Here is a 55,086-nt window from a genome sequence, read left to right as displayed (position 1 = left end):
GCACCAGCCGCCTCGACAAGGCGTCGGTCACGGCCAACGATTATGCAGCACAAGCGATCACATCACGAAACTCACGACGTGAGACACGGTCTAAGTCGATGGCCGCCGAGATTTTGTCTCGGCGGCCATCGACTGCTGTGACAGGCCGCACCCTTCCCGGTTGCGCCAAGCGTAGAAACCCGACCTCGATACCTTCGCCCACCGGCACATGGACACGACGGAATGATTGCCTTCTTCGGAGGCGATGAACGCGTACTTCACGGTCACCGGTGCTTCTTCGCGAAGAAGGCCACCGATTTTCCCAGGAAACGGTTCTCTTCCTCCAGTTCCCGGACCCGCAGCTCGAGTTCCTTCAACCGGGCGCGTTCGGAGATCGACAACTCCGAATCTGCGGTGTGCGCGACCCGGAATTCCTTCACCTAGTTCCGGATCGTCTGACCGGTCACACCGCAGTCACGCGCGACATCGTCGACCGGACGCGACTTCTCGACCACTTCCCGCGCCGCTGTTTCCCGGAACTCCGGGCTGAACTGACGCGACTTCTTTTGTGCCACAATACCTCCGTTCAGTTACCCAAATTCTACTTTGGGCCACTGTCCGAAGAACTCCGGGCACCTCACCGCACCCGATTGGGATAAATCGGGCTCAAACTACACTTGTTATTCGACCGGGCTGGGATCCCGTTGACCATCGCGGTCTCGGTGGCGAACACCTATCGGTGTCCGCATCGCCCGGCGTGGGAGCGAGTCGAGTCGACATTTGGGTCGGCGCCGGTGGGCCATCGAACGCACCATCGCCTGGCTGGGTGGTTATCGCCGGATTTCGATCATTCCAACCCTGTCCGGCCGATGACGTTCTCGATGATTTTGCGATGTCCATCGCAGCTGTGAGAATCGGATACGGGTCCGGTAGTAACTGCAGGTCTGGGTGCGATTGTCATATCCAGTATGACTCTGTCGAATTTGATCTGCACAACACATACGCCGCTGTTCTCGAATATGATAGATGCATCTTGTCCGCCGAATTTAGCCGTGCGTTGTATGGTCGAGGACTCTTCCGTCGCAGGCTTTGAATCGCCCTCGTGCAAGACTGCACTCAATACGCGCAGAGTGTCGGCGTCGGAATACTTGCAGCCAATACTTTCGGCGGCATCTATGCGTTGAGCGGTAAGCTCAACAGGTCTGTCGCTCACCTGATCGAGATCCGCCGGTTGGAATAGAGCGCACATATCCATAGATCGCCAATCCGGATCAGTGGATTCCGCCGCACACCCGGTAATGGCGTACATCGCCGCAGCCACTACTGCGGTAGCGGTCCCCTTGAATATATGCCTGCAGCCGCAATTCGGAGGGGGGGCACTGTTCGATTTCCGCATAGTCCCGCCCGCTAGCTCAAGCCTGTGCGGTCGACGATATCCTCGATCATGGATCGGTGAAAGTCGCAACCAGGCATCTCGGAATCAGGAGTCTTCGTTCTTCGTTTCGCAGATTCAGGTGATATCGTGATGCCGAGCGCGAGCCCATCAAGCTGGATGGAGGCTTGGCATACGCCAGTATCCTCGTAGGTTACATACACCGTTCTTCCGCCGAGGTCGAAAGTTCGTTTGACTGCGAACGGCGGCAGATCAGAAAGATTTGAATCCTTTTCCTTGAGGAATGAGCCAAGTAACTCGACGGTGGATATTCCGGTGTATGAGCATCCAACTCCATTGTCGTTGTCGATCGGTTCAGCGATAAGTGTTTCGGGTTCTGTGGATACGGACTGAAGGTCATTATTGGTGAAGATTCCGCACATGTCGACCGACCGCCAATCGGAATTCGCTTGGCCGGATGAGCAACCGGTAAGAAGCGCAGTGGCTGTGAGTACTATGGCGAAGCTCGCGTGCGCATGCGAAATTCTCATTCGAGCCAGCTTTCCGGCATCTGATTTTCGTCCTCGTCGTAGTCGTCGTACAAATGAGCTGTATCCCGCTTCACTGGGCGCGCAGGCTGTTCGTCTAAGGCCGGAGGGTAGTGGAACGGAATTCCTATAGCAACCAGTTCTCGGAGTTCCAGGGGGAGCGGATAGCTGCCCCCGGTTACGGCGCTCCATTGCACAGTGCCGCGTGACAGACTATTTGCCAATTCCTTCATTTCAGCGGACGCCTTGGGATCGGCGGCAATCTTTGCGACCAGCTCTTCGTCGATTGGTCCGATATCGGTGGGTTCGCTGAATTCATACCACCGGAAACGGCTGGTACGGGTGTTCAGATCGCTGAGCGAGGACTGCACTCTCTGATATAGAGCATCGAGGCCCGGGGGGACATCGGCGATCACTTTTCGTTCTCCCAAGGTTGTGCGCCGGTTCCGACCGTAAAGGTTGATCCGGGGGCTTCGGTAACGCGTGATGTCTGGCCTACAGTCGCGGCGTCGGCACCGAGTTCGATACCTGATTCGACCTTATCGATGTTTTCCTGAAATCGGCTTAATCAGTTCCTCGAGAGGGCTCCAGCCGTCACCATTGTTTACGCCTGCCCAGCCGGTGATGTCCTTTATTCCCGAGTCAATGTCTTTGAGCATTCCAGACGTGGAATCAATTACTGACCGAATATCGGATTCGCCTTTTGGTGGGGCAGTGAGGTCTGGAATATCGTTTGCCGGGTACGGAATGCTTCCCGGATACTCGTCAACTTCCTTTCTGGGGCTGGAACCGTCGGGTGTAATGGAGGCTCCCGATGGCGCTCCTGTATCTGGAACCTTGGTATGTGCGTCTGCATTTGCGAGTGCCTCCGACCAATTTTGGTCGGTATTCTGGTATATCCAGGCTGCCCGCCGGAGGTTGTATCCCGTTTCGGATAGTGTAGTCATGCGGCTCTGTAGCCGCTGGCCGGTAATTTCGGCGAACTGGTTGATTGGATCATCAAGTATTTGCATGATGCCGACGCTCTCGCTGATGCTTCCCAGCTTAGCGAGGCTGCTGACGTGCATCATCACTGTTGATAATTCGTCGGCGAGCCCGCCGATTCCGCTGATATGAGTTGGTTCTGCGGAAAATATAGGACTGTTCACTGAAACCCTCGATCTCAGGGGGCGGATAGTACCGAATGGCATATCAATACTGTTTGTATTATCACCAGGGGTCGTCCCGATCGGGCTGGCTTCGGTCGGTCGTGGAATCGATCCAGTGGGTGAATTTGTTTGCTTGCTTCTGGGGTGTGGTCGGATGGAAGGTCAGGTCGTGAGGGGTGCGGGTGATGGTGTAGCGGCCGTCGTCGGTGAAGTCGCGCCATTCGAGGGTGTGTGTCGGGGTGGTGCGGTCGAGGACGGCGCCTTGGTAGAGGGCTGCGGAGCCGCCACCGTGGGTGGGGCGGTCGATGAAGCGGCGGTAGCGTTCGTGGGGGGAGTTGTGGGCGACGTCTTCGAAGTAGCTGTCCCGCGAGGGCGTGGTGTCGCGGGTGGGGAAGGTGGTGGCGGGGTGGGTGCCGGGGTCGAGTTTGGGGAGGTAGCTGGTGAGGCGTTGGGGGAGGTTTTCGGGGCGGCCGAGGTGGATGGTGATGGGGCCGTCGACGTTGTCGCGGATGATCTGGTCGACGATGACGGCTTGGTAGCCGTTGTGGGTGGCGTGGATTCGGTATTCGGCGGTGGAGTTGTCGCGGGTTTTGGTGGTGCTGCCGGTGATTTCGATGTGCCAGGTGGAGGTGGTGGCTACCTCGATCGCGCGGCGGATGTCGACCAGGTCGTTGCGGGTGGTGTCGGCGAGCAGTGCGGCGCGGTGGTTGTCGAAGTCCTGCTGGTATTGGAAGCGCGACAGATAGTGCAGGGGGCGAGGGAAGCGGTCGACGGCGTCGCTGTACCAGTGGACGGCGAAGTCGTCGGGGTCGAGGGTCCAGGAAGTCACTGCGGTTCGCCTTCGTTCTCGGCGGGGCGGGTCTGAGCAGCGAGGAAACGTGAACCGAGCGCTTGGGGCGGGGCCTTGGCGATCTCGCCGATGAGTTCCCGAGTGTTTTCCTCGTTGATCAAGTACTCCGGAATCTCGTGGGTCGATTCGCTGTCGTTGCCGCGGGCCCCGCCTGCGCCGCCCATCATGCCGGGAGACATCATGCCGCGACCGGCAGCGCCGGCACCGGCTGCGGCGGCGAGAGTGGTCGTGGGGGTGGCGAGGGTGGGCATGCCCGGCGTTACGCGGCCTGGGTTGACGGTGGTTCCCGGGGTACCGCCGGCCGGAGCGCCACCGCCGGGGTTGCTGGGGGAGCTTGGTGTGGTCGGTTTGGTGTCGGGGGTTGTTGCCGGGGTGGTTCCGGCGGGTTGGGTGCTCGACGGGTTGGTGTCGTCGTCGCCGTCACTGTTGTCGTCGGTGGTGTCGTCGCCCGTGTCGTCATCGTCGCCGGTGTCATCATCATCATCGTCGTCGTCGGCGGTCTCGTCGTCGTCGCCGTCGTCGGTGGTGTCTTCCGGGGTGGTGTCGTCACCGGTGGTGTCATCGTCTTCGTCGTCGGTGTTCTGGTTGGGTGTGCCACCACCACCGGTGTCGTCGTCATCGTTTCCGCCGCTGGTGGGGATGAAGGAGTCGTCGACGAGGCTGGTGGGGTGGTCGAGGACGGGTAGGCGTTGTCGATGGTTTCGAAGGGTTTGACGTAGGCGGCGGCCATGATGGCTTGGGCTTGTTCTTCGTCGTCGTCGCGTCCGCGTTCGAACTCGTCGTTGTTGATCCAGCGGTCGTTGATGTCCCAGATGTCGGGGTCGTCTTTGCGTGGGGGCAGCGATGTTTGGGTGTTGGCGGCGGCCATGGCCGAGTCCGAGATCAGGCGGGCGAGGGTTTCGAAGGTTCCGGTGAGGGTGTCGGCTTTGGTGGTGTAGGTGGTGATAGCGGTTTTGGAGGCTTCGGCGGCGTTGCCTTCCCAGGCTTCCGAGATCGCGGTGTTCATGCGGGTGCGGAAGGTTTCCAGGCCGGTGGTCCAGTCGGTTTGGCCTGCCAGTAGATGGCGACGGCGTCGAAGGCTGGGTCGCCGTTGACGGGGGTGAAGCGGTCGATGATCTCGTTGTGCCGTAGGCCTTGGGGGCGTTCGGTGTTCGGTGGGATCTTCGCGCCTTCGGTGCCGGCCATCAGTGGCCTCCGGGGAGTTGGTCGAGGCGTTCGGTTTCGGCGGTGAAGCGGGCGGCGAAGGATTCGTCTTCGGCGATGTAGCGGTCGCGGATGGCTACGTGGAGTAGGCGGATGTCCTCGACCGCGTCCCAGTGTTCTTGCAGGACGGTGTAGAAGTCGTTGCCGTCTTCCTGCCCTTGGACTTCTTCCGGAACCGGTCGGCCATGGTTGTCGCTGAGGTGAGTTGTGAGCCTGCGTGGTCACCGAAACCCCAGGTCTGGAGCTGCGCCACGCCAGCGATCTTGCCCTGGATCTGTTTGATCGTGGCCTTGAAAGCTTGGCATTCGTATTCGATCTTGGCGAACTCTTCGGGGTCCATGCGGACAGAGAGGCTGCCGTTCTTGGCTTCGGTGATCAGTGGGCCCAGCGGTGTGTCGGCCATCGAGTCTTCCCCCTTGTGTCGATCCGGTGTTCAGTTGGCTGGTCAGGCTCCGGCGGGGATGCTTGGTGCGATCTTCTCGGCCAGCGTGCGGGCGATGGTGCACGCGGGGATATGTCCCGTCGCGGGCGAGGTCTCTTTCGGGTTGTTGACAAAGATCCCGACGCTGCCGTCGGTGATCTGGATGTCTGCGATGCAGCTGGTGTCCAAACGCGGGGTGTTCGGGTCACTGGTGTCCTGCCGCGACACGATCACCGGGCGTCCACCGTCAACTACAAACTCTTCCGCATCTGCGAACTTGCGTGCGCGGACCATCTCGACGGTCAGGTTTGTGGTGGTGATGTCGACTGAGTAGCCGTCACCGTTCTTGTAGACCCACCCGCAGCCACGCCAGTACACCCCGCCCGGGGAACCCAGGTTCGACTCCCCGGTCGACACCAGGTTCTCGGACTCGAGCACTTCATCGGGGATCTGTGTGCACGGATCGAATCCGGTCGGCACCTCGGCGGCGTAGGTCGGCGAGGTGTTGGCCGGAGCCAGCTCGTCATCGGATGGTCCACATGCGGCGACCATCAAAACAGCACCGGTCAGTGCGAGGATCCCGCCCCCGCGTGTCTTCGCCGCCCCCACCCCAAGCCCTTCGGTATGCAGCCCCGCCCGGGCTGATGCCGTACGAAGCTATCAATTTCATCCGGGGGGGGCAAGCCTCGCGAGCGGGTGCAGCCACATGATCGTTTGCGAAGGCTGCGGCTCGATCTGCGCCGAGGTACTCGAGGCCGAGCCTCAGAACGCGAGTGCCGCCCAGGCGATATCGATCCGGAATGGGTAGGCGAAGGTCACGCCGGATTCTTCGGTCGGTGTCCATTCGCCGACGATCAGATAGTTGGCCGGACGCAACGGTGTGACACCCTGCGGAAGATCGGCGTGACCGGTCTCGAGCGCGTAGGCACGGATCTGGGCGATCGAGCTCGTCTCGCGGTGCAAGCCGACCTCCCAGTACCAGGGAATGCCCGCGGCCGCGTACCGCGCCTTCTTCGCTTCCATGTCGGTCTGGGTGTTCGACGGGGAAAGCACCTCGCCGACCAGGACTGTATCGGCGGAGCGCACGTCGGCGAATGGTGGCAGGCACCGGTGCACGAGAAAATCCGGGGTGAGGAAGTCGGACTTTCCGGTTACGCCGAGAAAGACATTGGTCTCGGATTCGACTTCCCAGCACTGCTCGGGGCGGGCCGAGGTCTCCTCGCGTGCACACCGCTCGATCTCGTTCGTCAGTCTGCGGGTGAATTTCTGGTGCTCGCGCGGGCCACGCCGCAGCCACACGACCCGTCGATCCCAGAGCTCGATCTGATCGGCGAGTTGCTCGGGCAGCAGTTCGAGTTCTTCCCAGGTCATGTATTCAGGGAGCTCGTGATGCTGCGTGTTCGGCCCGGACATGCCCCGATGTTACCCGCCCATGGACGCCGGGGTCCTCGGTGATCGGTGCGTGGTCGACCGGTGGCAGTCGGCGTCGCCCTCGCGCCGTCGGAGGAGTTCGTTCACTGACGGTGCGGCCCTCGTTGTCGGCGCGTTGTTCGTGTCGACTGGTGAATGTCCACGCGGTCAGGACACCACCAGTTCGACCGATGTGACCGGCAGGAACAGGCGGTCGGTGGTGATTGTGAAGCTCACCCTGCCGGGACCGGTGGCTACCTCACGGAAGACGGTCGGCGGGGTCTGATTCCAGGACGTCGAATCGACGATCGGCGTGAACACCATTCCGGCGGCCCCGGTGTCGAGATTGCGCCAATGCACGGAAACGCCAACGCCACAAGCATTTCCGAATGTCGGTGTCCACTTCACGAAGCTCATGCCGAAACGGGCCGTCCCGGGACCGACGGCCTCGATACCCGAACGCAATTGGCCGTAACAGGTGTCGCCCAAGGTGTGGACGACCGGGAAACCGGCTCCGGGATCGGCGGCGGCCACGGGCATGCCCACGCCCGCCGCGATCACTCCCGAAGCGATAATCATGCTGCGCAGAAACGACTTCCGGTAACGCATACCGACCTCCTAGCCGGAACGATTCATGCGCACTCCGTGCGTATGACGGGTTACCAATGATGAGCTGCCCCACACTATAACGCCGACCACAATGGCCACCGATCGATACACGGTCACCAGTACGCACTCGACGCCCTGGTCGCGGCGACCGCGCGCTGGGCGGCGGTCTGCATGGTTTGGCAGTCCCGATGTCTAGTCGGTGTCGTCCTCGCGCCGTCGCAGGAGCTCGTTCACGCTGACCGTCCGGCCCTCGTTGCCGGTGTGGCGACTGTCGTCGGCTGCGGTTCCGCGCCGCGAGGACCGCAGCTGGGCCATCCAGTTCTCGATCTCGTCGCGGTTTTCCGCCCGCGGCTCGTCCTCGGATTCCGGTGTGGTGGAGCTAGTGTCGCCGGCGGGGTGCGGCACAGCGGTGAAACCGTCGGGGGCCTGCCAGCGGTCGGCCCCGTCCCTGGCCGCCGCGGGCTGTTCGCGCGGCGGTGCCCAGCCCACCGGACCCGACGGCGGAGTCGGCGTGTCGGCGCGGCCATTCGCTTCGGCATCGCTCGACCACGGCGCGCTCGGCGCGTCTGCTGTGACCGGATCGACTCCGCGCGGCGCGGCCGTAGCAGGGTCGGGGGTCACTGGCGAGAACGTCGGACCTACGACGGAGGGAGCTGACATCTCGCCCGGGTCGACGGCCTGATCCGCGCCGAATCCACTCGCCGCGGTCGTATCGGCCGGCAGCGCCCACCCACTGGGCCCGGACGCCTGGGGCGCCGATCCCTCGGTAGCGTCCTCGTCGAGGTTGACCGGGGTGAACATCGGGTCGGGGCTCAGGCCGCGCGGTGTTGGGCTCGCGTTCTCGGCGGGGGTGACCGGGGTGAAGGTCGGGCCGGGGCTGTCGTCAGTCCACGGGGCGGTGTGTTCCTGTGGTTCGACGGGGACCGGGGTGCCGAAGATACCTCGGGTGGGAGGGGTTTCCTGGCCGACGAGCGGACGCGGGGGTTCGGTGGTTTCGGCGCGGTGGGCGCCGGGGTTCGCCGAGAGGTCGGTGGACGGGGGGAGGATGCCGGGTTCGGGATCCTGGTCCTGCTCCGCCGGGCGCGAACCGAAGTCGGGGGTGGGCAGCGGGGTGAAACCGCTGAAGGTGCCGCCCGCCGGGGGTTCGGTCGGCCTGGCCTGTGGGTTGACGATGTTCGGGCGCGGCGGAGGGTTGACGATGCTCGGCGCGGGCGGTGTAGCGATGCCGGCCGACGGCGGGCTCACCGTGTTCGGGCGGGTCGGCGTGACGATGCTCGGGCGCGGCGCCGGGTCCTCGGCGAACCCGGTGGTATCCGGCGTCGACACCTGTGGGATGGATGGACCATCGCTCGGCGGCGTGTACCCGGCAGGTGGCCGCACCCGTTCCGAACCACGCGGCGGGATCGAACTCCCGCCCGGAGCCCGCGTCGGCAGCCCGTTCGCCTCGGAACCGCTTGTCGGAAAACCACTTTCCGCGGCCCCGCGTGGCGGAATTCCGCTCGCTTCGGTGCCGCGTGTGGGGAGCGCGCTGTCCGCGCCGCCGGGCAGGTTGAGGCCGCGGTCGGTCGGCGCGGTGTCGGGGTTCAGGGGGCGGCGGGGAGCGTCGAGGATCGAGTTGGCGCCCGGGTGGTTGGTCGGGGACGTGGAACCGGGGCCGGAACCGTGGTTCGAGCCGATAACGCCGGGAACTCCATCGCCGCCCTGGCCTTCGCCGGTGCGCGGCTGACCGGGCATCGCCACACCGGGCAGATCGAGGCCACCACCGGACATCCCGAACGGCTGGTCGCCGGTGACATCGCTGGGCGCACCGCTGCCTGTCGCACCGGGTGCGCCGGGCGCCGAGTCGCCGGACGGGTTCGGGTCGGAATGTCCCGGCTCACCGGGCAGGTCGAGCCCGGTATCCGGCGAACCCGCGATCGAATCAGCGTGCCCGGAACTGTCTTTCGGAGTATCCGGCTTCACGATCGGCAGGATCTGGGTGGGTTCGCCCGCGTCGGGGGCCGGGGGTTCGGCGCCGGGCTTGACGACCGGCAGCACGCGGGTCGGCTCGCCCTCGGAGAGCATCGACGCGCGGGGGCGGGTCGGGTCGGGGGACTGGGCCATGCGCGGGCGGGGCGACTCGGTGGAGTCGGTGTGTTCGGTGATCTTGTCCAGGTGCGCGGTCGGGGCCTCGGCCTCGATCTCGGCGACCGTGCGTGGCCGGCGCGGGGTCTTGGCCAGCTTGCTGTCGGGGACGGCCGTCATCTGCATGGTCGGCGGGTCGGTGATCGGGGTGGTCTTCACCAGGTCGACCACCGCGCCCTTCTGCGGGCGTTCGTCGTCGAGGATGGGCTCGCCGAGGCCGATCTTCTCCTGGATGCGCTTCATCCACTTCGGCGCCCACCAGCAGTCGTCGCCGAGCAGCTTCATGATCGCGGGCACCAGCAGCATGCGCAGCACGGTGGCGTCGATGAACAGCGCCGCGATCATGCCGTAGGCGATGTACTGCATCATCACCATGTCGGAGAACGCGAACGCGCCGGTCACCACGAGCAGAATCAGCGCGGCCGCAGTGATGATCCGCCCGGTTTGGGCGGTGCCGATCCGCACGGCTTCGGTGGTCGACGCACCTTGGGCGCGCGCCTCCACCATGCGGGAGAGCAGGAAGACCTCGTAGTCGGTCGACAAGCCGTAGATGATCGCGATGATCAGCATCAGCACGGGCGCGCTGATCGGCTGTGGAGTGAAGTTCAGCAGCCCGGCGCCGTTGCCGTCGATGAAGATCCAGGTCAGGATGCCCAGCGTCGAGCCGAGGCCGAGCGCGCTCATCAAGGCGGCCTTGATCGGCAGCACCAGCGAACCGAAGGTCAGGAACATCAGGATGAAGGTGCTGAGCAGCACGATCAGGATCATCCACGGCATCAGCTCGAGCAGCGTGTCGATACTGTCCGCCATGAGCGTGGGCTGCCCGGTGACATACAACGTGACGTTGTCGGGAACCTCGATCGAGCGCAGATAGTCGATGGTCGGTTCGGCATTGCCGGTGGGATCGACCAGGGTCGCCGAGGTGCGGTAGACCGTCCGGTCGTCGGGCGGGTTCGACGGCACCGCGAAGGGCTCGACCAGCCCGGGGGCCTGATTGGCCTGCTTCCACACCTGGCCGATGGCGTCGGTGTCGGCCTTGTCGCCGGTCCCGACCACGAAGACCAGCTGGATCGGGTCGGTCTTCTTCTGCGGGAAGACCTCGTAGAAGTGTTCGAGCGCGAGACGGGTCGAGTTGTCGGGCGGCAGGTACTTCTCGTTGATGCCGCCGAAGGCCAGGTTCTTGACCGGGATGATCAGCAGCAGCAGGCCGACCGTCACCGGGATGGCGATCTTGAGCGGGTGCCGCATCACCCAGCGGGTGAGCTTGCCCCAGAAACCGTTCTCGATCTGGTCGGCGGTCTTGGTCTTGCGGAACCGCTTGAGGCCGAGCATGTCCACGCGCGGGCCGAGCACGGCCAGCATGGCGGGCAGAATCGTCACCGCGGTCAGCGCGGCGAGCGAGACGGTCGCGATGGTGCCGTAGGCGACCGAACGCAGGAAGCCCTGCGGGAACAGCAGCACGCCGCCGAGGCTGGCGATGATCATCGTCGCGGAGAACACGACTGTGCGCCCGGCGGTCACCACCGATCGCCGGACCGCGGCTCTGGTGTCGTAGCCCTCGGCCAATTCCTCACGGAAACGGCTGACTATGAACAGGCCGTAGTCGATGGCCAGGCCGAGACCGATCATCGAGACGACACCGGTGACGAACGAGTTGACGTCGGTGAAGTTGGTCAGCACCATGACGATGCCGGTGGCGCCGATGATCGTCAGACCGCCGATGATCAGCGGCAGGGCGGCCGCGACAATGCCACCGAAGATGAAGAACAGCAGGATCGCCACCGCGGGGATGGCGAGCACTTCCATCCGCTTGGAGTCGTGGGTGATGGTGTCGTTGAGCGTGACTCCGAGCGGTTGCAGGCCGGAGACCTCGACGTCGATGCCGGGGATGTAGAAGGCGTCCGCCACGACCCGGTAGTTGGCCATGATGGTGGTGTCGTCGTTGCCGACGATGGCGATGGAGGCGAACGCGTGCTTCTTGTCCTTGGAGCCGAACGCCGACGGCGCCGACGGCGCGTTGCCCACCTTCCAGTAGGTGCCGTTGATCTTGCTGATCTGATCGGGATGTTCGGTGACGGCGGCGTTCAGATTGTCGATGATCGGCTGGCTGAACGCCGGATCGTCGATCGTGGTGCCCTCGGGGGCGTTGTACATGACGATCACGTCGGCCATGTGGTCGCGCCCGAACGCGGCGTCGGCGATCTCCGCGCCACGCACCGACTCCGAGCCGGGGTCGAACCAGCCGCTCTGGGTCAGCCGGTCACCGAGACCGGTGCCGTAGGCGCCCAGCGCCAGCAGCGCCGCGCCGACCACACCGATGACGACGAAGCGGAACCGATAGACCAGATCGCCCCAGCGGGTGAACACTTAAGCGACTCCTTGACCAGGGCGAGAAGTGAGTAGCGCCGACAGCGGCCGGAACGGCTGCAGCCAGGCGCCCTCGTCGGGCAGCGAATCGAGGCTCACCCGCGGTAGCGGTTCCCGGAATACGCCCGGGATGTCCTCGAGGTCGACGAACTCGAGAGTATCGGAAGTGACGGCCCAACTCGCGTGCTCGCGGAATCCCAATACCTGAGCTGGGATTCCCTTGGCCGCGATGGCCTCGAGCGGTTCGCGGAAGGCCTGACCGTCGGCGGAGGCGACCATGATGCCGGCCAGTCCGCCGTCGTGCGCGCGCATCGCGATGTGGGCGAGCATGTCGGCGTCGACGTCGGAATCCTCGTCGATCTTCGGCTTGGCGAAGACCGCGAAACCGACATTGCGTAAGGCTTCCACCCACGGGCGGACCACGTCGGCGGTGCCGGGCGCGATATTGGTGAAGACGGTGGCCTCGGGCTCGACGCGACCCTTGGTGCCTGCCGAGAGTTCGGCGGTGCGGGCCAGCAGCCAGCGGCCGAGGGCGTCGAAGCGGGGCCGATAAGCGGCGGTGGGACGACCACCGAGGATGGCGCCGAGTCCCATGTCGAGGTTCGGCGCGTCCCAGACGAGCAGGACGCGCCGGACATCGGAGCCGGAACTGCGGGGCGCCTCGCTGCCGGTTCCCTGGGCGATATCCGGCATCTCGGTGGCGATCTCACTCACGCTCATCTGTCGATCTTCCCCCATATGAACTCGTTGATGGCGCTACCGGCCCGCAGACCTTTGCCTTCGAACTTGGTGACGGGCCGTTCGAAACCGATCGGCGCGGTGACGCGGTTGGCGGCGCTGTCGCCACCGGTGGTGTCGTTCAGGCCGGTGAGCAGCGGTTCCTGCGAGCCTACTGCGAGAATGTGTTCGGCGTAGTCGGCGTGGTCGGTGGCCACGTGCAGGACACCGCCGGGCTTCAGCCGGCTCGCGATCAACGCGAAGGTCGGCGCCTGCAGCAGCCTGCGCTTGTGGTGGCGCGCCTTGGGCCACGGGTCGGGGAAGAAGACCCGCACGCCGGTCAGCGACTCCGGGGCAACCATGTTCTCCAGCACGTCTACCGCATCGCCGCGCAGCAGCCGGATGTTGCCGATCTCCTCGCGCTCGATCTGCTGCACCAGCTGGGCCAGGCCCGGCTGGTAGACCTCGATGCCGATCAGGTTCAGGTGCGGCTCGGCCTGGGCCATCGCCGCGGTCGCGGTGCCGGTGCCGCAGCCGATCTCGATGACCAGCGGCGCGCTGCGCCCGAACCAGGCGTCGGCGTCGAGCGCCTCGTTGGCGACGTCGCGGCCGATCACCGGCCAGGTCCGCGCCCAGGAGGTCTGCTGGTTGGGTGTCAGGGCGCCGCGGCGGGACCGGAAGCTCGTGACGCGCGGGTAGAGCCGGGAACCGGTGGTGGAGCGGCGGCCCGCCTCGTTCGGCATCTCGGAGAGTTCGAGGTGCTTCGGGGCGGTGGACGGCGGCTCCGGAACCGACTCGACAGGGTGGTTGGCAGCGTCGTTCACGCGGTCCATTGTCCAGCATGCGCGCTGGTGCGTCGCAGCCGAGTGCGGCGCGTGCGGCCCGCCGCCGCAGATCGGCGGGTCGCGGGCCTGTTGTCGGCCCAGGTCGGCTGACGGTTCTCCGCCAGCCGCTCCGCGCCGCGATCTGACAGAATGCCCTCCGAAAAGGGGGTGCGCAGAATGTCGACAGTCACCGAATCCGCGCAGACACGGTCACCCGATCAGCTCGACCAGCTGATCTCGACCCTTCGGGCCGGTCGAGGCGGTGATCCGGCGATCGCCGAGCGGCTCGCCGCCGCGGTCACCCGCCGGCGCAGGCCACTGCAGATCCAGGTGGCCGGGCGGGCGCTCAGCGGGCGCACGACCGTGCTGCGGGCGCTGGCCTTGCTCTCGGCGGAGGAGACCACGCCGGTCGACCAGCCCGAGCTGCCCGACCCCGTGCTCGACGGGGACCTGGTCATCTATGTGCTCGCCGGGGCGCCGCAGGCGGCCGATCACCGGCTGCTGGCGACCCTGCCCGCCGGACGCAGCGTCGTCGTGCTGAACAAGGCCGACGCGGTCGGCGCGCGCTGGGGTGAGGCGGTGGCCGCGGCCGAGCGCTATGCCCAGGAGCTGGGGTTGCCGATCATTCCGGTCGTCGCCTCGCTGGCCGCGCGGACCAGGGCGGGCGCCGTCGACGCCACCGATCTGACCGATCTGCGCGCACTCGCCGCGAGCCCCGACGCGCCGTCGGTGCTGGCCGCCGAACTGTTCATCGGATCCGGTGCCGATCAGGACACGCGGCGCAGGCTGATCGCCAACTGGGATCTCTACGGCGTCGACAGCGCGCTGAGCGCGTTGCGCGCCGACCCCGACCTGTCCGCCGCCGCCCTGATCCAGATCCTGCACTCGGCCAGCGGCATCGACCCGTTGCACCGGCTCGTGCACCGGCGCTACGAACAGGTCGAAGCGGTGCGCGGCGGCGAACTGCTCGACGAGCTGGTCCGGCTCGCGGCCAGTTCGCTGGCCCGCGACGGTGGTCGCGGACGGGAGCTGATCGAGCACTATCTCGCCGGTGACGAGGCGCTGTGGGCCGGTCTGTGCGCGGGTCTGGCCTGCCCGGCCGTCGCGCATCTCGCCGCGGGTTATCGGTCGCCCTCGCCCGCCGACGCCGACGAGGCCCTCGCCCGCGCCACCCGCTGGCGCGCGGTCGTCTCCAGCGATATGCCGCCCCCGGCCCGCCGTGCGGCCTTGCGCGTCCACAACGGCTATGTCAGGGCCTGGGAACGGATGAGCAGTGCCGGACTCTGAACCAGCTGCTGGCTCGTCGTCGGTTCCGGACGAGCAGCGTGCGGCCGTCGCCGAGTCTGCGGAGATCGCGGCGGGGCCCGCGCCAGCGCCGTCGGTGGAGCCCGCCGAGCCGGCTGAGGCGTCGCCGGGGGCCGCCGCACCGTCGTCGGAAGGTGCTGGGCCGTCGTCCGGGTCTGGCCGGCCTGCCGCGCCCGACGAGGCCGCGCCGGCGATCCCGGCGGAGGTCGAAACCGTGATCGAGCGGTGGAATCCGCAGGGTGTGGCGCTGCTGCGGGCGATGGAGCAGACCGGGGCGGGCTCGCAGGTGGTGCTCTATGCCGTCGACGACGCCAACACCACGCTGGTTCGCACGGAACTGGCCCGCTTCGAACCGCGTATCGATCTCGCCGATCCGGCCACGTTCGCCCAGCTCGACGAACCACCCGCCGCCCTGGTCCTGTTCGACGCGGGCAGTGTGATCGGCGCCGACGTACTCGCCCTGGTCGAACGGCTGCGCGCCGCCCGGCAGCCGGTGCTGCTGGCCATGAACGGTTTCCACGCCTATCAGGACTGGCGCGAGACCAGGGAACGCAGCGTTGCCCTGCTCGCGGCGCGCGGCGTCACCGGGGTCGACGTGCTCGCCGTGTCCGCCCGGCTCGCCGCCGCGGCCCGCGCGGCCGACGACTCCGCCCTGCTCGACCGCTCCGGGCTGGCCGGCCTGCACGCCGCGCTGGCCGCGGCCACCGCCCACGAGCCCACCGACGGCGCCCAGCGGCGCGGCGCGGTGCTCGCCCGCGTGCTGGCCGACACCAGGGCCCGCGTCGAGGAGCAGATCGCGACCCTGCGGGTCGGCGCGGAATCGGTCAGGATCAGGGAGGAACGGGTCGCCCTGCTCGCCGGGCGCGACGGCGGCCGCCAGACCGGGCTCTCGGCGGTGCGCAGCCAGGTCCAGCTCGCGCGGGTCGACCTGAGCACCGAACTCGGCTCGATGATCCGTGCCCTGCACACCCGCGCACGCACCGAACTCGACCGTTGCGACCGCACCGAACTGCGCGCCTATCCGCAGCGTTTGCAGCAGGCGGTGAGCGAATTGTCCGCCGCCGTCGACACCGCGATCGACGAGCGCGTCACCGAGACCGCCCGCCGGATCGGCACCGCGAACCCGGAGCCGCGCAGGCGCGATCCGGCGCCCCGTGTCGGTCCCGATCCCGAACCGAGACACCGGGGTGTCGAAGATCACCTCATGATCGCGCTCGGCGCGTCGGCCGGTGTCGGCCTCGGCCGGCTGATAGTCGCGCCCCTGTCGCTGGTGCCCACTTTGGATGTGGCGAGCGTCCCGGTGACGCTGCTGCTCGGCGCGGGCGCGGCCGCCTGGGTGGTGCGCGCGCGAGGTCAGCTGGCCGAGCGCAACCACATGTCGCAGTGGGTGGCCGAGGCGCTGGTGAATGTGAAAGCCCAGCTGGAGCAGCGTATCGCGGCGGCGCTGGTGGATATCGAGGCGGAATTGGCCGAGCATGTCGTCACCGAATCGACGGAGCGGGCGGTCGCGGTTGACCGGCGTGTCGCCGAGCTCGACGCGCTGGCGCGGCGGCTGGTCGCCGAACGTCCGGCGCAGCTGTCGGCCTGTGAACGCGACGTCGCGGTCCTGGATCGCTGGGACGCCACGATTGCCTGACCCAGCGGTGGGTAATCGATAACGAGCCCGATTCCGTCCCGGTCGTCATATCGCGTTAACCTTGAGTCAGGAACCTGGGCGTCCGCTCCGTGCCAGCCGATGCGCGGCCTCCGTCCATGGGCGGCGCTGTACGCCGTCCATTTGGGGTTGTGCGGTGGTTGCTCGCTGCGGACGCCTTCCCGCCATGGTGGCGATCGATGAGCAGGCGACATCGAACAACCGCCCATCTCAGGAGAGTTTTCATGACCTCAGCGACCATTCCTGGTCTTCGTGGATCCGACGGCACCGCGCCGACCGAGCACAGCGAACTGCTCGCCTGGGTGCAGGAAGTCGCAGAGCTCACTCAGCCCGACCGCGTCGTCTGGGCCGACGGCTCCGACGCCGAGTGGGACCGGCTGACCACCCAGCTGGTCGAGGCGGGCACCTTCAAGAAGCTCGACGAGAAGAAGAAGCCGAACTCGTTCCTGGCGCTGTCGGACCCCTCCGACGTCGCCCGCGTCGAGTCGCGCACCTACATCTGCTCCAAGACCGAAGCCGACGCAGGCCCGACCAACAACTGGGTCGACCCCGCCGAGATGCGCGCCACCATGACCGAGCTGTACCGCGGCTCGATGAAGGGCCGCACCATGTACGTGGTGCCGTTCTGCATGGGCCCGCTCGGTGCCGAGGACCCCAAGCTGGGCGTGGAGATCACCGACTCCGAGTACGTCGTCGTCTCGATGCGCGTGATGACCCGCATGGGCCAGGCCGCCCTGGACAAGCTGGGCGCCGACCGCCCGTTCGTGAAGGCGCTGCACTCCGTCGGCGCCCCGCTGGCCGACGGCCAGGCCGACGTGCCGTGGCCGTGCAGCGACACCAAGTACATCACCCACTTCCCCGAGGACCGTGAGATCTGGTCCTTCGGTTCCGGCTACGGCGGCAACGCCCTGCTCGGCAAGAAGTGCTACTCGCTGCGCATCGCCTCGGCCATGGCCCACGACGAGGGCTGGCTGGCCGAGCACATGCTGATCCTCAAGCTGATCTCGCCGGAGAACAAGAACTACTACGTCGCCGCCGCCTTCCCGAGCGCCTGTGGCAAGACCAACCTCGCGATGATCCAGCCGACCATCCCGGGCTGGCGCGCGGAGACCCTGGGCGACGACATCGCCTGGATGCGTTTCGGCGAGGACGGCCGCCTCTACGCGGTGAACCCGGAGTTCGGTTTCTTCGGCGTCGCGCCGGGCACCAACCGCAGCTCCAACCCCAACGCGATGGCCACCATCGAGGCGGGCAACACCGTCTACACCAACGTCGCCCTGACCGACGACAACGATGTGTGGTGGGAGGGTCTCGAGGGCGAGCCCGATCACCTGATCGACTGGAAGGGCAACGACTGGAACCTCCGCGAGTCGGAGACCCTTGCCGCGCACCCCAACTCGCGCTACTGCACCCCGATGTCGCAGTGCCCGATCCTGGCCCCCGAGTGGGACGACCCGCAGGGTGTGCCGATCTCGGCGATCCTGTTCGGCGGCCGCCGCAAGACCACCGTCCCGCTGGTGACCGAGTCGTTCGGCTGGGAGCACGGCGTGTTCATGGGCGCGACCATGGGCTCGGAGCAGACCGCCGCCGCCGAGGGCAAGGTCGGCACCGTCCGCCGCGACCCGATGGCGATGCTGCCGTTCCTCGGCTACCACGTGGGCGACTACCTCGACCACTGGATCAACCTCGGCAAGAACGCCGACGCGAACAAGCTGCCGAAGATCTTCTACGTCAACTGGTTCCGTCGCGGCACCGACGGTCGCTTCCTGTGGCCCGGATTCGGTGAGAACTCCCGGGTGCTGGAGTGGATCGTCGGCCGCATCGAGGGCCGTTCGGGCGCCCAGGCGACCGCGGTCGGCAACGTCCCGTCGGCCGCCGACCTCGACCTGGAAGGCCTCGATGTCGTCGCCGCCGATGTCGACGAGGCACTCGCGGTGAACGTCGACGAGTGGCGCAACGAGATCCCGTCGATCGAAGAGTGGTTCCAGTTCGTCGGCGACAAGCTGCCCTCGGGCGTGCGCGACGAGTTCGAGGCACTCAAGGAGCGCCTGGGCTGATCTGCCCCTGAACGGCCAACCGCCCGCACCGATTCGGTGCGGGCGGTTTCCGTGAGTCGCCACCGGCGGTGCGCCGCCGTCACTTATATTCCTCTCAGCTCCTGCACGTCGTAACCCACGTGGACACGAAGAGTTCGACGCTGAGAGGTGATTGACGCATGACCGATCTGGTGACCGGATTCGAGTCCGACACCTATTCGAGCACGCCGCTGCATCGGGTAGCGGGTCGCCTGCAGCGCGCCCTGCCGCCGGGCTGGCAGGTCGACGTGGTCGACCTACCCGCCCGGGGTGAGGTTTCCGCGCAGCCGGTGCTACGAGTCCAGATGCCGGAGAACTAGCCGGTTCTAGCCGGTCCAGCCCATGGGCATCAGCACCGACTTCTGCTCGCAGAACGCGTCGAGACCTTCCGGCCCGTTCTCGCGGCCGATGCCGGAGTTCTTGTACCCGCCGAACGGCGAGGTCGGGTCGAAGGCGTACCAGTTGATCGCGTAGGTGCCGGTGCGCACGCGCGCCGCGATCTCCGCGCCGTGCTCGATATCGGTGGTCCACACCGATCCGGCCAGGCCGTAGTCGGAGTCGTTGGCGATGGCGACGGCCTCGTCCTCGGTGTCGTACGGGATCACCGACAGCACCGGACCGAAGATCTCCTCCTGCGCGATGGTGCTGGAGTTGTCGACGTCGGCGAAGATCGTCGGCTCGACGAACCAGCCGCGCTCGAGGCCCTCCGGCCTGCCGCCGCCGAGCACCAGCCGCGCGCCCTCGGCCTTGCCCTTGGCGATGTAGCTCTCCACCCGGTCGCGCTGCTGCTCGCTGATCAGCGGGCCGAGCTGGGTGGCCGGATCGCTGGGATCGCCGGTCTGCATGGTCTTGACGTGGGCGACCAGCGCGTCGACGATCTCGTCGTAGCGGCTGCGCGGGGCCAGGATGCGCGTCTGCGCGACACAGCCCTGACCGCTGTTCATCAGCCCGGAGAAGGCGAGCACGGGGATGCTCGCGGCCAGGTCGACATCGGGCAGCACGATCGCGGCCGACTTGCCGCCGAGCTCGAGGGAGACCGTCTTGAGCTGCTCGCCCGCGATCGCGGCCAGTTTGCGGCCGACGGCGGTGCTGCCGGTGAAGGTCACCTTGTCCACACCGGGGTGAGCGGCCAGGTATTCGCTGGCCTCGGCCTCGGCGGGCAGCACCGACAGCACGCCGTCGGGCAGCCCGGCTTCGGTGAAGATGTCGGCCATGAGGTTGGCGGTGAGCGGGGTCAGCGGCGACGGCTTGAGCACAACGGTGCAGCCGGCCAGCAGGGCGGGGCCGAGCTTGTTCGCCGCGAGGAACATCGGTACGTTCCATGCGGTGATCGCGGCGACGACACCGCGCGGTTCCCGTGAGACACGGGTGGTTCCGAACAAACCGGTCCGAGTTTCGTTCCAGGCGAACGTCTCAGCCAAGGCTACCCATGCGTCGAGGGCCGCGACGGTCGGAATCTGGTTGAGTGTCAAGGCCGCTGACGCCGGTGCGCCCATCTCGGCGGTGAGCGCGGCGAGCAATTCGGGCGAACGCTGCTCGATGAGCCGAGCTGCCCTGTTGAGTACCGCGGCTCGTTCCAGTGGGGGCTTCGATGGCCACGGTCCGCTGTCGAACGCGTCGCGGGCCGCGGCGACCGCGGCGTCCACGTCGGCGTTCGTTACCGCGGGCACGCTGCCGACGGTCTCCTCCGTCGCGGGTGAGACCACGGAAATGCGGTCACTACCGGCCGGGGTGGTCCACTTCCCGCCGATGAACAGACTGTCGTAGTGCATGAGAACACGTTACAGTTTTGTGGCAGGATTGTCTGCAACACGTTCTAATTCGCTGTCCCGCAACGACTGTGAACAGGGCGAATTCCAACCTGTCGGTTCGCTTTTCGGGTAAACGCACTATTGCGTTCTGCTGGTGAAAAGGGGATGCTTTAGCTACTGATCAGCTCGCTCGATTCATCGGACCTTTACAGCGAATTGGGGAGACCGACTCATGGCTGTGCAAGTGATCGGCCGATCGTTGATGACCAGCGACCAGACCGACCATCAAGCGAAGAGTGTGGGCAGCGGGGGATGGGTTGTGTCATTCCTGCCCGGCCGCACACTCACTATCGAGCAGGCAACTGCCGCCATCCAGGCCGCTGAGGCGGTCGCGATGGTCGGAGCGCTCGCCGATCAAGTCGGCTTGACGACATTGGAGACAGTGGGTCTGGCCATTCAGGAGTCGCCATGGGTGAGCGCGTTACCCGCGCCCGCCCGCCGGGTGCGGCGACTGAGCTGGCTTGCCTGAACCACTACTTGGTCGCGACCACAACCAGGTTGCTGACCAATAGCTCGCGAAGGCAGGGAACGCGGACGAGCCACCACGCCCAGCGCGGATGGTAACGCGGAAAGATCGTCCTGACGTCGGCTGAAGTCGTTGCCGCCCAGCGCAACCCATCGGCCGCCGAGACGGCGAACAACGACCGGCCGAACCTGTTCTTGGGTTCGTGTCCGTGCTTACGCAGGTACCGGCGCGCCGCGTACTCGCCACCGAGGTAATGCCAGAGACCGGTCTCGTGACCACCGAAGGGTCCGTGCCACACCGTGTACGAGAACACGATGAGGCCGCCCGGCTTGGTCACCCGCACCATCTCCTCGGCCATCACCCACGGGTGCGGCACGTGCTCGGCGACATTGGAGGAGAAGCAGACGTCGAAGGCGTTGTCGCGGAACGGCAATGCCATCCCCGACCCGCGCACCGAGCCGGCCACCCGCAGCCCGGCCGCGTGCATCTCCGACGGGTCGGGCTCGACCGAGAGATAGCGTGCCCCCGCCGCGGTGAACTCGTCCGCGAAGTACCCCGGCCCGCCGCCGACGTCGAGGACGACGGTGCCGGTCAGGTCGCGCTCGGTGATGTCGGCGTAGAAGTCGGCGATCAGCTCGGCGCTGTCGGTGGCGATACCGCCGTAGAACCGGCCGGGGTCGGACTGCTCGAACCGGAAGCTGGTGAGCAGGCGCAGCGAGCGGCGCAGCGTCGCGCGCCGGGCGAAACGGGGCGTACGGCGTCGCTGGACGGGCTGCGCGGTTCTCGGCAGGGATGCGGTCGGCACGGCAGGAGTTTATGGGCTGCTGATTCGGGCCGGGACGCGCGGTCCGTGGCGGACACTCTGCGGCGATAGTGCCAAGACATGTCTGTCGCGCAGGACACACTCCGCTAGGGTGGGGGCCGACGTGTGTCCGAAACCGAACCGAAGGCGAGTCCCGACCGTGCGTGAAGTCCTGCTGCTGTGCTGGCGTGATACCGGGCACCCGCAGGGCGGAGGCAGCGAGCGCTACCTCGAACAGGTCGGCGCCCAGCTGGCGGCGCGCGGGGTCAAGGTCACCCTGCGTACGGCCGGTTATCCTGGCGCGCCGAAGCGCGAGCGTGTCGACGGGATCGACATCAGCCGCGCGGGCGGTCGCTTCACCGTGTACCCGCGCGCGCTGGCCGCCATCGTGGCCGGTCGGCTCGGGTTCGGGCCGCTGCGCGGCATCCGTCCCGACGTCGTGATCGACACCCAGAACGGTATCCCGTTCTTCGCAGGCGCCACCGGCGTGCCGTCGGTGGTGCTGGTGCACCACGGGCATCGCGAACAGTGGCCGGTCGCGGGCAAGCTGGTCGGCCGGATCGGCTGGTGGATCGAGTCGACGCTGTCCCCGCGCGTGCACCGCGACAACCAGTACCTGACGGTGTCGCTGCCCTCGGCCGAGGAACTGGCCGTGCTCGGCGTCGACCGAGGCCGCATCGCCGTCGTCCGCAACGGGGCGGAGCCGGTGCCCGCCGAGGTCGTCCCCGGTGACGACGCCACCCGCGCCACCCATCCCCGCATCGCGGTGCTGTCCCGCCTGGTCCCGCACAAGCAGATCGAGGACGCGCTCACCGCGGTCGCGCACCTGCGCGAACAGTTCCCCGACGTGCACCTCGACGTCATCGGCGACGGCTGGTGGGCCCCCAACCTGCGCGAATGCGCCGCCACCCTGGGCATCGCCGACGCCGTCACCTTCCACGGTCACGTCGACGAACGCCGCAAGCACGAGATCCTGTCCACCGCGTGGGTGCACGTGATGCCCTCGCGCAAGGAAGGCTGGGGCCTGGCCGTCATCGAAGCCGCCCAGCACGGCGTCCCCACCATCGGCTACCGCAGCTCCCGCGGCCTCACCGACTCCATCGTCGACGGCGTCACCGGCCTGCTCGTCGATGACGCCCCCGCCCTCGCCGAAGCCGCCGCCGACCTCCTCGCCGACCCGGAAACCCGCCTGGTCATGGGCGAAAAAGCCCGCGCCCGCGCCCACGAGTTCTCCTGGGCCCAAACCGGCTCCGGCGTCTACGAGGTCCTCGCCGCCGCCGCCCGGGGCACCTACACCACCGGCCTGGTAGCACCCCCAGCCCAACCCTGACTTTCAGTCGCTGAACAGCTCGTCCACGGTTCGTGCGGTGATCGACCGGTCGAGCCACCCGACGAGCTGGTCACGGTCATGGCAGGTGCTGATCTTATCGGCCGCGGACTCGGGGACGTCGATTCCCCTGCGGCCAAGGATCCGCAAAATGCTGTCCGCGATCCCTTCCTCGCGACCTTGTTCGCGACCTTCCTCGCGCAGGCGTTGTGAGGTCTCGGAGCGGAAGAACGACAAATCCACAGACATCAGTTTCCTCCAAAGTTGGGCGCCTCGGGTACCGCTGAGGCCCAGTTCGACCAGTTCGGCGTAGATCGCGTCGTCCCGGTGAGCTGACCATAGCGATTGAACATAGGGTCCTGATTCGCACTGGTGTTCTATCTGTCGGGCGTGTTCGACGACCCGCCGGACGACACACTGGGCAGGGTTATCGGGTGGGGCGGTGGAGGGTGGTGGTGAGGGAGGTGAGGAGGAGGGCTGCCCAGAGGAGGTGGGCGGTGGTGGCGATGCGGCGTTGGGTGGGGGTGGCGATGTCGCGGGGGGTGGGGGTGGGGAGGCGGTAGAGGGAGAGGTTCGGGTCGGTGTAGACGAGTTCTGTTGCGGACAGGGTGGTTTCGGAGGCGCCGAGGGGGCCGGGAGTGGTGTGTTCGACGAGGATCCAGCCGACGCCGAGGGCGGACAGGTCGGCGGGTGGGGCGCCGCGGAGGAGGGCTTCCTCGACGGCGCGGGCGCGATTGCCTTCGCCGGTGACGGCATAGCCGCGGACGCGGAGTTCGCCGGTTTGCAGGACGTCGTTGGGGAGGATGCGGGGGGCTGGGTCGAGGACGGGAACTGTTCCGCTGTAAGGGAATCGGCGGAACATACCCCCGGGGAGCACCGCCACGTCACCCGGCCCGTCGACCTTCTCGACCACCTGCGCCCAACCACCGGGGTAGTGCACAGGCCGCATCTGCCCGCCGACACCCCACGCCAGATCCGCCAGGGGAAGCACGAGCAGCGCGATGAAAAGTGCTGCGGCCGTGAGAATCCCAGCACGGTTGACGTCAGTGGCCGACACCTTCTGGCCGGCCTCGCGACTAGTGACTGTCGCCGGGTCGACCGAAGGGGGCTTCGCAGGCTGAGGGCGGACCGGGTGAGAGCCGGTCAGGTCAGTGCCGATGGGGTCAGGGGCGGCCGGGTCTGTGCCGGAGATGCCATGGTCGGCCGGATGCGGGCTGGGACTGGCCGAGGTGACTCGCTGGGACCACAGCACGACAGTGCGGCAGGCCGCTGCGGCGCACAGTGCGTAGGCGGGCATCGCGAGTGCGACGTACTTCTGCGTATCGCGGAGCAGGCCGGCGCCGGGGATGTGCACGACCAGCCACTCGCCTGCCGCGATCCCCCATGGTGTCGCGCCGAGCGCGGGCAGCACGATCGCGGCGGCGGCGATTATCAGCAGGGTGCGGCCGTCGCGGCCGCGCGCCCAGACCGCGCGTACTCCGAGCGCCACGATGGCGAGCAGCAGCGCTGTGCCGATCAGTGCCAGGGGGGTCGTTCGGCTGGTGGGGACGGCCTCGCTGTTCCAGATGCCGCCGAGGCCGGCCAGGCTGCCCAGGGTGCCGAGCCATGGTTCAGCGCGGGCGGCGAAGGCTGATACGCCGGCGGGGTCGGAGGGTTCGGCGCCGGAGCCGAGGGCGGTGGCGGTGAGCCAGGGCGCGCAGCTGAGGAGCCACAGTGCGGTGGCGGGTATCAGCGCGCGGCGCCCGGCCAGGGCGAGGCCGATGATCGCCGCCAGCAGGGAGCCGGTCGGGGTCAGCCCGGCCGCGGCGAAGCTCGCGCCGAGCGCCGCCCAGGCCCCGACGCGCTCCGACGCGAGTGCCCGGCGCACGCGAATCGCGGCGAGGGCGGCCCAGGGGAGCGCCGCGTAGCCGGCGAGCAGGCTCCAATGTCCCTGTAGAAGTCGTTCGGCGACAAAGGGATTCCACAGCGCGACGGTCGCGGCGACCAGCTGGGCGGGGGTCGAGGCGCCGACGAGGCGACGGGCGAGCACGGCAGCGCCGTATCCGGCGGCCCACAGCGAGATGATGAGGATCGCCTTCACCAGGATCCCGCCGTCGATTACCGGTGACAGCGCGGCGAGCAGCGCGTCCTGGGGGACGGCGCGCGGTGCGGCGGCGCCGAGGCCGAGCGCGGAATCGGTGAGGTAGGAGCGCGGGGTGCTGACCGCGTCGCGCAGCAGCAGATAGCCCGAGCCGGCCAGCGGTCCGACGATGATCACCGTGAGCAGCGCGCAGTATCCGGCGATCCAGGCTCTCGCGCGTGTACTCGTGGTCACGTGAGTGCACCTTACGTCCCGCCCGCCGCCACCGGGACCTGGGTCGAGCCGCCCCTGGTCGCGGCGCCCGACACGCAGGGTGAGTCCGGTCGGACTCACATTTTCGGGGTAGTGGCGGCGGCGAGCGAGGCCAGGTGCGACGATGAGGCGTGTCCTCGGTCCGTCGCCCCCCTGTCGTTGCTGATCTGACCTGGGTGACGGCTGGCGCGATGACCGCCAACGTCGCCGGTTACCTGCTGCAACTGCTCGCCGGGCGCTGGCTCGGCGTCGCCGGTTACAGCGAGTTCGCGAGCCTGCTGGCCGTGCAGCTGCTGTGCGCGGTGCCTGCCCTCGCCATGCAGAACGTGGTCGCGCGCGAAGTGGTGCGCGGGGCGAGTCTGCCGGCGATCCGGGCGATGCAGTGGCGGTGCGCCGCGCTGGTTGCCGCCGTCGCGGTGGTGCTTATCCCGGTGGTGGCCGGAGTACTGCACGTCGGAGTGTGGGCGGCGGCGGCCGCGCTCGGGGCGGCCCCGGCACTGGTCATTCTCTCCGGAGAACAGGGAATTCTGCAGGGCGGCAACCACTTCCGCGCCCTCGCCACCGTGCTCGCGATGGCCGGAACCGCCCGCGTCGTCCCGGCTCTCGGCGCCCTCGCGCTCGGTGGGGGTGCCGCCGGTGCGTTGTGGGCGGGCGCCGCGGGCATCGTCATCGCGGCAGTCGTCGCGGGCCGCATCGCCCGGTCGACGTCGTCGGACCAGCCCGGCCGCGCGGCGGTGAACGTCGACCTGCCTGGACCGGCGGCGGTGGCTGTCGCCCCGCCGGGTGCCGGAGTGGCCGCGGGCTCACCAGCTACCCGCGCACACTTCACGAAGCGCCGCGCTGAAACCGATCAGCGACGGTCGCCCATCGGCGTCCTCCCCGTCCTACGCGCCGTCCAGGTCCAGGCCGCGCTGATGGCGCTGTCCTCCGCCGACCTGATCGTGGTCCGGATCGTCCTCGACGACGTCGACGCCAGCCGGTACTCCCTGGGCACCATCGCCACCAAGATCGCGTTCTGGCTGCCGCAGGCGGTCGGGGTGGTGCTGTATCCGCGGATGGCGCAGCCCGCGCATTCGGCACGGGCGATCCGGGACGCGCTGTCGGTGCTGTCGGTGATCGGCGTCGTCGCCGTGCTCGGCGCCGCGCTGGCCGCCCCGCTGGCGCCGTTGTTCGCCGGTGAGGACTACGCGCCGATCCAGGGCCTGCTGTGGATGTTCGCGCTGCACGGCGCGATCCTGGCGGTCCTGCAGGGCGCGCTGCTCTCGGCCATCGCCGTCGAACGCACCGCGCTGGCGGTGGTCACCTGGGTGGGGCTGGCGCTGGAGGTGACACTCATGCTCGCCTTCGCCCGTTCGATCGGCTCGCTGATCGGCACGGCGGTCTCGGTCGCCGCCGTCACCACGACCATCGTCGCCCTCGTGGTGCTGCGCACCGCCGCCCGCGTCACACCGCGTGAACCCATCCCGGCGTAGTCCAGCAATCCTCAACCGGCACCCTGTGGACAAACCCTGTGGATAACTCTCTCCCCAGCACAAAACCCCCAGCTGGGGCCCGAGGACACGCCAGGGAATCGGTGGAAAACCATTCATCCACACACCACCGGTGAACCCCTGTGGATAACCCGCAAACCGCCAGCGCAACCGAACCCGCACCCCGGAAACGCCGAAGGCCCCGGTCGCCATGACCGGGGCCTTCGAAGCCGACTGTTCTCAGGGACGTTTATTGGTGTCGATCTGCTCGGTGGGCCCGTCGTAATCCCCACGCGGGAACTGCGTCGTCGGAGCGTCGTCGCCGGCATCCCAGGTCGAGGTCTCCGGCTCGGGCGCGGGCGTCGGCGCCGGCCTGCCACCACGCGGGGTGGCGTGCGCCGGGGTGCCGCCACCGCCACGCAGGCCGAGGAACAGACCGGCCAGCAGCGCGAGCACACCGAGCACGCCGAACACGATCGGCACGATCCGGCCGAACAGCGACAGCTTGTCGATGTTCTCCTTGGCGATCGCGATCTGCGACTCGACGGTCGCCTCGTCGAACACGATGTGCGACTTGAGCGCGGTCACCTCGGGCTTGTCGGCGGTGCGGGCGTAGTACATGTGGATCGCCTCGCCCCCCTTGATGACGGTGCCGGTCTGCGGCTCCACCCACAGGTCACGCACATTGGTGTAGTAGCGCGTCATGGTGACCGGATCGTCGTTGTCGCCGACGCCCCACTTCTTGGCGGGCAGGGTCAGCCGGTTGGCGGGCGCCTGCACCGCGTCCCAGGTGCTGGTCGGCGGCGCGACCATCTGGAACCGGTACACCTTCAGGTTGTTGATCTCGGTCTCTTCGATGAAGTTGGCGTCGAAGGTCTTGCGCACATTGATGTCGAAGTACGGGTAGGTCTGCTTCTCGGTGCCGATCGGGAAGCGGTAGCCGAGACCGACATGCTGGACCGGCTCCATGACGCTGCCGTCCTTGTTCACGCTCACCGCGATCGACCCGTTGGGCTCGGTGGCGACCGGCTCGCCGGTGGTGCGGGAGATGGTGACGCGGTCGATCATGGCGGTGAGCAGGCCGGTGTCGCCCTGGACATCGGTGCGGCGCAGCGTCGTGCCCGCCTGCAACGTCATCTGGTCGGCGTCGGAGGGCTCCTCGACGGTGACGAAACGCTGGGAGATCAGCGGCACGTCCTTGTCCACGACGGCCGGGCCATCGCCGGTGGTCAGCGACTTGGAGTTGAGCACGAGGCTCTCCTCGCCGGGCTGATTCTCCGCGATGGTGGTGATCTCGAGGTCGAGCGGAGTCTTGGCGACCTTGCTCACCGTATAGGTGGGGATCATCAGCGCGGCGACGAGTAATGCCGCGCCCAGACCCACGAGCACGCAGGCAACCGTCCTTCTGGTTCCGGCACTCAGTGCCATGCAAACTCTCCTCGTCGTTCGGCCTCGTGAGCCCCGACACTAACAGCCCACAACCGAAGACCGTGGTGGTGCGCCCGGTAAATCGCCGATACGCTCGTTGTCCCGAAATGTCCACACGGCAGACTGGAGGGCGATGACGACCGCCACCGCCCCCGTTGCGCGCCCCCGCGCCTTCATTCCCGCCCTGGAAGGCATGCGCGGGATGGCGGCGCTCGGTGTGCTGGTGACCCACGTCGCGTTCCAGACCGGCCGCAGCGGTACGCCGGTGCTCGGCCCGATCCTGGAACGCTTCGACATGGCGGTCGCGGTGTTCTTCGCGCTGTCGGGGTTCCTGCTGTGGCGCCCGCACGCGGCGGCCGCGCACGGGTTCGGGGCCGCGCCGACGACCGGTCGCTACCTGCTGCACCGCTTCGCCCGGATCATGCCCGCGTACTGGGTGGTCGTGGTGTTCGTGCTGGTCCTGCTGCCGAGCGCGGCGCAGTCGGCGAATCTGCGGGTGTGGGTGTCGAACCTGTTCCTGCTGCAGGTGTTCGTCCCGTTGACGCTCACCGACGGCCTCACCCAGATGTGGAGCCTGTCGGTGGAGGTGGCCTTCTACCTGGTGCTGCCCCTGCTCGCCTGGGCGATCGTGCGCCTGCGCGGCGCCGCGGCGCGCTGGCGGGTGCCGGTGCTGTGCGCGCTCATCGCGGTGAGCCTCACCTGGAATCTGTGGCCGGTGCCGACTCCCGACGCCATCCACGCCGACAACTGGCTGCCCGCCTATCTGCCGTGGTTCGGCGCGGGCATGCTGCTCGCGGAACTGATTCACCTGGTCCCGCCCGCCTCGCGCTGGGGCCGGGCGCTGTCGAATCAGCCGCTGATGTGGGCGATCGCGCTGGTGGCCTTCCTGATCTCGGCGACCGAGTACGGCGGCCCCGCCGGGCTGGAACGCGCCGAGCCGTGGCAGTACGCCATGAAGACGGTGCTCGGCATGATCCTCGGTTTCGGCCTGCTCGCGCCCCTGGTCCTGCGCCCGGCCGAGGCCACCCCGCATCGCTGGCTGGAATCGCGCACCGCCGCCATCCTCGGCCGCTGGTCCTACGGCATCTTCCTGTGGCATCTGGTCGTGCTCACCATGGTCTTCCCGGTGTTCGCGATCCTGCCGTTCAACGGCCACTTCGGCTATGTCCTCGTGCTCACGGTCGCGGGCACGCTCCCCTTGGCCGCCGCGAGTTACGCGCTGATCGAGGAACCGTCCCGGCTGTGGGCCCGCCGCGTCGACCGGCGGGTGGCCGATGCCAAGTCCCGGCGCCTCGCCGGCCGATCAGCTCCCGAACCGGACCCGTCGCCGACCCGCTGAGCGCGCACCCGGGCGCGATCGCGTACGAGCTCCGGCGGTGCCGACCTCGGCGTGGAGAAGCTGCTCGGCATCACCGGTCCAGGCGCCGAGAGGGCGGGCTGTTGTGGGTGGCCTCCGCCGAGCTCGGTCAGTCCCGGCGGCGGGGAAGCGCGGCGACACCGACCGCGATGACCGCGACCAGGGCCGGGGCCTGGGCCCAGATCGAGCCGCCCATGTAGGTGGTGCCGGAGCGCCAGGTGCCGGTCGACAGGGCCGCCACCGAGATCAGGGTGCCGAGACCGGCGACCCAAGGGAGCGCTCTGGCCGTCATGACAGGGCGGAAACGGCTGCACGCCAAGGTGATCAGGGTGAAGGCGGCGCCGATCGGGCCGCCGATGACCGTGATCGCACCGGTCAGCCCGACGGCCGCGACCCCACGCCCGCCCCACGTGACGGGAGCGGGGCCGTAGTCGGGGAGTGGGCGTCGGCGGGGAATCGCCAGCAGCGCGAGCGGAATCAACAGGAGCAGCCCGCCGAAGATGGCCAGCCGGTACCAGCGGTCGGCCGGGAACGACACGGTGACCTCGCCGGTGGTTCCGGCCGGCAGCAGCCAGCCCTGCTGCCAGCCGTCGACGACCACGGGTGAGAGTTCCTGCCCGTCGGCGGTATGCGCCTCCCAGCCGACATTCGTGCTGAGCGGGATCACGAGCAGTTGGGTGCCGGATGCGTCGGCGGGGGCCTGCTGCTCGGGCAGGCTTTGCGATCCCGGCTGGTCGACAGTGGTGTCGGTGTTGAGTGTGTCGGCCGGGACGGCAGTGGGATCGGGCAGGTCGGCGGTGGGTGCGGGAGTGCCACCGGTGTGGTCATCCGCCGTGTCCGCCGGAGTGGACGGGTCGGTCTCGGTCGGCGAATCGGAGTGCGCGGTGTCCGGAATGGTGGCCGTGTTGTCGATCGGCGCCGCGGCGGTGGCCCCGGGGTAGGGATCGGTGCGGGGGAGGCGGAGGCGGTCGACGGTGAAGAGTTCGGTGGGGACGACGGTGAGGTCGGGGCGGCCGGGGAGTAGTTCGATGTCGGCGGCGTCGAGGGGGCAGGGGACAGCGGAAACCGGTGCGCCGGAACGGAGTTCGTCGGCGGTGGCGGTGACGGAGGTGTGGACGGTGCGGCCGCCGAGGGCGATCACCGGGCCCGCTTCGCAGCCGATGGTGACCAGGCGATCGCCGGGAGCGTGCGGCGGGTAGTCGGGGCCGAGGACTTCGACCTCGGCGAGGCCGGGCGGCTGGGTGAGCACGAAACCGAGGGCGGTGCGGTCGAGGACCTCGCGCCAGGTCTGGATGCTGATCTCCACACGGTCGGTGACCGTGGGGTGCAACGAGATCCGGGCCGGCTCACCGTGTTCGCGCTCGGGGAGTTCACGCACCTGGGGGCCGTTGCCGAGGTTGACCACCACGCTGGTCGCCGTGGCGGGCAGACCGCCCAGCGCGGTGGTGATGTCGAGGCCGGTGACCAGTGCGGGTTCCGGAAGTTCCAGTGTCAGTGTGGGTTTGCCGCCCGCGGGTTCGCGCACGGTGGCTTCCGGCGCGGTCCAGGTGGTCTTCGGGTCACCGTCGGTGGCGGCGAACGCGGCACCGCGCAGGTCGGCGACATCGGCCTTGCCGCGCGCGATCGGGCGCGTCGGGTCGGTGAGCAGTGCCTCCAGTGCGGGGCCGGGCCGGGTGCGCACGGTCAGATCGGTGCTGACGGTCAGCGGTTCGGGCACCGGCAGCGTGCGGGTGAACACGCCGGGCTCCTCGGCGGGCAGACCGAGGCCCTTGCTGCAATGCACCCGGTCGGGGCCGTCGAAACACGCACTGCGCCCGGGGAATTCCTGGCCGAGGTCCCAGCCGGTCGGCGTGGTCCCGGCGGGTACGTCCGGGAGCACGACGCGATGCCGGATGTCGACGCGCACCGGCGCCGCGCGCACCGAATAATCGTCGAGGGTGAGCTCGCTGATCCCGAACTGTCCGCCGGCGGTGCCGGTTTCGGTGCGCGCGGCGGTGATCATCACCCAGTCGGTGGACCCGGCAGGCAGCGGAACCGACGCGGGCACACCAGGTTCGGTGATCCGCGCCGACACTGTTCCGCGCGGCGTGCGAACCTCGACCCACTTCACCGGGTCACCCAGCGCCGCCGCCGTCGTGGTGAAACGCAGCGAGCCGGAAGTGATCGGCCGGTCGAGATCGAGCCGGATCCATTGGCCGAGCGCGGATTCGGAGCCGTTGCTGATCCAGGCGGTGCTCGGATCACCGTCGACGGCCGCGGCGGTGGAACTGCCGGGCGCGGCGCCACCGATCTGGGTGGCGTCGGCGGCCGAACTCGACGCGGTCACCTTCGCGCCCGACCATTCGCCCTGTACGAGACCGGCTCCCTCGACCGGATAGTCCGGCACCAGGTTGTGGGTGCGGCGGGCGTCGTCGGGGGCGCGGACCGCGGAGTTGTGGCTGTCGACGCGGCCGAAGTCGGTCTCGCGGTCCATCGGTGTATCGGTCAGCAGCACTGGTCGTGGCGGGAGCCCGGCGCGCCGGGCATCGGCGTCGAGAAGTACTGGCGTGGTGGGGTGTTCGCTGTCGCGCCGTACCCGTTCGAGTACCTCGGGGCCGCCCTTGACGACGGGGACGGTGTCCAGCGGCACGGTGTAGGCGCCGGGGAAGGCGGGCGGCGCGCCGGTGCCGCTGCGCACCTCGACGGGGGTACCGGGGGCGGGCACGTCGACGCGATAGATCTCGATCGCGGGATACGGCGGCAGCAGATCGTTGTCGACGACAAGGCCTTCGTCGGCGGCGCGCGGACCGATCGGCGCACCGAATTCGGCGACCTTCGTCAGCCCCGGTGAACCGTCGATCGCGTTGTGCGCCAGCATCGGCCGCGTCGACCGGGAGGTCTCGGGGTCGAGGTCGTTGCGCAGCACCAGCACGCCGATGCCCTGATCGGCCAGGGTGGCGGCGAGTCCGGTCGACGGGCGCCCGTCGGCGATGAGCCGCTGCACCGAGTCCATCGCGCGGATGGTGCCCGGCGGGTTGAGCGGGACCGAATCACGTACCGCCCAGGGCGTTTTCGCCAGCGCCTGGATTGGCTCGTCGCGGGTGAGGCCCCAGATCTGGCTGCCGAACGGCGCACCGGGGACGATCAGCGCGCGGGTATCGGCGGCATTGTCGGCCAGCCACTGCGCGGTGTCGGTCCAGTACGCGGGTACCTCGTCGTAGGCGCCGCGCGGTGCGAGCCGGCCGGTCCAGGCCAGCGAGGTCGCCAAGGTGAGGGCGGCCAGGACCAGCGCGGCCACGGCGACGAGACGGTCGCGCTCGGGATGGGCGAAGGCCGCGCGCCACTGCCGCCACGGCGCCGAGGCGGGCAGCGGCACCCGGCCGAGCAGGTGCGCGAGGCCGAGGACCAGCGGCAGGCGGATCAGCGGCTCGAGCTTGTGCACGTTGCGCAGGGGCGCGCCGCCGGAGTCCAGGAAGATCCGCACCGATTCGGCGAACGGCCCACCGAGCGTCCCGACGTACCCCGCGCAGATGCCGGCCAGCCCGACACACAGGATCAGCACGAACCGTCCGCGATAGGGCATCGACTTGCGGGCCAGGCCCGCCATGCCCGCCGCGGCGAGCAGCCCGGTCGCCAGGACGGCGGCGGGCTGGGTCACCAGCACCGCGCCCGCGATGCGCTCGGGCGAGACGAACGGCGTCCAGCTGTCGGTGCCGCGCAGCACCTCGCTCAGCGACGCCCACTGCGTCGTCACACCGGAGGACTCGATGTAGTCCAGGAACGGCGGGCTCACCTTCCCGAGCAGCAGCAGCGGCACCACCCACCAGAAGGTCGCCAGCACCAGCAGCGGAATCCAGGCCAGGGTGAATTTCCACCACTGCCGATTCGGCCGGTAAGAGGCCCACCACAGCGCCGCGGGCAGGAACGCCGCCACCGTCGCGACCGCGTTCACCGACCCCATCAAAGCCAGAGCCAGGGCACTACCGGCCGGCGACAACGCCCCGCCGCGCCGCCACCCCGCCGCGCTGGGAGTCTTCGCCTCGACGCCGACTTGCGTCATCACCGCCTCGGAGGCCGCGGGGTTCGACTCCGGTTCGGCGGACTCGCGGTCAGCGCGTCTCGTTGGTGCGCCGGTCGTCGGCGCGGGTTTTGTCTCGGGCTCGGGGCATGTCGCTGGTGCGCCGGTCAGCGTGGGTTTTGTCGCGGGCTCGCCGTCGACTCGTGGCGGCGATGTGTCGCCTGCTGCGGTGGGCTCGGACTTGTCGACGCCGGCACGGGCTCGTTCGCGTATCGCCACACCCAGCGCGGCCGGGGCCAGCAGCACCCAGGGCGCCAGCATCATCGGCAGTGTCTCCGAGGAGATCGAGCCGAGGGTGGTGAGCACGCGGGGTGACAACGCGAAGGCGATACCGGCGATCACCCGCGAGCCACGGGCGCCGATCCCCAGCGTCTCGCACAGTTTGACGATGCCCCAGAAGCCCGCGAGCAGCAGCAATGCCCACCAGATGCGCTGGGTCACCCATGCGGGGAGGTGCAGGAGGTGACCGGCGGAGAAGAAGGTGCCGTGGGGGAAGAAGTAGCCGTACGCCTGATTCTGGACCTGGCCCATCGGGGCCTGGCTGTTCCACAGATGCGAGGCCCGCGCGAGGAAACCGAGCGGGTTCTGCGCGAGATCGTATTTTGTGTCGGCGACGGTGAGGCCGGGCGCCTGCGCGAAGGTCAGTACGAAGGCGGCTACTACCGAGCCGACGAACCAGCGCCTACCCAGTGGCGCCTTGTCCAAGTGCCCCCCTGGGGGGCGCGACGCGCGGGCGTCGGCCTCAGCGGCTGCCGTATTCAGGAGCGTTGAGCAGCGAGGAGTCCTTGTCGCCGCTGCGGTCGATCGAGGGTGCCGTGTTCTGCTGCACCGCTGCCGTGATCGCGAAGACGGCGATAGCGCTCAGCAGGGCGCCGCCGACCGCGCTGGCAACAGCCGGAACAGCAAACTTCATCGCGCACTCCAATACGCTCGACGTGGGGGCACTTCTCCGGCCAACCTAGCAGGTGCGGGGCCGTTGGTCAGTCTCCGGGCAGGTGGCAATCCAGCGCGCCGAGCAGCGTGCGCAGTTTGGCCGTGGTCTCGGCCAGCTCGGCCACCGGATCGGAGGCGGCGACGATCCCGCCGCCCGCGCTCGCCCGCAAGCTGCGCCCGTCGGCCGACAGCTCACCGCCGCGAATCGCCACCAGCCACTCGCCGTCCCCGTCGGCCGCGCACCAGCCCACCGCGCCGCCGTAGAAGCCGCGCCGGGGTTCGCCGGTAGTGATCGCGGCCAGTGCGTCGTCGAACGGTGTGCCGTTGACGGCGGGCGTCGGGTGCAGCAGCAATGCCAGGTCGAGCGCGGTGGTCGACGGATCGCGCAGCACGCCATGGATGGGGGTGGCCAGATGCCAGACCTGCTCGGTGCTCATCAACTCCGGCACCTCGGGAATCCGCAGCTCGGTGCATACCGGTGCGAGCCGCTCCCGGATCCACTCGATGACGTACCGGTGTTCGTCCTGATTCTTGATGCTGGACAACAGCTCTCGCGCCTGGGCGGCATCCGCGTCCGGATCTGCGAGCCGGGGCAGCGTACCGGCCAGCGGATGCAGCGACACCTGATCGCCGTGCCGCCGCACCAGTACCTCCGGCGTCGCGCCGAGCAGTGTCTCCCCGGGCCGCCCGGCCACGGACAGATCGCAGGCGTAGATAGTGGCCCTCGGATGCGCCACGAGCAGATGCGCCGCAACGACTTCCGGATCCAACGGTGCACTCGCCGCCACCAGCACCGACCTGGCGGCCACCACCTTCGCCAACGCATTGTCCGGCGCGGCAAGCTGTTCGATCAACTTCGTCACCCACACCACATGCTCCGCGGCACTGGGTATCTCGGCGACAACCCGGACAGCGGGCAGCTCCGGCACGGCGGCCGGACGCCACGGCCCAGCGGTGTGTACCGCAGTCGCCGGCTGCCACAGCGCCGCGGATTCGCGCGGATCGAACGGCAGCGCCCCGACGATCAACCGAGGTGCGTCACGTCCGCCGACAGCTGCGCCGTCGCGCCGAGCGCCCGGTTCCGGGGCTCCACCGTCTGCGTCGGTGAGCCCGGTCGCGCTGCCCTCGACCTGGCCGGTCGGCATCGTCTCGTCTGCTCCGGCGACCCGCCCCGCATCACCGCCGCGCCGCCACTCGCGCAATACCGCGACCGCATCCTGAGGGTCAGGAAAACCCACCACCATCCCCGAGGCGCGCAACACCGAGTCGGGCCGGGCAAGCAGGAATCGGTTCATGGTCCGTCGACCCTAACGCCGCACGCCGCCCCGGTCAGCGACGCAACTCACTGTGGCGGCGGTGGCACCAGGAACACCGGCCGGTGCCCGTGCTTGAGCACCGCCTCGGCCACGCTGCTGTGCAGCAGTGCCCGCAGTCCGCTCGCGCCCCGGGTGCCCGCGACGATCACGTCGACGTCGAGTTCGTCGGCGCAGTCCACGATGGCGTTCCAGATGGTGGTGGTGCATTCGGCGGTGCGCGGTTCGGCGGTGATCCCGGCCAGTTTCGCCAGGTGCACACCCTCGGCGTTGACCTTGCGCGCCTCGACGTAGGCGATGTCCTCGAGTTCCTCGTCGGGTACCCAGTCCGGTTGCATCACCCCGGCCAGCCCGGAGATCCGGGCGGCCTGGCGCACCATCGGTTCCCAGGCGGTGAGCAGGATCGCGCGTTCGGCGCTGAGGAATCGGCCCGCGTACTCGATGGCGCGTTTGGCGTGTTCGGAACCGTCGTAGGCGATGAGCATCCGATCGCAAGCCATGACGACCTCCTGCGCAGGTCCGGCGTCTTTAGCAATAGGTTACCCCCGCCGCCACCGGCTCAATCGCGAGCTGTTCCCAACCTGTTGCGGTGCGATCCCGGGATCGCGGGCTACCGTGGAGCACATGCGGAAATCGCCTGTGGTCGTGTTCGCAGTTCTCGCCGCCGTCGCCACCGCCTGCTCGGGAGGGTCGTCGTCCGACACGACGCCCGCGGCGAGCAGCGCCGCCCCGGCTCCCGGTGACGCCGGCCAGGTCGCCCCTGTTCCCAAGGACTGCGGCGCGGACTACCTGGCCCAGTTCAGCCAGCGCGAGAAGCTCGCCCAGCTGCTCACCGTCGGCATCACCGGCGCCGAGGACGCCACGAATGTGGTGAGCACCGAGCAGGTCGGTGGCATTTTCATCGGCAGCTGGACCGATCCGAGCCTGCTGGACAAGTCCCAGCTGGACGCGGTGCAGGCGGTGGCCAAGGTCCCGCTGATGGTGACCATCGACGAGGAGGGCGGCCGGGTCTCGCGCGCGGCGAATGTCATCGGCGCGATCCCGTCGGCCAGGGAGATCGCGCAGACCGACACGCCGGAGCAGTTCTACCAGGACACCTTGGCCCGCTCGAAGGCGCTGAAGGACCTCGGTGTCACCGTCAATTTCGCCCCTGACGTCGACGTGAGCAGCCAGCCCGACAACAGCGTGATCGGCGACCGTTCCTTCAGCGACGACCCCGAGGTGGTCACCAAGTTCGCCGACGCCTACATTCGCGCGTCGAACGAGGTCGGCCTCGGTTCGGTGATCAAGCACTTCCCCGGCCACGGTTCCGGCTCGGGCGATTCGCACACCGGCTCGGTCACCACGCCGCCGCTGTCGGAATTGCAGGACAAGGATCTGGTGCCGTTCCGGAATCTGGTCGGTTCCGGCGCTGCCGTGATGGTCGGCCACCTCGACGTGCCCGGCCTGACCGAACCCGGCGTGCCCGCCAGCATCAGCCCGGCCGCCATGACGCTGCTGCGTGAGGGCACCGGCTACGGCGCCGCCCCGTTCGACGGCCCGATCTTCACCGACGATCTGGGTGGCATGGCCGCCATCACCGCCCGCCTGTCGATCGAGGAAGCGGTCGAGGCCGCCCTGGTCGCCGGCGCCGACAATGCCCTGTGGATCAGCACCAGCGCGGTGCCCCAGGTACTCGACCGTTTGGAACAGTCGGTGGCGAGTGGCAAACTGCCCGCCGACAAGGTCGACGCTTCGGTGCTGCGGATGGCGCGCTACAAAGGCGCGCCACTGCCCTGCTGAACAGCGTGGCGACTGTGCGGCAAATGGGTACCGACTATCTTACCTTGGAGTAAGATAGAGGTTCACCCTGCGGTAGGAGAGTGGATGGCGGGCGGAACGAAGCGACTTCCCCGGGCGGTTCGTGAGCAGCAGATGCTCGATGCCGCTGTCGAGGTGTTCGCGCGCAAGGGTTTCCACGATACCTCGATGGACGCCATCGCGGCCGAGGCCAAGATATCCAAGCCCATGCTCTACCTGTATTACGGCTCCAAGGACGAGCTGTTCCGCGCCTGTATCCAGCGCGAGGGCCTGCGGTTCATCGAGGCCGTCGCCCCCGCTGGTAACCCGCAGCTGACCCCGCACGAACAGGTCCGCACCGCCCTCGAGGGGTTCCTGGATTTCGTCGACCGCAACCGGCAGTCCTGGCAGGTGCTCTACCGCCAGGCAATCGGTCAGCAAGCATTCGCCTCCGAAATCGACAACGCGCGCGAACGCGTCATCGAGCTGACCGCGAAACTCCTGGAATCCAGCGCCAAGCACGCCGAACCGGGCACCAATTTCGAGGTCGTCGCCGCGGCGGTGATCGGCGCGGGCGAGGCCATCGCCGATCGGGTCGCCGGCGGCCGGATCGAGGTGTCCGAGGCGGTCGACCTGCTCGACGATCTGGCCTGGCGCGGTCTGGCCGGTCGCAAGAAGAACGAGTAGCGCTTGCGAGAGTCCCGTCGGCCTGCGAATGTGCACGGCTAGGAGTTTCTCGACAGACGGGGTGGGAAGTGTTCGGTGTGTTGAAGCCGTGTGCGCACGGTGCGGTGAAGTACGGCATCGATCCGGGGCAGTGGCAGGCACACATGTGCGGGTTGTGCCTGGGTCTGCGCGACGGGCACGGTCAATTGGCCCGCGCCGCGACCAATACCGACGCTGTCGTGCTGAGCGTGCTCACCGAGGCGCAATCCGGTGATGCCGGCACCCGAACCACCGCCGGCCCGTGCCCGCTGCGCGGAATGCGCCGCGCCTCGGTTGTCACCGCGAACGCGCCCGGCGTGCAGCTGGCCGCCACGGCGTCATTGCTGTTGGGCGCGGCCAAGATTCGCGATCACGCCGACGACGGTGACGCCATGGCGCCGGCTCGCCGCCCGATGCGCAAGGTGTCGAACACCTGGACCGCCCACGCCCTGCGCCGAGCCGACCAGATCGGCCTCGACGCCCAGCCCCTCCTTGCCGCCATCGCCGACCAGCCACGGCTCGAGGCGCTGGCAGTCGGGCAGCGCCGCCACCCGGCTGGCGTCCGGCACCGGCTGGACTCCGCGGAACCGAGCACGGCCGAGACGGCGCCGTCCGCGAGGGTCCCCGGCCCGGCGGCCGATGCCGCGTCCGCGGCCGATCCGGGTGCCGACCTGGTCACCCTCGATGACCTCACCGGCCCCACCCAACTCTGCGCCGCCGCCCTCTTCGGCCACACCGCCACCCTGGCCGGCCGCCCGGAAAACGTTGCCGCCCTGGAGGAAATCGGCCGCCACGTGGGCCGCATAGCCCACCTCGCCGACGCCATCGAGGACCGCGAACGCGACCTGGCACGCGGTCGCTTCAACCCGCTCGAAGCGACCGGCACCGACATGCCGCGCGCCTACCAGCTCGTGCGCGAAAGCGAACAGATCATCCGCCGCGCCGCCGCCGAGGCCGAACTCGATCAGCTGCCCACCGTGCGCTGGGCCTTGCTCGATCCGCTGGCCGGCCTACTGCGCCGCCTGGGCACCGGGCTAGGCATCGCGGTCGGCCACGCCTGCCGCACTTCCGCTGCGGCCCAGCCGCATTCGTCGCAGCAGGCCCCGCCCCGGCCGCCCACCCGCCCGGGACCGTTGCGGGCGGCCGGGTTGATCCTCGGCGTCTACTGCACCGGACTGGCCTTCTGCTTCGACCACACCAGTCCGTGCACCGGTGAGGAGAAGGAAGCCTGGGGCAAGCGCTGCGACTGTGGCAGCTGCTGTGACTGCGGTAGCTGTTGCGGCGACTGCTGCAGCTGCTGCGGCGAGGACGGCTGCTGCGGCGACTGCGGCTGCGATTGCTCCTGCTAGGAAAACCTCACTCGCACTTGACCACCGGGATCGGGTCGTATTTCACCGTGCGGGTGTGCCGCGACACCTGGGCGCCGGTCTTGCGATCGGTGATCACCCGGGTGTCGGAGATGGTGAAGCCCGGCGCGCCCTCGGTGGCGATGCAGTCATCGCCCTTGGGCAGGGTGATCTCGGTGGGCTCGGTCGGCTTCGACTTCTCGCCGGTGATCGACTCCACGTCAACGGTTTTCGTGCCCCACAGGCGCACCGTGATGTCGGAGCCGGTGGCGACGGTCTGGATGAAGACGCCGGTGGCGTAGTTGTTGCGGAAGGCCAGGTCGATCGCGCCGTCGAAGACGGTGGCCTCCCGGGCCGCCGGGTACCGCGAGATGTAATAGCTGTGCTCGGTGTGGCCGCCGTCTTCCATCCCGGCGAAGTAGGCCGCGTTGTAGAGCGTGGTGGCGAACTGGCTGATGCCGCCGCCGACCGCGGTACTCGGCCTGCCGTGGTCGATGATGCCCGATTCCACATATCCCTCGGCCGCGGTGCGCGGACCGGTGAAACCGTTGAGCGAGAAGGTGTCTCCTGGCTTCACCACCGCGCCGTTCACCTTGGCGGCGACGGTGCGGATGTTCACCCCGGACGGGCCGCTGAAGCCGCCGGTGGTGAATTCGCCGATCACCTCGTTGATGCCGAGACCTTCGGCGGCCTCGGTGGTGAGCTTGGGTTCGATGCGCTGGTAGACCGCCGCGGTGTTGCGCTCACCGGTCAGGGGGAGCAGGGCGGGCAGCTTCTCGATGGTCTTGGTCCAGTCGACCTTCTCGCCGACCACGGCGGGCACCACGGTCGGCTTGCCTGCGCCGACGGTGAAGGTGGCGTCCTTGGCCTCGATCTCCGAGGTCACCAATTGTGGTGCGAGCGCGGCGATCACGGCCTCGTTGTCGATCCGGGGCGCCAGCCCGCCGTTGCCGTCGGGGACGAAACTGAGCACTCCGGCGATCTGATCGGGTGTGAGCACGCCCTGAATATCCTTGCCGGACACGGAGATCGGCGCGGCCACCGCGGGCTGGGCGATCTCTTGCAGTGCCGTTTGCACCGCGTCCATCCGCACGGCGACCGGCGCGGCCACCACGGGCAATTCCAGTTCGTTGCTCTCGGCCCAGTGCGCGGTGATCTCGGCGCGCGCGGCGTCGGTGTCGAGCACCCGGCCGGGCACCGGCGCGACCGCGACCGGCGTGCCGTTCTCGAAGCGCACCGTGCCCTCGACGGTCGGGTTGTCGTGCGCGCGGAACGCGGTCAGCTGCTGGTCGAGTGCGGCGGTGTCGACGATGCTCGCGACCGGCACCTCGCGGGTGCCGAATACCGAGACGAGCCGGCTGACCGGGTTGAGCGGCTGGTCGCCGACGGCGTCCCAGGTGCCGGTCCAGTCGATCTGCAGGCCGGCGGCGGCGGGCACCAGTTGCGAGCTCACGTCCCCGATGCGGACCGGCAGCGGGCGCTCGGCGCGCGGGCCGAGCTGGTCGTGCAGCAGCGTGTCGGCCTCGGCCTTGTCCATTCCGCCGATGTCGACACCGGCGACGACGGTGCCGCGCGGCACCTCACCGGCGCTGAGCGCGAGGTCGGCCAGGTAGGCGGCGGTTCCGACGGCCAGCACGGCGCCGACCGCGATGCCGATCCGTTTGACCAGCTGCTGGTTGCCGAGCAGCGGGTTCTCGGGCTGGGGCGGCGGCTGCGCACCCGGCGGCTGCGCGCCCGGCGGTGGCGGCGGCGCCCAGCGGTTACCGGTGACGGTGCGCAGGGGCATGGTGGGCAGGGCGGTGGTGTCGGCATCGAAAGTGCGATTTGCTTCGAGCAGCTTGCGTAGTCCGACCTCGCCACTTGGTCGGTCGGCCGGTCGTCCGGCGGTCGACTCGGTGGGCACGGAGGTCCTTCCGTTGAATTGTGCGGCTCCCGATGTTTGCGGGGCCACGGCCAAGGGTAGTGCGCATCGGCGCTCTCGGCAGCCCGGCCATCGGGGGCGGACGTAGAAAAGGCTCCGTGCAGTTGCCGGGTCGGGGGTCTGGCAACTACACGGAGCCGATCTGTTTATCGGCCCCCGTCCCGGGGTGTTACAGCCGTTTCGGAGGAATTTCCGTCCGGTAGGTGGCGTCGCCACCGGGGTGGGACCGGCCACGCGCGACAATCCGGGGTGAGACTCGCCACCGTATACCCCACAACGAGGGAGAACTCTGATGCAGCTGGGAATGATCGGCCTCGGCCGGATGGGCGCCAATATCGTGCGCCGCATCGTGCGCGACGGGCACACCGCGGTCGGTCACGAACGTCATCAGGGACACATCGACGAACTGTCCGCCGAGCTCGGCGACAGCTTCCGGGGCAGTACGAACCTGGCGGAGTTCGTCGCCATGCTCGACACCCCGCGCGTGGTGTGGGTGATGATCCCCGCGGGCGCGACCGGCGGTGCGATCGACGGGCTGGCCGAGCTGCTCGAGCCGGGTGACATCGTCATCGACGGTGGCAACAGCCGCTACCACGAAGACATCGCACGCGCGAAGGCGCTGGCGCCCAAGGGTATTCATTACCTCGATGTCGGTACCTCGGGTGGCGTGTTCGGCTTGCAGCGCGGTTTCTGCCTGATGATCGGCGGCGAGGCCGAGCAGGTCGGCTACCTCGAACCGCTGTTCCGCTCGATCGCCCCCGGTGTCGACGCCGCGCCCCGCACGCCGGGTCGCACCGGCGAGCCGACGCCGGCCGAGCAGGGCTGGCTGCACTGCGGGCAGGCCGGTGCGGGTCATTTCGTGAAAATGGTGCACAACGGTATCGAGTACGGCGCGATGGCGGCCTACGCCGAGGGGTTGAACATCCTCCGGCACGCCAATGTGGGCGCTGCGCCGGGTGACGGCGAGCATTCGGCCGAGGAGACCCCGCTCGAGCATCCCGAGTACTACCAGTACGACCTGGACATCCCGGACATCACCGAGGTCTGGCGGCGCGGTTCGGTCGTGGCGTCCTGGCTGCTCGACCTCACCGCGGGCGCCCTCTATGCCGACCCGAACCTGGATTCGTTCAGCGGCCGGGTGTCCGATTCGGGCGAGGGCCGCTGGACCGTCGACGCCGCCATCGACACCGCCGTCCCGGTCCCCGTGCTCTCGGCGGCGCTGTTCCAGCGCTTCTCCTCGCGCGGGGAGGCGCTCTACGCCGACAAGATGCTCTCGGCGATGCGCAAGGCGTTCGGTGGCCACAACGAGCTGCCGGGGCGATAGGCATCTTTTAAACATCGATGTTCCACAAAGTTGCCGTTTCTCGGACAACCGTCCAGTCCGGCGGTTATGGTGCGCCAGAAGGGGGACATACCACCTGATGAGGATTCGCTCCAGCCGTTCACGCTGGGGCTTTGGAGGAAAACATGATCCGGACTTCGCGTATCGCCGCGGGTGTTGCCACGACCGCGCTGGTTGTCGCAGGCGTGGGCGTCGGCCTCGGTACCGGCGTCGCCACGGCCGCGGGCTCCTGTGATGTCAGAAGCCACGCGACCAAGCAGGACGCCAGCACCGTCGGCGTCACCCACGTCTACGACAAGATCGCCAGCGCCGAGCAGATCGGCGTCGGCACGACCGTCACCTACCAGGTGGTCGTCGGCACCACCGGCATCGGCAACCCGTATGTCAACACCATCACCGACTACCCGCCGACCGGCTTCGGCGCCCCGATCAAGACCACCATCACCGCCTACCACGCGATCGGCGGCCAGGTCACCGAGGACGTCACCGCCGAGCCCAACGGCGGCGGCTGGAAGGTGACCAGCACCGGCTGGTTCGTGAACTCGGGCAACCCGGTCACCATGACCATCACCTACCCGGTGCCCAGCAGCGTCAAGGCAGGCCAGCAGATCACCAGCGGCGGCGTCGGGGTGGCGGGCACCGTGGGCGTCGGCACCAACCTGCCCAACCTCACCGCCTGCTTCACCGCGCGCTCGGCCAACGCGGGCGAGACCGTGATCGGCAGCCTGGGCGACAACGGCCTCGGTTCCTCGGATGGCCAGCTGAGCTCCACCGGCTCGCTCAGCGACATCATCTCCGACGTGCTGCGCAATCTGATCGGTAGCTGATCGCGTAGCACCTGGTCCGCCGGGACGATTCGCGCTGTCGTCCCGGCGGCTCGGCCCCTGTCCACCCCCTGCTGAGGAATTCACCGACGTGTTCATCCGTGCCCTGGTCGCCGCCGCGACCCTGCTGCTGCTGTCGACCGGAACGGCGGGCGCCGACACCTCGCGCCTGGACCACATCGACCGGCCGGGTCAGCGCCAGCAGACCGTGTCGGTGTACTCCGCGGCCATGGACCGGGTGATCCCGCTGCGGGTCATCACGCCCTTCGACACCAGCGAGCCGCGCCCGACGCTGTATCTGCTCAATGGCGCGGGCGGCGGCGAGGACATCGCGAACTGGTACAGCCAGACCGATATCGTGCAGTTCTTCGCCGACAAGAACGTCAATGTCGTCACCCCCGCCGCGGGCAAGTTCTCCTACTACACCGACTGGCAGCGCGACGATCCCAAGCTCGGCCGCAACAAATGGCAGACCTTCCTCACCGAGGAACTCCCGCCGATCATCGACGCCACCTTCGACACCACCGGCGTGAATGCCATTGCGGGCCTGTCGATGTCGGCCACCTCCGTGCTCAACCTGGCCATCGCCGCGCCCGACCGCTACCGTGCCGTCGGCGCCTACAGCGGCTGCGCCTCGGTCGCCGACCCGATGAGCCGCGCCTTCCTCGAGCTGGTCTTCGCGCGTGCCGGCGCCGACCCAGCCAATATGTGGGGCCCGCCCGGCGACCCGGCCTGGCAGGCCAACGACCCCTACCTCAACGCGGAAGGCCTGCGCGGCAAGGCCATCTACCTCTCCAGCGCCACCGGCCTGCCCGGCAGCGCCGAAGCCCTCCCGCCCGGCGCGAGCCTCGGCAAGGTCATCGGCATGACCGACCAGATCGTGCTCGGCGGCGCCATCGAAGCCGCCGCCAACCTGTGCACCCAGCGCCTGGCCGCCCGCCTGCACGAACTGAACATCCCCGCGCAGACCGTCTTCCGCGCCGCGGGCACCCACACCTGGCAGTACTGGGAACAGGACCTGCACAATTCCTGGCCGATGATCGCCGCCGCCATCGGCGCCTGAGGCTGCTCAGCTCGCGGCGACCATGTTCGTCGCGGTGCGGTGCGCCAGCGCCATCACCGAGATCATCGGGTTCACACCGGAGCAGGTGGGCATGGCGCTGCTGTCGGTGATCCAGACGCCTGCGGTGTCGTGCAGTTCCCCGAGCGTGTTCGCCACCGAGGTCCCCGGATCGGAACCCATTGCGGCGCTGGACATCTGGTGCGCGCTGAACACCGGCGTGCCACCGGGACCGATCGGGATCTGATCGACCCGCGCGATGAAGGCTTCGAGGTCCTCACCGCGCTGCCAGGGCGCGAACGGCTGCCCGGCCAGGAAGATCTGCTGTGCCCCAGCGGCCTCCTGCATGCGGATCGCGGTCACCGCCGCCTCCTTGAAATTCTGCCGGTCCAGCTCGTCGGTGAACGGATACCAGTGCACCGCTTCACCATTCGCGTCGACGGTGACGCTGCCCGCGCCCCGGTCCTTGACGATGAACACCCAGTCGGCCCGGTACCGGTAACGCTGGGTCAGTTCCTTGTGTTGTGCGCCCGAGAGCCAGGGCACGACCGTGGTGAACAGTCCCGGCAGGTGCTGCACACATTCGATGATGTACCCGTGCCCGTCACGCGCCTCGGCGAATTCGTGCACGATCCCGGCCATGGCGGGCCCGTACCACGGATCCTGGGGCTCGTCGTAGATGCCGGTGACCAGCGTCGCCGGATGCAGGCGCAGGCCGGTTCCCACCGCAGGACCGCCGATGCCGGAGCGCAGCAGCAACGCGGGTGTCTCCAGTGCGCCTGCGGCAGAGGCGATTTGAGGTGCATCGATGACGATCCGGTAGGTCTGCTGGGTCTGCGGATCGGTGTAGGTCGCCTCCACGCCGATGGCCTTGCCGTCCCTGGTCAGGATCCGTCGCGCCTTCGTGTTCGGCAGCAGTCGCGCACCCGCGTCGGCCGCGTCCTGCAGGAAGGCCCGCATGGTGCCCTGCTTGGCGCCGGTCTGGTCGCCCATGCCGCTGTAGCCCGCGAGCTCGGGGTCGTAGCATTCCGGATCGATGTTGAGGTTCGCCACCGTATACGAATAGCCCAGTGCCGCAGCGGCATCCGCGAGCCTGCGGTGCGGTTCGTTCTGGGTGGCGACGGTGTCGTTGCAACCCATCCGGGTGAACACCGCGTCGATATGGTCGTCGAACTCCGGCCCGTCCACGCCGGCGAGCCCGAACTCCTGCGCCCACACCTTGCGCACCGCGTCCGGGGTGCGCAGCGAGTTCGACCAGTTGACCGTACTGCCGCCACCGACCGTGCCACCGGCGGCCAGGCTGACCATGCCGTCGGCGGTCGGGAAGAAGCCGCCGCGCAGGAACAGATCCTGATACGCGCCGAGTTCGGTTTGCCCGAAATCGGATTCGTTGCGGTAGCCACCGGCCTCCAGCACGATGACCCGCTTGCCCGCCGCCGCGAGCACCGCCGCCGCCACACCACCGCCGCTGCCGGAACCGATCACGACGACATCGGCGTCCAGCGTGGTGTCGCCGGTAGGCGTGATGACCGGCAGTGTCTTCGGCGTGGGCGGCGGCGTCTGCTTCGGACCGGGATAACCCATCCCCGTCCACAGCGGATTGTGCCCCGCCGCGTCGGTGAGCCCATAGGAGAACAGCACCGACAGCTGGTACAGCGCGGCGATCGCGCCCTGGGTCTCGGGGGTGATCCCCGCGAGATTGGCGATGATCGCCTCGCGCACGGCCTGCGGCTGATTCTTCAGGCCGACCAGCGCGGCGGTGTCGATGAGTTGCAGCAGGCCGGCGAGCTGTTCGGGCGGCAGGTGGGTCAGCAGGTACTGCTCGGCCGCGATATCGGCGCCCACGTCACTGCCTTTGATCGCGAAGAAGCCGGTCGGGTCGTCGGTGCGGGGCACCGACGCGACGAACGTGTCGACGATCGCGGTGAGGGTCTTGCGCTGCTTGGTGGTGAATTCCATGAGGTCGTCCTTCGACAGGGGGAGCGGATCAGGGCAGTTGCATCGACTTGGTCTCGAGGAACTCCTCCAGACCCCACTTGCCGAACTCGCGCCCGTTGCCGGACTGGCCGTAGCCGCCGAACGGGGCGTGAATATTGAAGGCGCCGTCATTGATCTGCACCTGACCGGCGCGAATCCGGCGCGCGACGGCGATCGCGCGCTGCTCGTCGGCGGAGAACACCGCGGCATTGAGCCCGTAGATCGAGTCGTTGGCCAGCGCGACGGCCTCGTCCTCGTCGTCATAGGGCTGGATCACCAGCACCGGTCCGAAGATCTCCTCCCGCACGATCGCCATCTCGGGCGTGACATCGGAGAACACAGTGGGCCGCACGTAATAGCCGCGGTCGAGCCCCTCGGGCGGCGTCGGGCCGCCCGCGACCAGCCGCGCGCCCTCGGCGAGACCGGTCTCGATGTAGCCGACCACGCGATCACGCTGCGCGGCCGACACCAGCGGCCCGAGCACGGTGGCCGGGTCGAAGGGATTGCCGACGGTGATCGCCTCGACGCCGGCGCGGGCGATCGCCTCGACCTCGGCGAGCCGGGCCCGCGGCACGAGCATGCGGGTCAGCGCGATGCAGGTCTGGCCGGAATTGAGGAAGCAGCCGTTGAGACCGGCGCTCACGGCCTCGACCGGATCGGCGTCGTCGAGCACGATCAGCGGCGACTTACCGCCCAGCTCCAGCGCCACCCGCTTGACGGTTTTCGCTGCGACAGCACCGATTCGGCGCCCGGCCACCGTAGACCCGGTCAGCGACACCATGTCCACTTCCGGGTGCGCGACCAGCGTCTCCCCGACGCCGGTGCCCGTCCCGCACACGAGATTGAACACGCCGGGCGGCAGGCCGATCGAGTCGAAGATCTCGGCGAGCACGAAGGCGTTGAGCGGGGCCACCTCGCTCGGCTTGAGCACCACCGTGCACCCCGCCGCGAGCGCCGGCGCGACCTTCGCGGCGATCTGATGCAGCGGATAGTTCCACGGCGTGATCGCGACAACCACCCCGATCGGCTCGCGCACCACCAGCGAGTTGTACACCTGCTCCTCGAACGGGAAGTCCAGTGCCACATCGGCGATCGACACGAACGACTGCACGGGCAGACCGGTCTGCACCACATTGCTGTAGGCGAACGGCATCCCGACCTCGCGGCTGATCAGCGTCGCGATCTCGCTCTGGCGCAGCTGCAAGGCCTCGGCCGCGCGTTTCAGATAGCCGGCCCGTTCGGCGGGTGGGGTCGCCGCCCAGGACGGGAATGCCGCCCGAGCGGCGGTGACGGCGGCCTCGGCGTCGGCGGCGTCACCGGCGGGGACGGTGGCGATCACCTCTTCGGTGGCCGCGTCGACCACGTCGATGCGCTCGGTGCCGTGCGACCGCTGCCAGCGCCCGCCGAGGTAGTGGGAGTCGTGGGCGATCATGGATAGCTCCTTCACGGTCAGCCAGGCGTTTTGTCGGCGTGAACAGGTTCACTTCGAGCATCACGGGTGACCGGCGTCATAGTCTTGTCCGGCTCGACAACAAAGTTCCGACCCGCTGTCCGGCGGGACAACCGCGGGTGAAGGGAGCGCGATGAGCACCGAGGCGCAGGTGACGCAGTGGCTCGAGCAGTTCGTCCACGCGGCCGAGAGCCGCGACACCCTCGACCGGCTGGTCGGCCGCACCGACGCGCGAATCCTGGAGGCGGTGCCGCAACTGGCCACCGACGCCACGCTGGTCCGCGAGCTGCACGCCAGCACGCGCGCGCACTGGCGCGGGTTCCTGGTGATGCTCGCCCGCGATGTCTTCGAGGTGCAGGTGGCTCCCGAGGCGTTCGACCTCGCCCGCACCCTGGCCCGGCGCGGCTTCGACCTGCCCGTACTGCTGTCGATCTACCGGGTCGGCCAGCGCGCGGTCTGGACCTACATCACCGAGACCCTCACCACCGAGATCGCTGACGCCGACGTCCGTTCGGCGGTGCTGCTGCGGTTCTGGACCAGGCTCTCGGAGTGGCTGGACACCGCCATCGAGTCGATGATCCTGGCCTTCTCCGCCGAACGCGAACAGTGGCAGCGCGGCTCCCAGGCCCGGCGGGTCGAGATCGTGCACGCCCTGCTCGCCGGGCACCCGGTCGACCTCGACGCCGCAGGCACGGCACTGTCCTATCCACTGCACCAGCCGCACACCGCCTACGTGCTGTGGGTCGACGACGACGTCCCCGACGCCGACGTGCAACGCCTGCTCGAAACCGCCGCGACCACGGTGGCCACCGCCCTCGGCGCCCCGCGTCCGCTGTCGATCGGCACCGGTGCGCGCGCCCTGTGGTGCTGGGTGGCGACCCAGCGCGGGCCCGGCCGGCCGGTGATCACGCCGGGCGGTCACGTCCACGTCGCGATCGGCACCGGCGGCGCGGGGCTACCCGGCTTCCGGCAGAGTCATCGGGAAGCGCGCGCGGCACAGACCATCGCGATGCGACGTCCGGATGGTCCGGCCGTCACCCACTACGACGACGTCGAACTAGCCTGTCTCGCAGCTGGTTTGGCCGGTGCGGACGGCATGTGGACGATGGTCCGCCGCGAACTCGGCCCGCTCGCCGGCGCCGATGCCGCCGCCGCGCGCCTGCGCGAGACCGTCCGCCGCTATCTGGCCAACGCGGGCAACGCCGACACGGCGGCCGAACTGCTCGGCGTCCACCCCAATACGGTCCGCTACAGAATCCGCCAGGCCGAGGGTTTGCTCGGTCACCCGATCGACGAGCGCCGCGTCTACGTGGAACTCGCACTCGCGGTCATCGACACTTTCGGCAGTCCCGAATAGGCCATAGCGCAGGGCAATTCGACCGGTCAAGCCCATGGAAGTTGTGTATAACGACCGGTCGGATCCGCCCGATGTGTTGGTTAGCTCCACTCAGTGTCACCGAAAGGCTTGTCATGCAACGTCGTATGGTCCGCATCCTGGTCGCCACCATGGCCGTCACCGGAATCGCCGCCGCAGGTATCTCACCCGCCCTCGCCACCCCCGCCACCCCGGCCGTGATCGCCGAAGGCTCCACCGACACCGGTTCCGCCCTCCTCGACTTCCCCCTCGGCTTCGTCAAACTCCTCATCTGCGGAATCTGGGCCACCCCCGAACCCCACCCCAACCCGATCTGCCGCTGAGTCGCAGCGAACACGACAAGGGTGGCACCTGAATTCAGGTGCCGCCCTTGGGCGTTCGACAGGGGACTAGCGCTCGATGATGGCGACGACGCCCTGGCCGCCCGCGGCGCAGATGGAGATCAGGGCGCGGCCGGAACCCTTCTCCGCCAGCATCTTCGCGGTCGAGGCGACGATGCGGCCGCCCGTGGCGGCGAACGGGTGGCCCGCGGCGAGCGAGGAGCCGTTGACATTGAGCTTGCTGCGATCGATCGAGCCGAGCGCGCCGTCGAGGCCAAGGCGCTCCTTGCAGTAGGCGTCGGACTCCCACGCGGCCAGGGTGGAGAGCACCACGGAGGCGAAGGCCTCGTGGATCTCGTAGTAGTCGAAGTCCTGCAGGGTCAGGCCGTTGCGGGCGAGCAGGCGCGGCACCGCGTAGGTGGGCGCCATCAGCAGGCCGTCGGGGCCGTGGATGTAGTCCACCGAGGCGACCTCGGAGTCGACCAGGTGCGCGAGCACCGGCAGGTTGCGCTGGGTGGCCCACTCGTCGGTGGACAGCAGCACCGCCGACGCGCCGTCGGTGAGCGGGGTCGAGTTGCCCGCGGTCATGGTGGCGTCACCCAGCTTGGTGCCGAATACCGGCTTCAGGGTCGCCAGCTTCTCCACCGTCGAGCCGGGACGCAGGTTGTCGTCGCGGGTCAGGCCGAGGAACGGGGTGATCAGGTCGTCGAAGAAGCCACGGTCGTAGGCGGCGGCCATGTTCTTGTGCGAGAGGTAGGCCAGCTCGTCCTGCGCCTCGCGGGCGATGCCGAACTCCTTGGCGGTGATGGCGGCGTGCTCACCCATCGACAGCCCGGTGCGCGGCTCGGCGTTGCGCGGGATCTCGATGCCCAGCATCGAGGGCCGCAGCTGACCGACCAGCTTGACCCGGTCCTTGTTGGTCTTGGCGCGGTTGGCGGTGAGCATCCACTCGCGCATGTCCTCGCTGACGCCGATCGGCGCGTCGGAGGTGGTGTCGGCGCCGCCGCCGATGCCGGACTCGATCCGGCCGAGCGCGATCGCGTCACCCACGGTGACGATCGACTGCAGACCGGTGCCACAGGCGAGCTGCAGGTCGTGGGCCGGGGTGTAGGGCGAGAGCTTGGAACCGAGCACGCTCTCGCGGATCAGGCTGTGCTCGCCGACCTTCTTGAGCACCGCGCCGCCGACGACCATGCCGAGGCGTTCGCCCTGCAGGCCGAACCGGCTGACCAGCCCGTCCAGGGTGGCGGTGAACATGTCCTGGTTGGACGCCTTGGCATAGGCCTTGTCGGAGCGAGCGAACGGAATTCGGTTACCGCCAACGATGGCGACCGGGCGCTGGCTCTTCGCGGTCTTGGCCGGGGACTTCGCCGAGCGGGCTTTGCTTGTCACTCGAGTTCTCCATGGTCTCGTCGGTTCCGGATACGCCGGGCGTATCGGTTTACATTAAACTTACTCTGGAGTAAGTTAGTTTGTCGACACCGTACCCGTAAACCACGGTCATTCACACGTCGAGCAAGAGAAGGTAGGAACAGTGGCAGCCAAGAGCAAGGGTGCACCCAACCTCTACGGATCCTTCATCCACTCCGCCCCCGGCGCGTTTCTGGCGAGCAAGCTGGGCCTGCCCCAGCCGGCGGAGCTGCGCCGCTACAAAGCCGGCGAGCCCGCGCTTCCCGGTCCGGTCCTGCTGGGCGGCAAGGGCCGCCTCGCCGAGCCGATCCGCGCGCTGCTGGCCACCGACTACACCGTCGCCGACGCGCTCGACTCCGGCACCAAGTACGGCGCGCTGGTCTTCGACGCCACCGGCATCGACTCCATCGACGGCCTGTCGCAGCTGTTCGAATTCTTCCAGCCCGCGATGCGTAACCTCGCACCTTCGGGGCGTGTCGTCGTACTCGGCACCACCCCCGAGCTCGTCGGCTCGGTCGACGCGCAGATCGCCCAGCGCGCGCTCGAGGGCTTCACCCGCTCGGTCGGCAAGGAGCTGCTGCGCGGCGCCACCAGCCAGCTGGTCTACGTGCACCCCGAGGCAGGCGCCGCGGTGACCGGTGTCGAGTCCACCCTGCGCTTCCTGCTCTCGGGCAAGTCGGCCTTCGTCGACGGCCAGGTCATCCGGGTCGGCAAGGACGATTCCGTCGCCCCCGCCAGCTGGGACAAGCCGCTCGCCGGCAAGGTCGCCGTGGTGACCGGTGCCGCGCGCGGTATCGGCGCCACCATCGCCGAGGTCTTCGCCCGGGACGGCGCCACCGTCATCGTGGCCGACATCCCCGCCGCGGGCGAGGCCCTGTCCGAGACCGCCAACAAGGTCGGCGCCACCGCCCTGGCCCTCGACGTCACCGCCCCCGACGCCGCCGAGCGTCTGGCCGAGTTCGCCACCGAGCGTTTCGGCGGCATCGACATCGTCGTGCACAACGCCGGCATCACCCGCGACAAGCTGCTCGCGAACATGGACGAGGGCCGCTGGAACTCGGTCATCAACGTCAATCTCGCTGCCCCGCACCGCATCACCTCCGGCCTCGTCGCCAAGGGTGTGCTCAAGGAAGGCGGCCGTGTGATCGACGTGTCCTCCATCGCCGGCATCGCGGGCAATCGCGGCCAGACGAACTACGGCGCCTCCAAGGCCGGTGTCATCGGCATGGTCGACGCCGAGGCCCCGCTGCTGGCCGAGAAGGGCATCACCATCAACGCGGTGGCGCCGGGCTTCATCGAGACCGCCATGACCGCCGCCATCCCGGTCGGCACCCGCGAGGCCGGTCGCCTGATGAGCTCGCTGTTGCAGGGTGGCCAGACCGTCGACGTCGCCGAGACCATCGCCTACTTCGCCAGCCCGGCGTCGAACGCGGTGAGCGGCAATGTGGTTCGCGTCTGCGGGCAGAGCCTGATCGGCGCCTGATGACCCAGACGATCACCCTCACCGAGGTCCCGAAGAACGGCGGTCTGTACGCGAAGGCGGCGCTCGGCGCCGTCCCGCTGCCCGCCCCGCTCTCGGGCCGCGGGCCCAGCCTGCCCGACCGGCGCATCGTGCTGGACGGCTTCCGGGTCGACCCGGACCACCTGGCCGCCTACTGCCACGCGACCGGCCTGCGCTTCAGCGACACCCTGCCGCTGACGTACCCGTTCATCCTGTCGTTTCCGCTGATGATGGAACTGCTTGTGGCACGGGACTTCCCGTTCACCGCGGTCGGTTCGGTGCATCTCGAGAACGTCATCGAACGCACCCGCGAGATCTCGGCCGCCGAGCCGCTCGACTTCACCGCCCACATCGAGAACCTGCGGGAACACCCGAAGGGTCTGCTGATCGATGCGGTGACCGAGATCCGGGTCGGCCGCGAACTGGTCTGGCGTCAGGTCTCGACCATGCTGCACCAGCAGCGCACGTCGCTGTCCGGTGGCCCCAAGTCCGCGCCTCCCGCCGACGAGGTCCCCCCGCCGCCGTTGCGTGTGCAGCGCGTCGATCAGAAGATCATCAACCGCTACGCCGCGGCCTCCGGCGACCGCAATCCGATCCACGTCTCCGGCCTGGGCGCCAAGGCCATGGGTTTCCCCCGGACCATCGCCCACGGCATGTGGTCGGCCGCCACCATCCTCAGCACCATCGAGGGCCGGGTCCCCGAAAAGACCACCTACGCGGTCAAATTCGGCAAGCCCATCTTCCTTCCGTCGGCGATCAACATTTACGCCGACCAGGCCGGCAACGGCTGGGATCTCTCCATCCTCCACCCGAAAAAGGGTTACCCCCACCTCACCGCCACCCTGCGCTGAGCCCGACCCTGCAGGGCCGCACATCCACCCGATGTGCGGCCCTGTTGTCTTCGGTTCTCAATAGCGTTATCGCCCAGTCGTTTTCGGCAAGAGATTCGTTACAGCTATTCCAGGTGATATCAATCATGGTGTAGTGCAGCGGTTAACTGGCAATTCACCTATGTTGAGCATCGGTTGCCGGGAAGCGCGGGTGCGGCTCCCGTAGCCGACTCATCTCGACCTCCGCAAGGTACATCGATTGCACTGCGGTGATAGCCGCATTGCACCGGCGGCGGACCGACGATGCGATACCCGATGCGCACATCGATGTGAAATCCTCGCTCGGAGTCCGACATTGCGCAATCTACCGGCAAATCTTCAGCTTCCGCTCAGCGAATGCCCCCAAAACATACGGCTGGGTATGTGTCCGAGCCCCATGTTAGAAAATTTCAAGCCGACAAACAGTCGGCAATCATGGTTCATACCAAGGGGTTTCACTTCATGAAGAAGATCCGCACCGTCGGCCTCGGCATCGTTCTCGCGACCGGCCTGGCCGTGTTCGGCGCCGGCATCGCCCACGCCGCCCCCCAGGCTCCGGCGCCGGCCGTGGCCTTCATCGACGGCACCGACCCCGGCACCGAGCCCCCCGCCGAGGAGGCCAGCACCGGTTCGGCTGAGGGCCTGGCTGCCGCGCTGGAGGCGCTGGTGTCCGGTTCGGCCGGTGGTGACGACGCGACCGATCCGCCGGCCGAGACCACGGACGCGGCCGCGATCGCCGACACCGGCACCGAGCCGCCCGCCGAGGAGGCGAGCACCGGCTCGGCCGAGGGCTTGGCTGCCGCGCTGGAGGCCCTGGTGTCCGGTTCCGCCGGTGGTGACGACGCGACCGATCCGCCGGCCGAGACCACGGACGCGGCCGCGATCGCCGACACCGAGCCCCCCGCCGAGGAGGCCAGCACCGGTTCCGCCGAGGGTCTGGCTGCCGCGCTGGAGGCCCTGGTGTCCGGTTCCGCCGGCGGCACCGAGGACCCGGCGACCGAGACTCCCGACGCGTAACTACGCGAGCTGGTTGAATGAGAGATAGTGAATAAATGCCCCGCCTCCCCGGCGGGGCATTTCACGTTTCCGCCATATACCCACTCGCCACGAAGGCGACAACGGCTACCGCGACGCAATCCGCGGGTGACTGCTCCCGGTCCCTCGCCGACGACCGCTCCTAAGAGCCCCTAACAGGTTCGGTCAGGTAGCGGTGAGACCCACTGTCGTGCAGTATGTTTCGCCGTGGCGGCGCCGTGGATCGTGGATGATGAGTTGTGGGCGGTTATCGAACCGCTACTACCAGTCA

General features: G+C 68.4%; 49 protein-coding genes and 1 pseudogene. 21 read left to right on the top strand and 29 right to left on the bottom strand.

The features are described from left to right. Positions 1 to 263: 263 nt before the first annotated feature. Both ACFXK0_RS26765 and ACFXK0_RS26760 read right to left on the bottom strand, forming a co-directional pair. Positions 264 to 419 (bottom strand): hypothetical protein, encoded by a 156-nt coding sequence (locus ACFXK0_RS26765; RefSeq protein ID WP_379413678.1) that lies wholly within the window; start codon positions 417 to 419, stop codon positions 264 to 266. Continuing rightward, positions 420 to 554, bottom strand: coding sequence for a transposase (locus ACFXK0_RS26760; RefSeq protein WP_379413676.1), 135 nt, complete (start codon positions 552 to 554; stop codon positions 420 to 422). Positions 555 to 723: 169 nt separating this feature from the next. Here ACFXK0_RS26760 and ACFXK0_RS26755 point away from each other — a divergent pair. Beyond that, positions 724 to 828, top strand: a pseudogene (locus ACFXK0_RS26755) (IS5/IS1182 family transposase); the annotation flags it as partial. Here the strand turns inward: ACFXK0_RS26755 and ACFXK0_RS26750 are convergent. From ACFXK0_RS26750 to ACFXK0_RS26725, 6 genes are all read right to left on the bottom strand, one after another. After that, a complete protein-coding gene (locus ACFXK0_RS26750; RefSeq protein WP_379413674.1) occupies positions 827 to 1,288 on the bottom strand; it encodes a hypothetical protein in 462 nt (153 codons plus the stop codon). The pseudogene ACFXK0_RS26755 and the gene ACFXK0_RS26750 overlap by 2 nt on opposite strands. A gap of 98 nt (positions 1,289 to 1,386) precedes the next feature. Further along, the gene (locus tag ACFXK0_RS26745) at positions 1,387 to 1,902 is read right to left on the bottom strand and encodes a hypothetical protein (RefSeq protein ID WP_379413673.1); all 516 of its coding nucleotides are present in this window, start codon (positions 1,900 to 1,902) and stop codon (positions 1,387 to 1,389) included. Beyond that, positions 1,899 to 2,315 carry a hypothetical protein gene (locus ACFXK0_RS26740; protein WP_379413671.1) on the bottom strand — a complete coding sequence of 139 codons (417 nt, stop codon included), beginning with the start codon at positions 2,313 to 2,315 and terminating at the stop codon, positions 1,899 to 1,901. Before ACFXK0_RS26740 ends, ACFXK0_RS26745 begins: the two co-directional genes overlap by 4 nt. Positions 2,316 to 2,438: 123 nt before the next feature. Beyond that, positions 2,439 to 3,047, bottom strand: coding sequence for a hypothetical protein (locus ACFXK0_RS26735; RefSeq protein WP_379413669.1), 609 nt, complete (start codon positions 3,045 to 3,047; stop codon positions 2,439 to 2,441). A gap of 61 nt (positions 3,048 to 3,108) precedes the next feature. After that, the gene (locus tag ACFXK0_RS26730; RefSeq protein ID WP_379413667.1) at positions 3,109 to 3,876 is read right to left on the bottom strand and encodes an ESX secretion-associated protein EspG; all 768 of its coding nucleotides are present in this window, start codon (positions 3,874 to 3,876) and stop codon (positions 3,109 to 3,111) included. Beyond that, the gene (locus tag ACFXK0_RS26725) at positions 3,873 to 4,148 is read right to left on the bottom strand and encodes a hypothetical protein (protein ID WP_379413665.1); all 276 of its coding nucleotides are present in this window, start codon (positions 4,146 to 4,148) and stop codon (positions 3,873 to 3,875) included. The genes ACFXK0_RS26730 and ACFXK0_RS26725 overlap by 4 nt, the downstream gene beginning before the upstream one ends. A 135-nt stretch (positions 4,149 to 4,283) precedes the next feature. Here ACFXK0_RS26725 and ACFXK0_RS26720 point away from each other — a divergent pair, with 135 nt between their 5' ends. After that, the gene (locus ACFXK0_RS26720; RefSeq protein ID WP_379413664.1) at positions 4,284 to 4,583 is read left to right on the top strand and encodes a hypothetical protein; all 300 of its coding nucleotides are present in this window, start codon (positions 4,284 to 4,286) and stop codon (positions 4,581 to 4,583) included. Positions 4,584 to 4,899: 316 nt separating this feature from the next. On the opposite strand, the gene ACFXK0_RS26715 is transcribed toward ACFXK0_RS26720, so the two are convergent. The 8 genes from ACFXK0_RS26715 to trmB form a co-directional block, all read right to left on the bottom strand. Continuing rightward, positions 4,900 to 5,082, bottom strand: a complete 183-nt coding sequence (locus ACFXK0_RS26715; protein WP_379413662.1) for a hypothetical protein — start codon at positions 5,080 to 5,082, stop codon at positions 4,900 to 4,902. Between the two features lie 94 nt (positions 5,083 to 5,176). Further along, positions 5,177 to 5,503 carry a hypothetical protein gene (locus ACFXK0_RS26710; RefSeq protein WP_379413661.1) on the bottom strand — a complete coding sequence of 109 codons (327 nt, stop codon included), beginning with the start codon at positions 5,501 to 5,503 and terminating at the stop codon, positions 5,177 to 5,179. Positions 5,504 to 5,545: 42 nt separating this feature from the next. Further along, entirely contained in the window at positions 5,546 to 6,130 is a 585-nt protein-coding gene (locus tag ACFXK0_RS26705) for a DUF3558 domain-containing protein (RefSeq protein ID WP_379413659.1), read from the bottom strand. 153 nt (positions 6,131 to 6,283) lie between these two features. Beyond that, on the bottom strand, positions 6,284 to 6,934 hold the full coding sequence (locus ACFXK0_RS26700) for a Uma2 family endonuclease (RefSeq protein WP_379413657.1): 651 nt from the start codon (positions 6,932 to 6,934) through the stop codon (positions 6,284 to 6,286). Between the two features lie 165 nt (positions 6,935 to 7,099). After that, the gene (locus ACFXK0_RS26695; protein WP_379413656.1) at positions 7,100 to 7,540 is read right to left on the bottom strand and encodes a hypothetical protein; all 441 of its coding nucleotides are present in this window, start codon (positions 7,538 to 7,540) and stop codon (positions 7,100 to 7,102) included. 192 nt (positions 7,541 to 7,732) lie between these two features. After that, positions 7,733 to 12,031, bottom strand: a complete 4,299-nt coding sequence (locus ACFXK0_RS26690; RefSeq protein WP_379413654.1) for an MMPL family transporter — start codon at positions 12,029 to 12,031, stop codon at positions 7,733 to 7,735. Next, positions 12,032 to 12,751 carry an NYN domain-containing protein gene (locus ACFXK0_RS26685; RefSeq protein WP_379413652.1) on the bottom strand — a complete coding sequence of 240 codons (720 nt, stop codon included), beginning with the start codon at positions 12,749 to 12,751 and terminating at the stop codon, positions 12,032 to 12,034. Further along, positions 12,748 to 13,491: a tRNA (guanosine(46)-N7)-methyltransferase TrmB gene (trmB, locus tag ACFXK0_RS26680; RefSeq protein ID WP_379413680.1), complete on the bottom strand. Its 744-nt coding sequence runs from the start codon at positions 13,489 to 13,491 to the stop codon at positions 12,748 to 12,750. Before trmB ends, ACFXK0_RS26685 begins: the two co-directional genes overlap by 4 nt. 258 nt (positions 13,492 to 13,749) lie before the next feature. On the opposite strand from trmB, the gene ACFXK0_RS26675 reads away from it, so the two are divergent. From ACFXK0_RS26675 to ACFXK0_RS26660, 4 genes are all read left to right on the top strand, one after another. Then, positions 13,750 to 14,859, top strand: a complete 1,110-nt coding sequence (locus ACFXK0_RS26675; protein ID WP_379413650.1) for a hypothetical protein — start codon at positions 13,750 to 13,752, stop codon at positions 14,857 to 14,859. A gap of 232 nt (positions 14,860 to 15,091) precedes the next feature. After that, positions 15,092 to 16,513 (top strand): hypothetical protein, encoded by a 1,422-nt coding sequence (locus ACFXK0_RS26670; RefSeq protein WP_379413648.1) that lies wholly within the window; start codon positions 15,092 to 15,094, stop codon positions 16,511 to 16,513. A gap of 242 nt (positions 16,514 to 16,755) precedes the next feature. Then, positions 16,756 to 18,588: a phosphoenolpyruvate carboxykinase (GTP) gene (locus ACFXK0_RS26665; protein ID WP_379413646.1), complete on the top strand. Its 1,833-nt coding sequence runs from the start codon at positions 16,756 to 16,758 to the stop codon at positions 18,586 to 18,588. A 158-nt stretch (positions 18,589 to 18,746) separates the two neighbouring features. Beyond that, positions 18,747 to 18,926, top strand: coding sequence for a hypothetical protein (locus ACFXK0_RS26660; protein WP_379413644.1), 180 nt, complete (start codon positions 18,747 to 18,749; stop codon positions 18,924 to 18,926). A 6-nt stretch (positions 18,927 to 18,932) separates the two neighbouring features. Here ACFXK0_RS26660 and ACFXK0_RS26655 read toward each other — a convergent pair whose 3' ends face one another. After that, complete coding sequence (locus tag ACFXK0_RS26655; protein WP_379413643.1) at positions 18,933 to 20,378, bottom strand: aldehyde dehydrogenase; 1,446 nt, start codon at positions 20,376 to 20,378, stop codon at positions 18,933 to 18,935. Between the two features lie 211 nt (positions 20,379 to 20,589). Between ACFXK0_RS26655 and ACFXK0_RS26650 the strand changes: the two genes are divergently transcribed. Next, positions 20,590 to 20,886 (top strand): hypothetical protein, encoded by a 297-nt coding sequence (locus ACFXK0_RS26650; protein ID WP_379413642.1) that lies wholly within the window; start codon positions 20,590 to 20,592, stop codon positions 20,884 to 20,886. A 4-nt stretch (positions 20,887 to 20,890) separates the two neighbouring features. Here ACFXK0_RS26650 and ACFXK0_RS26645 read toward each other — a convergent pair whose 3' ends face one another. Next, positions 20,891 to 21,688, bottom strand: a complete 798-nt coding sequence (locus tag ACFXK0_RS26645) for a class I SAM-dependent methyltransferase (protein ID WP_379413640.1) — start codon at positions 21,686 to 21,688, stop codon at positions 20,891 to 20,893. 157 nt (positions 21,689 to 21,845) lie between these two features. Here ACFXK0_RS26645 and ACFXK0_RS26640 point away from each other — a divergent pair, with 157 nt between their 5' ends. Continuing rightward, entirely contained in the window at positions 21,846 to 23,015 is a 1,170-nt protein-coding gene (locus tag ACFXK0_RS26640) for a glycosyltransferase family 4 protein (protein ID WP_379413639.1), read from the top strand. 3 nt (positions 23,016 to 23,018) lie between these two features. Here ACFXK0_RS26640 and ACFXK0_RS26635 read toward each other — a convergent pair whose 3' ends face one another. Both ACFXK0_RS26635 and ACFXK0_RS26630 read right to left on the bottom strand, forming a co-directional pair. Then, complete coding sequence (locus tag ACFXK0_RS26635) at positions 23,019 to 23,261, bottom strand: hypothetical protein (protein WP_379413638.1); 243 nt, start codon at positions 23,259 to 23,261, stop codon at positions 23,019 to 23,021. A gap of 178 nt (positions 23,262 to 23,439) precedes the next feature. After that, complete coding sequence (locus tag ACFXK0_RS26630) at positions 23,440 to 25,326, bottom strand: hypothetical protein (RefSeq protein WP_379413636.1); 1,887 nt, start codon at positions 25,324 to 25,326, stop codon at positions 23,440 to 23,442. A gap of 209 nt (positions 25,327 to 25,535) precedes the next feature. Here ACFXK0_RS26630 and ACFXK0_RS26625 point away from each other — a divergent pair, with 209 nt between their 5' ends. Further along, on the top strand, positions 25,536 to 26,816 hold the full coding sequence (locus ACFXK0_RS26625; protein ID WP_379413635.1) for a polysaccharide biosynthesis protein: 1,281 nt from the start codon (positions 25,536 to 25,538) through the stop codon (positions 26,814 to 26,816). A 237-nt stretch (positions 26,817 to 27,053) separates the two neighbouring features. On the opposite strand, the gene ACFXK0_RS26620 is transcribed toward ACFXK0_RS26625, so the two are convergent. Then, positions 27,054 to 28,241, bottom strand: coding sequence for a DUF3068 domain-containing protein (locus ACFXK0_RS26620; RefSeq protein WP_379413633.1), 1,188 nt, complete (start codon positions 28,239 to 28,241; stop codon positions 27,054 to 27,056). 133 nt (positions 28,242 to 28,374) lie between these two features. Here ACFXK0_RS26620 and ACFXK0_RS26615 point away from each other — a divergent pair, with 133 nt between their 5' ends. Further along, on the top strand, positions 28,375 to 29,580 hold the full coding sequence (locus ACFXK0_RS26615; protein WP_379413632.1) for an acyltransferase family protein: 1,206 nt from the start codon (positions 28,375 to 28,377) through the stop codon (positions 29,578 to 29,580). Positions 29,581 to 29,707: 127 nt separating this feature from the next. On the opposite strand, the gene ACFXK0_RS26610 is transcribed toward ACFXK0_RS26615, so the two are convergent. From ACFXK0_RS26610 to ACFXK0_RS26595, 4 genes are all read right to left on the bottom strand, one after another. Then, positions 29,708 to 34,360 (bottom strand): alpha-(1->3)-arabinofuranosyltransferase family protein, encoded by a 4,653-nt coding sequence (locus ACFXK0_RS26610; RefSeq protein WP_379413631.1) that lies wholly within the window; start codon positions 34,358 to 34,360, stop codon positions 29,708 to 29,710. A gap of 37 nt (positions 34,361 to 34,397) precedes the next feature. Further along, entirely contained in the window at positions 34,398 to 34,568 is a 171-nt protein-coding gene (locus ACFXK0_RS26605; RefSeq protein ID WP_022566695.1) for a DUF2613 domain-containing protein, read from the bottom strand. Positions 34,569 to 34,635: 67 nt separating this feature from the next. Next, positions 34,636 to 35,883, bottom strand: coding sequence for an isochorismate synthase MenF (locus ACFXK0_RS26600; RefSeq protein WP_379413629.1), 1,248 nt, complete (start codon positions 35,881 to 35,883; stop codon positions 34,636 to 34,638). Positions 35,884 to 35,930: 47 nt separating this feature from the next. Next, on the bottom strand, positions 35,931 to 36,401 hold the full coding sequence (locus ACFXK0_RS26595) for a universal stress protein (protein WP_379413628.1): 471 nt from the start codon (positions 36,399 to 36,401) through the stop codon (positions 35,931 to 35,933). A 124-nt stretch (positions 36,402 to 36,525) separates the two neighbouring features. Between ACFXK0_RS26595 and ACFXK0_RS26590 the strand changes: the two genes are divergently transcribed. The 3 genes from ACFXK0_RS26590 (at position 36,526) to ACFXK0_RS26580 (ending at position 39,734) form a co-directional block, all read left to right on the top strand. Beyond that, positions 36,526 to 37,683: a glycoside hydrolase family 3 N-terminal domain-containing protein gene (locus ACFXK0_RS26590; protein ID WP_379413626.1), complete on the top strand. Its 1,158-nt coding sequence runs from the start codon at positions 36,526 to 36,528 to the stop codon at positions 37,681 to 37,683. Between the two features lie 84 nt (positions 37,684 to 37,767). Beyond that, positions 37,768 to 38,367, top strand: coding sequence for a TetR/AcrR family transcriptional regulator (locus ACFXK0_RS26585; protein ID WP_379413625.1), 600 nt, complete (start codon positions 37,768 to 37,770; stop codon positions 38,365 to 38,367). A gap of 68 nt (positions 38,368 to 38,435) precedes the next feature. Continuing rightward, positions 38,436 to 39,734, top strand: a complete 1,299-nt coding sequence (locus ACFXK0_RS26580; RefSeq protein WP_379413623.1) for a DUF5685 family protein — start codon at positions 38,436 to 38,438, stop codon at positions 39,732 to 39,734. 7 nt (positions 39,735 to 39,741) lie between these two features. Here ACFXK0_RS26580 and ACFXK0_RS26575 read toward each other — a convergent pair whose 3' ends face one another. Then, positions 39,742 to 41,634 (bottom strand): VanW family protein, encoded by a 1,893-nt coding sequence (locus ACFXK0_RS26575; RefSeq protein ID WP_379413622.1) that lies wholly within the window; start codon positions 41,632 to 41,634, stop codon positions 39,742 to 39,744. Between the two features lie 310 nt (positions 41,635 to 41,944). On the opposite strand from ACFXK0_RS26575, the gene gnd reads away from it, so the two are divergent. The 3 genes from gnd (at position 41,945) to ACFXK0_RS26560 (ending at position 44,881) form a co-directional block, all read left to right on the top strand. Next, positions 41,945 to 42,976 (top strand): phosphogluconate dehydrogenase (NAD(+)-dependent, decarboxylating), encoded by a 1,032-nt coding sequence (gnd, locus tag ACFXK0_RS26570; protein WP_379413620.1) that lies wholly within the window; start codon positions 41,945 to 41,947, stop codon positions 42,974 to 42,976. Positions 42,977 to 43,119: 143 nt separating this feature from the next. Beyond that, complete coding sequence (locus ACFXK0_RS26565; RefSeq protein ID WP_379413619.1) at positions 43,120 to 43,821, top strand: hypothetical protein; 702 nt, start codon at positions 43,120 to 43,122, stop codon at positions 43,819 to 43,821. Positions 43,822 to 43,909: 88 nt separating this feature from the next. Further along, positions 43,910 to 44,881, top strand: a complete 972-nt coding sequence (locus tag ACFXK0_RS26560; RefSeq protein WP_379413617.1) for an alpha/beta hydrolase — start codon at positions 43,910 to 43,912, stop codon at positions 44,879 to 44,881. 6 nt (positions 44,882 to 44,887) lie between these two features. Here ACFXK0_RS26560 and ACFXK0_RS26555 read toward each other — a convergent pair whose 3' ends face one another. Both ACFXK0_RS26555 and ACFXK0_RS26550 read right to left on the bottom strand, forming a co-directional pair. After that, positions 44,888 to 46,837, bottom strand: coding sequence for a GMC family oxidoreductase N-terminal domain-containing protein (locus ACFXK0_RS26555; protein ID WP_379413616.1), 1,950 nt, complete (start codon positions 46,835 to 46,837; stop codon positions 44,888 to 44,890). Between the two features lie 28 nt (positions 46,838 to 46,865). Then, positions 46,866 to 48,287, bottom strand: coding sequence for an aldehyde dehydrogenase family protein (locus ACFXK0_RS26550; protein WP_379413615.1), 1,422 nt, complete (start codon positions 48,285 to 48,287; stop codon positions 46,866 to 46,868). Positions 48,288 to 48,438: 151 nt separating this feature from the next. On the opposite strand from ACFXK0_RS26550, the gene ACFXK0_RS26545 reads away from it, so the two are divergent. After that, a complete protein-coding gene (locus tag ACFXK0_RS26545; RefSeq protein WP_379413613.1) occupies positions 48,439 to 49,662 on the top strand; it encodes a PucR family transcriptional regulator in 1,224 nt (407 codons plus the stop codon). A 113-nt stretch (positions 49,663 to 49,775) separates the two neighbouring features. Beyond that, a complete protein-coding gene (locus ACFXK0_RS26540) occupies positions 49,776 to 50,003 on the top strand; it encodes a hypothetical protein (RefSeq protein ID WP_379413612.1) in 228 nt (75 codons plus the stop codon). Between the two features lie 66 nt (positions 50,004 to 50,069). Here the strand turns inward: ACFXK0_RS26540 and ACFXK0_RS26535 are convergent, their stop codons facing one another. Next, positions 50,070 to 51,392 carry an acetyl-CoA C-acetyltransferase gene (locus ACFXK0_RS26535; protein ID WP_379413611.1) on the bottom strand — a complete coding sequence of 441 codons (1,323 nt, stop codon included), beginning with the start codon at positions 51,390 to 51,392 and terminating at the stop codon, positions 50,070 to 50,072. Between the two features lie 142 nt (positions 51,393 to 51,534). Here ACFXK0_RS26535 and ACFXK0_RS26530 point away from each other — a divergent pair, with 142 nt between their 5' ends. The 3 genes from ACFXK0_RS26530 (at position 51,535) to ACFXK0_RS26520 (ending at position 54,797) form a co-directional block, all read left to right on the top strand. Continuing rightward, a complete protein-coding gene (locus ACFXK0_RS26530) occupies positions 51,535 to 52,893 on the top strand; it encodes a 3-oxoacyl-ACP reductase (RefSeq protein WP_379413609.1) in 1,359 nt (452 codons plus the stop codon). Next, complete coding sequence (locus ACFXK0_RS26525; RefSeq protein WP_379413607.1) at positions 52,893 to 53,762, top strand: MaoC family dehydratase; 870 nt, start codon at positions 52,893 to 52,895, stop codon at positions 53,760 to 53,762. Before ACFXK0_RS26530 ends, ACFXK0_RS26525 begins: the two co-directional genes overlap by 1 nt. Before the next feature lie 453 nt (positions 53,763 to 54,215). After that, positions 54,216 to 54,797: a hypothetical protein gene (locus ACFXK0_RS26520; RefSeq protein ID WP_379413605.1), complete on the top strand. Its 582-nt coding sequence runs from the start codon at positions 54,216 to 54,218 to the stop codon at positions 54,795 to 54,797. Positions 54,798 to 55,086 lie beyond the last annotated feature (289 nt).

It is taken from the genome of Nocardia sp. NPDC059177, from assembly GCF_042755165.1.
Lineage (GTDB): Bacteria > Actinomycetota > Actinomycetes > Mycobacteriales > Mycobacteriaceae > Nocardia.
This window is presented reverse-complemented; position numbering and strand designations above follow the sequence as displayed.

Bases quoted from the DNA above. Each gene is read 5' to 3' on its own strand.
- ACFXK0_RS26750 (WP_379413674.1), bottom strand. From the start codon at position 1,288: ATGTACGCCATTACCGGGTGTGCGGCGGAATCCACTGATCCGGATTGG.
- ACFXK0_RS26745 (WP_379413673.1), bottom strand. From the start codon at position 1,902: ATGAGAATTTCGCATGCGCACGCGAGCTTCGCCATAGTACTCACAGCC.
- ACFXK0_RS26725 (WP_379413665.1), bottom strand. From the start codon at position 4,148: ATGCCCACCCTCGCCACCCCCACGACCACTCTCGCCGCCGCAGCCGGT.
- ACFXK0_RS26715 (WP_379413662.1), bottom strand. From the start codon at position 5,082: ATGGCCGGCACCGAAGGCGCGAAGATCCCACCGAACACCGAACGCCCC.
- ACFXK0_RS26710 (WP_379413661.1), bottom strand. From the start codon at position 5,503: ATGGCCGACACACCGCTGGGCCCACTGATCACCGAAGCCAAGAACGGC.
- ACFXK0_RS26700 (WP_379413657.1), bottom strand. From the start codon at position 6,934: ATGTCCGGGCCGAACACGCAGCATCACGAGCTCCCTGAATACATGACC.
- ACFXK0_RS26695 (WP_379413656.1), bottom strand. From the start codon at position 7,540: ATGCGTTACCGGAAGTCGTTTCTGCGCAGCATGATTATCGCTTCGGGA.
- ACFXK0_RS26685 (WP_379413652.1), bottom strand. From the start codon at position 12,751: ATGAGCGTGAGTGAGATCGCCACCGAGATGCCGGATATCGCCCAGGGA.
- trmB (WP_379413680.1), bottom strand. From the start codon at position 13,491: ATGCCGAACGAGGCGGGCCGCCGCTCCACCACCGGTTCCCGGCTCTAC.
- ACFXK0_RS26675 (WP_379413650.1), top strand. From the start codon at position 13,750: ATGTCGACAGTCACCGAATCCGCGCAGACACGGTCACCCGATCAGCTC.
- ACFXK0_RS26665 (WP_379413646.1), top strand. From the start codon at position 16,756: ATGACCTCAGCGACCATTCCTGGTCTTCGTGGATCCGACGGCACCGCG.
- ACFXK0_RS26660 (WP_379413644.1), top strand. From the start codon at position 18,747: ATGACCGATCTGGTGACCGGATTCGAGTCCGACACCTATTCGAGCACG.
- ACFXK0_RS26655 (WP_379413643.1), bottom strand. From the start codon at position 20,378: ATGCACTACGACAGTCTGTTCATCGGCGGGAAGTGGACCACCCCGGCC.
- ACFXK0_RS26650 (WP_379413642.1), top strand. From the start codon at position 20,590: ATGGCTGTGCAAGTGATCGGCCGATCGTTGATGACCAGCGACCAGACC.
- ACFXK0_RS26635 (WP_379413638.1), bottom strand. From the start codon at position 23,261: ATGTCTGTGGATTTGTCGTTCTTCCGCTCCGAGACCTCACAACGCCTG.
- ACFXK0_RS26625 (WP_379413635.1), top strand. From the start codon at position 25,536: ATGACCGCCAACGTCGCCGGTTACCTGCTGCAACTGCTCGCCGGGCGC.
- ACFXK0_RS26620 (WP_379413633.1), bottom strand. From the start codon at position 28,241: ATGGCACTGAGTGCCGGAACCAGAAGGACGGTTGCCTGCGTGCTCGTG.
- ACFXK0_RS26615 (WP_379413632.1), top strand. From the start codon at position 28,375: ATGACGACCGCCACCGCCCCCGTTGCGCGCCCCCGCGCCTTCATTCCC.
- ACFXK0_RS26605 (WP_022566695.1), bottom strand. From the start codon at position 34,568: ATGAAGTTTGCTGTTCCGGCTGTTGCCAGCGCGGTCGGCGGCGCCCTG.
- ACFXK0_RS26600 (WP_379413629.1), bottom strand. From the start codon at position 35,883: ATGAACCGATTCCTGCTTGCCCGGCCCGACTCGGTGTTGCGCGCCTCG.
- ACFXK0_RS26595 (WP_379413628.1), bottom strand. From the start codon at position 36,401: ATGGCTTGCGATCGGATGCTCATCGCCTACGACGGTTCCGAACACGCC.
- ACFXK0_RS26590 (WP_379413626.1), top strand. From the start codon at position 36,526: ATGCGGAAATCGCCTGTGGTCGTGTTCGCAGTTCTCGCCGCCGTCGCC.
- ACFXK0_RS26585 (WP_379413625.1), top strand. From the start codon at position 37,768: ATGGCGGGCGGAACGAAGCGACTTCCCCGGGCGGTTCGTGAGCAGCAG.
- gnd (WP_379413620.1), top strand. From the start codon at position 41,945: ATGCAGCTGGGAATGATCGGCCTCGGCCGGATGGGCGCCAATATCGTG.
- ACFXK0_RS26565 (WP_379413619.1), top strand. From the start codon at position 43,120: ATGATCCGGACTTCGCGTATCGCCGCGGGTGTTGCCACGACCGCGCTG.
- ACFXK0_RS26555 (WP_379413616.1), bottom strand. From the start codon at position 46,837: ATGGAATTCACCACCAAGCAGCGCAAGACCCTCACCGCGATCGTCGAC.
- ACFXK0_RS26550 (WP_379413615.1), bottom strand. From the start codon at position 48,287: ATGATCGCCCACGACTCCCACTACCTCGGCGGGCGCTGGCAGCGGTCG.
- ACFXK0_RS26545 (WP_379413613.1), top strand. From the start codon at position 48,439: ATGAGCACCGAGGCGCAGGTGACGCAGTGGCTCGAGCAGTTCGTCCAC.
- ACFXK0_RS26540 (WP_379413612.1), top strand. From the start codon at position 49,776: ATGCAACGTCGTATGGTCCGCATCCTGGTCGCCACCATGGCCGTCACC.
- ACFXK0_RS26525 (WP_379413607.1), top strand. From the start codon at position 52,893: ATGACCCAGACGATCACCCTCACCGAGGTCCCGAAGAACGGCGGTCTG.
- ACFXK0_RS26520 (WP_379413605.1), top strand. From the start codon at position 54,216: ATGGTTCATACCAAGGGGTTTCACTTCATGAAGAAGATCCGCACCGTC.